The sequence below is a fragment of the Spirosoma terrae genome, from assembly GCF_010435915.1.
In the GTDB taxonomy this organism is placed as follows: Bacteria; Bacteroidota; Bacteroidia; order Cytophagales; family Spirosomataceae; genus Spirosoma; species Spirosoma terrae.
Window position 1 is genome coordinate 57,672 of sequence record NZ_JAAFZH010000021.1, and the last position, 57,671, is coordinate 115,342.

At 46.9% G+C, this 57,671-nt stretch carries 48 protein-coding genes (2 of these 48 cut by a window edge); 27 read left to right on the top strand and 21 right to left on the bottom strand.

From position 1 onward, the window contains the following. The 5 genes from GK108_RS28555 to GK108_RS28575 form a co-directional block, all read right to left on the bottom strand. Positions 1-897: the 5' portion of a RagB/SusD family nutrient uptake outer membrane protein gene (locus GK108_RS28555; protein WP_163955005.1), read on the bottom strand. It extends 672 nt beyond the left edge of the window; the window shows 897 of its 1,569 coding nt (coding positions 1-897); the start codon lies at positions 895-897; its stop codon lies off the left edge, out of view. Positions 898-1,013: 116 nt separating this feature from the next. Beyond that, positions 1,014-4,241 carry a SusC/RagA family TonB-linked outer membrane protein gene (locus GK108_RS28560; protein WP_163955006.1) on the bottom strand — a complete coding sequence of 1,076 codons (3,228 nt, stop codon included), beginning with the start codon at positions 4,239-4,241 and terminating at the stop codon, positions 1,014-1,016. Between the two features lie 83 nt (positions 4,242-4,324). Continuing rightward, positions 4,325-6,103: a tetratricopeptide repeat-containing sensor histidine kinase gene (locus GK108_RS28565; RefSeq protein WP_163955007.1), complete on the bottom strand. Its 1,779-nt coding sequence runs from the start codon at positions 6,101-6,103 to the stop codon at positions 4,325-4,327. 12 nt (positions 6,104-6,115) lie between these two features. Next, positions 6,116-6,763 carry a response regulator transcription factor gene (locus GK108_RS28570; protein ID WP_163955008.1) on the bottom strand — a complete coding sequence of 216 codons (648 nt, stop codon included), beginning with the start codon at positions 6,761-6,763 and terminating at the stop codon, positions 6,116-6,118. Positions 6,764-7,031: 268 nt separating this feature from the next. Next, the gene (locus GK108_RS28575; RefSeq protein WP_163955009.1) at positions 7,032-7,901 is read right to left on the bottom strand and encodes a hypothetical protein; all 870 of its coding nucleotides are present in this window, start codon (positions 7,899-7,901) and stop codon (positions 7,032-7,034) included. Positions 7,902-8,258: 357 nt separating this feature from the next. Between GK108_RS28575 and GK108_RS28580 the strand changes: the two genes are divergently transcribed. The 5 genes from GK108_RS28580 (at position 8,259) to GK108_RS28600 (ending at position 13,500) form a co-directional block, all read left to right on the top strand. Continuing rightward, a complete protein-coding gene (locus tag GK108_RS28580) occupies positions 8,259-9,284 on the top strand; it encodes a sensor histidine kinase (protein ID WP_163955010.1) in 1,026 nt (341 codons plus the stop codon). Positions 9,285-9,312: 28 nt separating this feature from the next. Continuing rightward, a complete protein-coding gene (locus GK108_RS28585) occupies positions 9,313-10,107 on the top strand; it encodes a LytR/AlgR family response regulator transcription factor (protein WP_163955011.1) in 795 nt (264 codons plus the stop codon). Between the two features lie 208 nt (positions 10,108-10,315). Beyond that, the gene (locus GK108_RS28590; protein WP_163955012.1) at positions 10,316-11,095 is read left to right on the top strand and encodes a carboxypeptidase-like regulatory domain-containing protein; all 780 of its coding nucleotides are present in this window, start codon (positions 10,316-10,318) and stop codon (positions 11,093-11,095) included. After that, the gene (locus GK108_RS28595; RefSeq protein ID WP_163955013.1) at positions 11,092-12,045 is read left to right on the top strand and encodes an alpha/beta hydrolase family protein; all 954 of its coding nucleotides are present in this window, start codon (positions 11,092-11,094) and stop codon (positions 12,043-12,045) included. Before GK108_RS28590 ends, GK108_RS28595 begins: the two co-directional genes overlap by 4 nt. A 216-nt stretch (positions 12,046-12,261) precedes the next feature. After that, on the top strand, positions 12,262-13,500 hold the full coding sequence (locus tag GK108_RS28600; RefSeq protein ID WP_246225251.1) for an isochorismate synthase: 1,239 nt from the start codon (positions 12,262-12,264) through the stop codon (positions 13,498-13,500). 108 nt (positions 13,501-13,608) lie between these two features. Here the strand turns inward: GK108_RS28600 and GK108_RS31130 are convergent, their stop codons facing one another. Then, positions 13,609-13,776 (bottom strand): hypothetical protein, encoded by a 168-nt coding sequence (locus GK108_RS31130; protein WP_170305426.1) that lies wholly within the window; start codon positions 13,774-13,776, stop codon positions 13,609-13,611. Between the two features lie 53 nt (positions 13,777-13,829). Next, positions 13,830-14,090, bottom strand: coding sequence for an adhesin (locus GK108_RS28605; protein ID WP_163955015.1), 261 nt, complete (start codon positions 14,088-14,090; stop codon positions 13,830-13,832). 196 nt (positions 14,091-14,286) lie between these two features. On the opposite strand from GK108_RS28605, the gene GK108_RS28610 reads away from it, so the two are divergent. Next, positions 14,287-15,333, top strand: coding sequence for a glycoside hydrolase family 130 protein (locus GK108_RS28610; protein WP_163955016.1), 1,047 nt, complete (start codon positions 14,287-14,289; stop codon positions 15,331-15,333). A gap of 98 nt (positions 15,334-15,431) precedes the next feature. Here the strand turns inward: GK108_RS28610 and GK108_RS28615 are convergent, their stop codons facing one another. Both GK108_RS28615 and GK108_RS28620 read right to left on the bottom strand, forming a co-directional pair. Next, positions 15,432-16,145 (bottom strand): LolA family protein, encoded by a 714-nt coding sequence (locus tag GK108_RS28615; protein WP_163955017.1) that lies wholly within the window; start codon positions 16,143-16,145, stop codon positions 15,432-15,434. Between the two features lie 51 nt (positions 16,146-16,196). Further along, on the bottom strand, positions 16,197-18,755 hold the full coding sequence (locus GK108_RS28620) for a TonB-dependent receptor domain-containing protein (protein WP_163955018.1): 2,559 nt from the start codon (positions 18,753-18,755) through the stop codon (positions 16,197-16,199). 185 nt (positions 18,756-18,940) lie between these two features. On the opposite strand from GK108_RS28620, the gene GK108_RS28625 reads away from it, so the two are divergent. The 3 genes from GK108_RS28625 to GK108_RS28635 all read left to right on the top strand — a co-directional run bounded on the left by GK108_RS28625 (position 18,941) and on the right by GK108_RS28635 (position 25,298). Then, positions 18,941-19,384 (top strand): NUDIX domain-containing protein, encoded by a 444-nt coding sequence (locus tag GK108_RS28625; RefSeq protein WP_163955019.1) that lies wholly within the window; start codon positions 18,941-18,943, stop codon positions 19,382-19,384. A 76-nt stretch (positions 19,385-19,460) separates the two neighbouring features. Continuing rightward, positions 19,461-22,244 carry an ABC transporter permease gene (locus GK108_RS28630; RefSeq protein ID WP_163955020.1) on the top strand — a complete coding sequence of 928 codons (2,784 nt, stop codon included), beginning with the start codon at positions 19,461-19,463 and terminating at the stop codon, positions 22,242-22,244. A gap of 102 nt (positions 22,245-22,346) precedes the next feature. Next, complete coding sequence (locus GK108_RS28635; protein ID WP_163955021.1) at positions 22,347-25,298, top strand: S9 family peptidase; 2,952 nt, start codon at positions 22,347-22,349, stop codon at positions 25,296-25,298. A gap of 67 nt (positions 25,299-25,365) precedes the next feature. On the opposite strand, the gene GK108_RS28640 is transcribed toward GK108_RS28635, so the two are convergent. Beyond that, entirely contained in the window at positions 25,366-25,758 is a 393-nt protein-coding gene (locus GK108_RS28640; protein WP_163955022.1) for a DUF1573 domain-containing protein, read from the bottom strand. A 193-nt stretch (positions 25,759-25,951) separates the two neighbouring features. On the opposite strand from GK108_RS28640, the gene GK108_RS28645 reads away from it, so the two are divergent. The 3 genes from GK108_RS28645 (at position 25,952) to GK108_RS28655 (ending at position 29,155) form a co-directional block, all read left to right on the top strand. Beyond that, positions 25,952-27,265, top strand: a complete 1,314-nt coding sequence (locus GK108_RS28645) for a sensor histidine kinase (protein WP_163955023.1) — start codon at positions 25,952-25,954, stop codon at positions 27,263-27,265. Beyond that, the gene (locus tag GK108_RS28650) at positions 27,265-27,933 is read left to right on the top strand and encodes a response regulator transcription factor (RefSeq protein WP_163955024.1); all 669 of its coding nucleotides are present in this window, start codon (positions 27,265-27,267) and stop codon (positions 27,931-27,933) included. Before GK108_RS28645 ends, GK108_RS28650 begins: the two co-directional genes overlap by 1 nt. Before the next feature lie 112 nt (positions 27,934-28,045). Then, complete coding sequence (locus GK108_RS28655; RefSeq protein ID WP_163955025.1) at positions 28,046-29,155, top strand: hypothetical protein; 1,110 nt, start codon at positions 28,046-28,048, stop codon at positions 29,153-29,155. A gap of 87 nt (positions 29,156-29,242) precedes the next feature. Here the strand turns inward: GK108_RS28655 and glgX are convergent, their stop codons facing one another. The 3 genes from glgX to GK108_RS28670 all read right to left on the bottom strand — a co-directional run bounded on the left by glgX (position 29,243) and on the right by GK108_RS28670 (position 33,017). Continuing rightward, entirely contained in the window at positions 29,243-31,363 is a 2,121-nt protein-coding gene (glgX, locus tag GK108_RS28660; protein ID WP_163955026.1) for a glycogen debranching protein GlgX, read from the bottom strand. Positions 31,364-31,600: 237 nt separating this feature from the next. After that, positions 31,601-32,056, bottom strand: coding sequence for a ferritin-like domain-containing protein (locus tag GK108_RS28665; protein WP_163955027.1), 456 nt, complete (start codon positions 32,054-32,056; stop codon positions 31,601-31,603). Positions 32,057-32,300: 244 nt separating this feature from the next. Further along, complete coding sequence (locus GK108_RS28670; RefSeq protein WP_163955028.1) at positions 32,301-33,017, bottom strand: OmpA family protein; 717 nt, start codon at positions 33,015-33,017, stop codon at positions 32,301-32,303. 447 nt (positions 33,018-33,464) lie between these two features. Between GK108_RS28670 and GK108_RS28675 the strand changes: the two genes are divergently transcribed. Then, positions 33,465-34,658 (top strand): lipase family protein, encoded by a 1,194-nt coding sequence (locus GK108_RS28675; protein ID WP_163955029.1) that lies wholly within the window; start codon positions 33,465-33,467, stop codon positions 34,656-34,658. 224 nt (positions 34,659-34,882) lie between these two features. Here GK108_RS28675 and GK108_RS28680 read toward each other — a convergent pair whose 3' ends face one another. The 3 genes from GK108_RS28680 to GK108_RS28690 form a co-directional block, all read right to left on the bottom strand. Next, positions 34,883-35,386, bottom strand: a complete 504-nt coding sequence (locus GK108_RS28680; protein WP_163955030.1) for a pyridoxamine 5'-phosphate oxidase family protein — start codon at positions 35,384-35,386, stop codon at positions 34,883-34,885. Between the two features lie 93 nt (positions 35,387-35,479). Then, complete coding sequence (locus GK108_RS28685; RefSeq protein ID WP_163955031.1) at positions 35,480-35,896, bottom strand: four-helix bundle copper-binding protein; 417 nt, start codon at positions 35,894-35,896, stop codon at positions 35,480-35,482. 24 nt (positions 35,897-35,920) lie between these two features. Further along, positions 35,921-36,097 (bottom strand): DUF2188 domain-containing protein, encoded by a 177-nt coding sequence (locus GK108_RS28690; protein ID WP_246225252.1) that lies wholly within the window; start codon positions 36,095-36,097, stop codon positions 35,921-35,923. A 558-nt stretch (positions 36,098-36,655) separates the two neighbouring features. On the opposite strand from GK108_RS28690, the gene GK108_RS28695 reads away from it, so the two are divergent. The 5 genes from GK108_RS28695 to GK108_RS28715 all read left to right on the top strand — a co-directional run bounded on the left by GK108_RS28695 (position 36,656) and on the right by GK108_RS28715 (position 41,456). Continuing rightward, a complete protein-coding gene (locus GK108_RS28695; RefSeq protein WP_163955032.1) occupies positions 36,656-37,333 on the top strand; it encodes a response regulator in 678 nt (225 codons plus the stop codon). Between the two features lie 79 nt (positions 37,334-37,412). Then, positions 37,413-38,834 carry a HAMP domain-containing sensor histidine kinase gene (locus GK108_RS28700; protein ID WP_163955033.1) on the top strand — a complete coding sequence of 474 codons (1,422 nt, stop codon included), beginning with the start codon at positions 37,413-37,415 and terminating at the stop codon, positions 38,832-38,834. Positions 38,835-38,887: 53 nt separating this feature from the next. After that, positions 38,888-39,658 (top strand): acyl-[acyl-carrier-protein] thioesterase, encoded by a 771-nt coding sequence (locus GK108_RS28705; protein WP_163955034.1) that lies wholly within the window; start codon positions 38,888-38,890, stop codon positions 39,656-39,658. Positions 39,659-39,673: 15 nt separating this feature from the next. Beyond that, positions 39,674-40,594 (top strand): DUF1338 domain-containing protein, encoded by a 921-nt coding sequence (locus GK108_RS28710; protein WP_163955035.1) that lies wholly within the window; start codon positions 39,674-39,676, stop codon positions 40,592-40,594. 25 nt (positions 40,595-40,619) lie between these two features. Beyond that, positions 40,620-41,456 carry a sugar phosphate isomerase/epimerase family protein gene (locus tag GK108_RS28715; protein ID WP_163955036.1) on the top strand — a complete coding sequence of 279 codons (837 nt, stop codon included), beginning with the start codon at positions 40,620-40,622 and terminating at the stop codon, positions 41,454-41,456. Between the two features lie 46 nt (positions 41,457-41,502). Here the strand turns inward: GK108_RS28715 and GK108_RS28720 are convergent, their stop codons facing one another. The 5 genes from GK108_RS28720 to GK108_RS28740 all read right to left on the bottom strand — a co-directional run bounded on the left by GK108_RS28720 (position 41,503) and on the right by GK108_RS28740 (position 46,864). Continuing rightward, a complete protein-coding gene (locus GK108_RS28720) occupies positions 41,503-41,958 on the bottom strand; it encodes a hypothetical protein (RefSeq protein WP_163955037.1) in 456 nt (151 codons plus the stop codon). A 123-nt stretch (positions 41,959-42,081) separates the two neighbouring features. After that, on the bottom strand, positions 42,082-43,143 hold the full coding sequence (locus tag GK108_RS28725; protein WP_163955038.1) for an aminotransferase class I/II-fold pyridoxal phosphate-dependent enzyme: 1,062 nt from the start codon (positions 43,141-43,143) through the stop codon (positions 42,082-42,084). A 160-nt stretch (positions 43,144-43,303) separates the two neighbouring features. Then, on the bottom strand, positions 43,304-44,329 hold the full coding sequence (locus tag GK108_RS28730; RefSeq protein WP_163955039.1) for a dipeptide epimerase: 1,026 nt from the start codon (positions 44,327-44,329) through the stop codon (positions 43,304-43,306). A gap of 186 nt (positions 44,330-44,515) precedes the next feature. Beyond that, positions 44,516-46,141, bottom strand: coding sequence for a hypothetical protein (locus GK108_RS28735; RefSeq protein ID WP_163955040.1), 1,626 nt, complete (start codon positions 46,139-46,141; stop codon positions 44,516-44,518). Between the two features lie 9 nt (positions 46,142-46,150). After that, entirely contained in the window at positions 46,151-46,864 is a 714-nt protein-coding gene (locus tag GK108_RS28740; protein ID WP_246225253.1) for a hypothetical protein, read from the bottom strand. Between the two features lie 578 nt (positions 46,865-47,442). Here GK108_RS28740 and GK108_RS28745 point away from each other — a divergent pair. The 9 genes from GK108_RS28745 to GK108_RS28785 all read left to right on the top strand — a co-directional run. Then, the gene (locus tag GK108_RS28745; protein WP_246225254.1) at positions 47,443-48,231 is read left to right on the top strand and encodes a polysaccharide biosynthesis/export family protein; all 789 of its coding nucleotides are present in this window, start codon (positions 47,443-47,445) and stop codon (positions 48,229-48,231) included. 32 nt (positions 48,232-48,263) lie between these two features. After that, on the top strand, positions 48,264-50,612 hold the full coding sequence (locus GK108_RS28750; RefSeq protein ID WP_163955042.1) for a GumC family protein: 2,349 nt from the start codon (positions 48,264-48,266) through the stop codon (positions 50,610-50,612). Between the two features lie 42 nt (positions 50,613-50,654). Then, a complete protein-coding gene (locus tag GK108_RS28755; protein ID WP_163955043.1) occupies positions 50,655-51,341 on the top strand; it encodes a sugar transferase in 687 nt (228 codons plus the stop codon). A 251-nt stretch (positions 51,342-51,592) separates the two neighbouring features. Beyond that, complete coding sequence (locus GK108_RS28760; protein ID WP_163955044.1) at positions 51,593-52,762, top strand: lipopolysaccharide biosynthesis protein; 1,170 nt, start codon at positions 51,593-51,595, stop codon at positions 52,760-52,762. Continuing rightward, positions 52,759-53,859 (top strand): polysaccharide pyruvyl transferase family protein, encoded by a 1,101-nt coding sequence (locus GK108_RS28765; protein WP_163955045.1) that lies wholly within the window; start codon positions 52,759-52,761, stop codon positions 53,857-53,859. The genes GK108_RS28760 and GK108_RS28765 overlap by 4 nt, the downstream gene beginning before the upstream one ends. Before the next feature lie 332 nt (positions 53,860-54,191). After that, positions 54,192-55,202, top strand: a complete 1,011-nt coding sequence (locus GK108_RS28770; protein ID WP_163955046.1) for a hypothetical protein — start codon at positions 54,192-54,194, stop codon at positions 55,200-55,202. A 19-nt stretch (positions 55,203-55,221) separates the two neighbouring features. After that, on the top strand, positions 55,222-56,460 hold the full coding sequence (locus GK108_RS28775; protein ID WP_163955047.1) for a glycosyltransferase family 4 protein: 1,239 nt from the start codon (positions 55,222-55,224) through the stop codon (positions 56,458-56,460). Further along, positions 56,457-57,101, top strand: coding sequence for an acyltransferase (locus GK108_RS28780; RefSeq protein ID WP_163955048.1), 645 nt, complete (start codon positions 56,457-56,459; stop codon positions 57,099-57,101). Before GK108_RS28775 ends, GK108_RS28780 begins: the two co-directional genes overlap by 4 nt. Continuing rightward, positions 57,082-57,671 carry the 5' portion of a glycosyltransferase gene (locus GK108_RS28785; RefSeq protein ID WP_163955049.1) on the top strand. Its footprint extends 619 nt past the window's final position, so the window shows 590 of its 1,209 coding nt (coding positions 1-590); the start codon lies at positions 57,082-57,084; its stop codon lies beyond the right edge, outside the window. Before GK108_RS28780 ends, GK108_RS28785 begins: the two co-directional genes overlap by 20 nt.

Genomic DNA, 57,671 nt, shown 5'->3' on the forward strand with positions numbered 1-57,671 from the left:
ATACATTTCCCAGGCATCGGCTTCGGCGGTACGCAACGCACCGGCTCCCCGGTCGGGATTTTTGATGTTACCCGTTCCCCAGGGGTCCTGCGCCAGCTGATGCTGAATCGAAAAGAGCGATTCGGAGTTGTTGTTCATGCTCATTTTCGTGAACATGCCCATGTAATCCTGAACCAGCGTGTACTTGCCCGAATTGATCACTTCCTCCGCCTTGGCTTTCGCGTTGGCATAATCTTTCGTGTACAAATACAGTTTCGACATCATCCCCTTGGCCGAATACTTGGTTAACCGACCCGCTACGTCCGACTCAGGTAGACCCGCTTCGGCCATTTTCAATTCTTCGAGCGCAAACCGCAATACGTCTGTCTGCAGATAACGGGGAATGTTAAAATTACCCGACAACGCCGTAGCCCCCGGATCGGTGATGATGGGAGCCGCCCCCCAGGTACGGGCAATGTAGAAATAGATTGCTCCCCGAATAAAATGGCATTCGGCAATGGCAGGGTCCAGATACGTAGCACTGCCACCCGCTGCCTTTTTCTCTTCGAACGTTTTGATCAATACGTTGGCATAGCCAATAATTTTATAGAATGCCCCCCAGGCGGCCCCGATCCGGTCAGAAGCCGACGAAACAGTGAAATTAAGGTATTCGACATCCGTGTAGGTGAACATATTTCCCCCCATCACGTCGCCGATGGCATCCTGCGCCCGGCTTTCGTAGTTACGCCAGGGCAAGCCGCTGTAGAGCGTACTGGTTGCTCCACGTACTTCTTCAGCGTTGTTGTAATAATTTCCGGTTGTGGTGCCTGATAACGATGGCCGATCGATGAAATCCTTGGAACAGGACGACAGCAAAGCAGCCGACAGACTCAGAGCGTATAATGGCTTTAGTTTCATTGTCTTTTATAGAATTTTGACTGAGTGCATGATTGAATGATAGAATGAACCCTCCACTGTTGAATGACCTGACGTTTGTAGTTCATTCAGTCATTCTATCACTCTTTCATTCAACATTAGAATTGCAGATTCGCGCCTACGGTGAATGTACGTGGGTTTGGATAGTGACCAGCGTCTACATTCATCAGTTTAATACTGTTATTGAAAGCACCAATTTCAGGATCATAGCCCGAGTAGTTCGTGAATGTTTTCAGGTTCTGAATAGAGCCATATACCCGCAGATTGGCGATCTTGACTTTATTCAGCAGCGTTTTCGGCAGTCGATACCCCAACGTAATGTTCTGGATACGGGCGTACGAAGCATCCTCTACGTAGCGATCCGACATAGCCGTGTTATTCTTGTTCGTATTCGTGAACCGGGGCAACGAACCATTCGTATTCGTTTCGGTGTATCGATCGTTGACCGTCTTCATCTGGTTGGTATACGCATTATTCAGACCTTCCAGCTGCCAGCGCAGGAAGTTGAACGCCTTGGCGCCCTGACTGCCTTGCAGAAACAACGAAAAATCGAAATCGCCATAGTTCAGCGTATTGGTAAAACCCCAGGTAAATTTCGGTAACGGGCTGCCAATATACGTCAGATCCTGCGCATCAATTTTCCCGTCACCGTTGATGTCTTTGTAGCGAATATCGCCCAGCCAGGTTTCGGTCTGACTAACTTTGTAGCCAAACTGAGGAAGGCTCGCATCGAGCTCAGCCTGCGTACGGAATAATCCATCCGTTACTAACCCCCAGAACGAGCCCACTGGCCGACCCGGCGTGGTGTGCGTAATCAGGTAGTTATTATAGTATACCTTTCCATCGAGTGCCGACGCTGCACTGGCGGCCCGATCGTATTTGTTGGTAAACTGGGTAAAGACGACGTTGGTCTTCCAGCTGAAATTATCCTTTTTGATATTCGTCGTAGTCAGTCCGATGTCAACCCCTGTGTTGGTCATCTGACCGGCGTTGCCCAGGGGAGCTTTCAGGTCGTCCCACTGATCGCCCACGCCAATCAGGTTTGGTCCAGTGAGGAAGATGATCATATCAGACGTTACTTTTTTGTAGACATCGATGGTAGCATCGATCCGGCCGTTAAGGAATCCTAAATCGACCCCGGCATTGGCTGTTTTTACCGACTCCCATTTCAGGTTCGGGTTGGGAATACCGTTGATCATGTTAGACGACCCGAAACCAACCGGCCCGGAGAAGAACTGAACGGCTCCCACATAAGCCGGGTTAGGCGCTCCGCTCGGGAAGTTCTGATTACCCACAATACCATAGCCCATCCGTAGTTTCGCATAGCTCAATACGTTGGCAATGCTACCCTTCATAAATTTCTCGTTCGATACGGTCCAACCCACCGACACGCCGGGGAAATAGCCCCAGCGATTGTTTGGTCCAAAGTTCGAGGAGCCATCGGTGCGGAAACTGGCCGAAACCGAATACTTATCGTCATAGGTGTAGTTGGCACGGGCAAAGTACGATTCCATAGCCCATTGGCCTTTACCACCGCTCAGCCCCCAGGTTGTCTGATCAGAGCTACCGGTGTTGAGATCAAAAATATTGGCCTGTAAATCGACTTTAGTTCCTGAAATCGACTGGTAATACGACGTTTGCGCCTGATGGCCCAGCGTTGCCTGAATGCTGTGTTTCTTGATGTATTTGTTGTAGTTCAGGTAGTTCGTCAGCGACCAGTAGTAGTTGTCCGACCGCGAATCGATCAGCTTGCTCCGAAACGACGTAGACCCTACGTTACCCGCTTTCTGAAACGCTACGTTGTTGTCCATCCCGATAGCGTATGACAGTTCGTTACGTAACGACAGGTCTTTTGTGAACTGAAGCTCAGCATATAAGCTACCAAAAATGTTGGTCGAGGTTTTGGTATTGCCACGATACTGGCTATTGCCGACCAGGTTCGCATTGTTGTACTGAACCCCACCGACGGTTTGGCCACCACCCCACGAACCATCCAGATTTTTTACCGGAATCAACGGGCTGGTCGACGCGCCCCACCAGATCGTTCCTTCGGCCGCATCGGCCAGCGATACGTTCTGAATGCTACGCGATACGTTGGCACTCAAGCCAACCTTGGCCCAGCTTTTCAACTGATTATCGAGGCTAAAGCGGGTCGAATAGCGCTTAAAATCAGATCCGAGCAGAATCCCTTTGTTATCGAAGTAATTGAGCGACAGGTAGTACGTTGTTTTATCGCGCCCGCCCGAAAAGCTCAACTGATGATTATTGATGGCCCCGCGCTGAAACATCGCTTCCTGCCAATCGGTACCCTCTCCCAGCAAATCAGGATTTCTGAATTCATCGGCTACCGGATTGCCGATTATCGGTAAAACCTCATTTTGATAGCGGGCAAAATCGCGTAGGTTCATCAGATCCAGCCGACGAGCCACTTCCGATACGCCCGTATACATCTCGTAATTGATCTTGCCTTCGCCCTGCTTCCCTTTTTTAGTCGTGATCAGAATAACGCCGTTAGCGGCCTGAGAACCGTAAATGGCCTGCGCTGACGCATCTTTCAGTACGTCGATGGATTCAATATCATTGGGGTTCAGCATAGCCATTACGCTATTACCGGTCTGACCATCGCTGCCTCCCAAACCTGCGTATCCCTGGCTGTTTGATGTATTACCACCCACAAACGGTACGCCATCAATCACAAATAATGGATCGTTGCTGTTAATCGACGTAACGCCACGCACTTTAACCGATACACCACCGCCCGGTTGACCACCATTGCTGGTGACGGTCACCCCGGCCGCCTTGCCCTGAAGCAGTTGATCGACCCCGGCCGCCGGAATGTCTTTTAATTCAGTTGCTTTTACAGTCGTGATAGACGACGTAATGTCGGACCGTTTGGCCGTGCCGTACCCAATAACAACTACTTCGTCCAGCGACTGATCGCCGGTTTGCAACGTAATGTTCAGCGTTGTTCGCGATCCAACCTCAACCTCCTGCGTTTTCATACCAATAAAGGAGAAAACCAGCACTTTAGCCCCAGCGGGCATATTGATCGAAAATCGGCCGTTTGCATCGGTCGTTGTTCCTACCGTAGTGCCCTTCACCGAAACCGTTGCACCCGGTAGCGTATTGCCTTTTTCGTCCGACACAACGCCCGTAATAACGGCCTTTATGTCTATTGTTCCGGCGTTGGCAGAGCCCGTATTTTTAGTAGTAGCCAGGATCGGCCCTGGTTTATTAAGGGCCATTCTGGTAATGGTTCGGTCTTGAGCAGAGACAGTTAGCCAGCTACTCAGGACGAACACGCCTGAAAGCACATGTTTAATCATAAGGAGGAATTAGATGTAAACTTAGTATATAGAGGTAGTCAGTATTAACGGATGAATTGTACCTGACAGAATGAATTCGAGGGTTAAGTAATGGCTGACGGTTCTGGCGTTTGTTTCTGAACCGGTAGTGAAATCATGACTGATGTTCCTTTTCCGGCTTCGCTTTGCCACATAACCTGCCCGCCCAGATACGCTATTCTTGATTTTATATTGGCGATTCCATTGCCTTTTAATGGCTCCTGATCGAAATCGGCTCCCTGGCCATCGTCGTCCACACTAATAAGCGTTTCTTCGTCGCTGGCCATGATCTGTACCGTAATTGTCTGCGCATTGGCGTGTTTAAGCGCATTATTCAACAGTTCCTGCACGACCCGGTAAATCATGACTGATGCTTCGTCGCTTAGGGCCGGAATTTGTCCATACTGCTCTAAGAATAACTTCGTCTGATTAACCAGATTAAGCTTCTGCACCAAATCTTCCAGGGCCGGAATAAGTCCGAACGTAGACAACGCATAGGGACGTAGATCGTTGGAAATCAAGCGCGTTTCCGTACAGGCTTCGTCCAGAAACTGGTTCAGCGGTTCTTTCACCGATAACGGCAACTGCTCCTGGTGCGCTTCCACGAATAGTTTTATTCTGGACAACTGAATGCCTAATCCATCGTGTAAATCGCGGGCAATCCGACTCCGTTCTCCCTCCTGCCCTTCAATCATGGCACGTAACGATTTCAGTTCCAGTTGCCGGATTTGCTGCTGTGCAATCACGGTCTCCTGATGCGCAATTAATTTCTGCTGACGCCGTAAATACACCAGTGCCCCAACGCCCAGAATACTGATCAGCAAGCCAACGGCCAGCATCGAATTCAGGACGTGCTGATTTCGGCTTTGTTCTTCAACCAGTTGTTTTTCAACGGCCAGCGTTTTGATCTGACTATCCAGTTCCTGCAATCGAATACTCTTCGTTTGTTCGGACGAATAGAATTCCTTCTCAAAATCAAGCGTCTTCAAAGCCGCTTCGTAGGCTTTTTTATAGTCGCCCATTCGGGAATAACTATCGGCTGTGTGCCGGGACAGCTCACGTAGCATGGATAAGTTATTTTCAGACTCCGCCAGTTTAAAGCTTCGCTGGTAGGCTTCAATAGCCTTGTCTGGCTTGTTCCTAAACTGCTCGACCAGGCCCAGATAAAAATGATTCAGTGCAATAAGCCAGTTGATGTTCAACTGATTGGAGATTACCAGGCTTCGATTGGCGAAGTATTCGGCCGAATCTGGTTTCTTCACTCTTGAGTACGTATTAGCCAGCAAATTGAGTGCATACGCCTGCGAGTAAGCCTGCTTATACTGAACACTAAGGGCCTCCGTTTCACGCAATTGGGTAATTAAACCATTCGGTATTACAGCCTTGTTCTGATCGATATTGGCTAACCCCAGCCGACATTCGATCACTTTAGGCATGTTACGGGTCCGCTCAAAAAACTGCTGGGCTTTTCGAATGTATTTTTCCGCGTATTTCTGCATGAAATCATCATGCGAATAGTAATCGCCAATAACAATATGTCCGTTATAATACCCCAGCGAATCTCCAGCCAGGCTGTAGTATTTCAACCCATTGAAATAAGAATCAATCGTATACTTATTATAGCCGTATTGCTGGTGGTACAACTGCCCCAGCTTTTCGTATCCTTTGGCAGCTTCTACATACTTTTTATCCTGAACAAGCGTGCTGATTTCTCGCTTTAAACTGTCGATCGATGACGATTCGGCGACTGCCCAGGCGGTTTGGAAACACCCAACTACGCCAAGTAAGAATAGGGTTACGCTCCATCGTTTCGGAAGTTCGACAAGCAAAGAACGATACGTCATTCGGGTAACGAATTAATCAATGTATTGCATTTCCATCGCTGTCTTAATCAGCAAAGCCGTATTCGGTACGCCAAATTTCATCAGCAAACTACTCCGATGAAATTCTACGGCCTTGGCACTCACAAACAACTGAGTAGCCATTTGCTGCGTGGTTAGTCCCTGGGCAATCAGTGTCAGCACTTCCGATTCGCGGGGCGTAAGATTTGGCTTGATACCAACTCCGGCCATTGTCTTCCGAGCTTTCGGCCCATCATTCAGCAAAATATGCGTGATGGTTTCGTTGAAATACTGCCTCTCCTGATACACCGTCACGATAGCCTGCAGCAATTCATTCTTGGTCGTATTCTTCAACAGATACCCTTTCGCTCCTTTTTTGACCACCCGTTTAATCAGGCTGGCGTCGTCGTGCATGGTTAGCGCGATAACTTTTACCGTCGGGTACGTACGGGTTATGTACTCGCACAGACCAAGCCCGTCTTCAATCTGCGGAAATGAAATATCCAGTAAAATGACATCGATTTCAGTCTGTTGCAATCGTTCCATCACCGACTGAACCGTATAACATCGCTCTACCACCCTACTCTCTGATGATCCCGAGATCAGAGACTCGATGCCTTCTACGAAGACGTTATGATCATCAGCAATCAGCACTCGTATCATTTATTGACTCTTTGGGGCCTATAGTAAAGTTACCAGATCCTTTGTCAGTTATTGAAATTACCGCCTAAAAACCTAAACAATCCACAGTTCAAGCCCATCAAATTGAACTTTGTTTAGCAAAAGTAGGACTAGTCAACTGAGTAATAGAATAGTGAAAACCCGATTCCGTTTAAATTTAGGGAAAACCCTAGGGGTAGTTTGGGCATAAAAAAGCTCTTCTTTAGACGTAACGTCCATTGAAGAGCAAAGACCAAAGAAAACAGCCCAATCAGATATCAAGAACTTCGTGTACTAATTTCCAGGACGTATCGGGCAAACGCTTCCAGATACGTAGATAAAGCCCTTTTCTGTCCTGTTCCTGAACGTAGCCATAGGCAATGCCCATATCGCCCGACGAGGCTACTTTAACCCGGCTAAGCCTGTAAACAGCCGTAGTTGTTAAGCCGTCTATATATGTCCTGGCTTCGTCACCCATTACCGGAACAAAGCCTTTTCGATACAAACGTACCGGATGGTTTTTGGCCAAAGCAGACTGATAAGCACTACGTAACGACTGCCCGCCTGCCAACTGCGCTAATCGATTTTCGGCCTCAATAAGTTCGATTCGTCGGGCCGTTGTATCGCAGTCGCCACGCCAACGCTGGCTATACACGTCCGGCCAGTACAAGTCGGTTCGTACCTGCTGCGGATTGGTGTGCGTGATCCCAACATCGGCAATGGCTTCCCACTGCCCTGTTTTATTCTTCTGCCAGACCGTAGTAAAATGCCCAAACCCTACCGGATCATCGGTTTTCGTCTTGGGTCGTACTTCGAAAGGGCCGGTTGTATATCCAAAGTCGCCAGAATCGGCAATGTCGGCATAAACCGGCGTCCAGGACAGAACACCGGGCACGTAGGGTGCTTTTTCGTACAAGGGCTTTCCTAACGTAAAATCATCCTTCACGACAACAATTCCCTCCGGCGATAGAAATCTGGAAAACCCGGCCTTAATACCTTCTTTTTCCGTGTAAGCGGCAAATGATTGTTCAGCCGCTACTAATGTTTGATAATCGGCAGCGACGGTTGATGACGTAGATTGAGCAACGCTGTTGCTTATACTATACCCTACTAATACGATGGCAAATGTTACTTTATTCATACCATGAAGCTGGTTGTAGATTGATGATGAGTCCGAAAAACCAGTCCAATATGAATGCATAAGCAACACCCAAAAAGCAGAAGTAGACTGTATTGGGTAAAGCGAAGGCTTAATTCGTCCAGGTATTGGTTAAATTGATTGGGCTACGTAGCGGCACGAAATGGCTTTAGTGATACGTTACGTAACAGCTCAGCTAGCCTAATTAGACAATTGATCACAGCAACCCAACAATTGATTCAGACTATTGCCCAATTCAGCCACGTTTTTTCCCGATCCGACTGATCTTTACTTGCCTCGCACAGGACGTAAGAACTATATTTGGTCACCTACGAGATAACGTTCTTAACTTAACTTCATTTGAAACCAGTCAATGATCGATGGATTCGCATCAGCGGTATTGGCTTATTGCTGTTACTCGATCTGTATACGTCTCAGATCTTCCTTCAGCCGGTAAGCCTGACCACGATCAAGTTTACGATTGAATTCCTGCTCCTGACAACGGCAACCTGGGAGGTAATCCGCTGGATTTTAGTCCGTTTCCGGAAATGGTTTCCGCTTTTATCGCAGACGAAGAAGCGAATCCTTTTAGTGTTACCAATCTGTTGGGCAGCCTCTGTTCTGATTGACTGGGTTGATATGGTTATTGTGAACAGCACCGGCTTTCACAAACCCTACTCCATGTCATCGTTCGCCAATACGTTGCCTGGCGCCCTGATTTTTACGGTGCTGATTGTTGGCGTTCAGGAAGCAGTGTATTACTTCGACCGGCTCATAAAGGCCGAAAAAGAAGCCGAAGCCCTGAAAAAAGAGAACTTACAAACGCAGCTGGAGAGCCTGAAACAACAGGTTAGCCCGCATTTTTTATTCAATAGCCTCAATACGTTATCGTATTTGATTGGCGACGACGCTAAACAGGCGGAGAAATTTCTGGAAGAATTGAGTAAAGTATATAGGTATCTGCTACGTAACAATGAACACGAATTAACGGATCTGGCCACCGAAATGCAGTTTATTCGCTCCTATTTCCACCTGCTAAAAACCCGATATGGCGATAGTCTGCACCTTCAGCTGGCCATAGAACCCCGCTACGAGACGTATCTACTGCCATCGCTGACTTTGCAGCTGTTGATCGAAAATGCCGTAAAACATAACATTATTCATAAGACGCAGCCCTTAACTGTCCAGATCATAACCCAGCCCGATGGGCTGCTTATGGTAAAAAACAATTTGCAGAAGAAAATTCAGCATATCCCCTCTACGCAAATTGGACTGGCCAATATTGCGGCAAAGTTCAGACTACTGAAACAACGCGAGATTATCATTAAGGAAACCGAAGACGAATTTGCCGTGATTATTCCCCTCATGGCCAACCAGTTAATATAGCCACCTTATCCAGCCCGGAAAAGCCCGTATGAATATCCTGATTGTTGAAGATGAAGAAATAGCGGCAAAAAAACTCATCAAAACACTGGCTGTTGTTGAACCGCTGGCAACGGTCGTAGGCGTTACGAGCAGTATCTGGGAAACCGTTGCCTGGCTACGGGCCAACGGTCCGGGGCAACCGCTGGCCCCCGATCTGATCCTGATGGACATTGAGCTGGCCGATGGACAAAGCTTTCAGATATTCAAGGAAATTGACGTGACTAGCTCCGTCATTTTTACGACCTCCTACGACGAATATGCCATTAAAGCCTTTAAAGTCAACAGTATCGATTATTTGCTTAAACCAATCCAGACAGACGAACTGGAAGCCGCCCTGGCGAAATTTTACCGACTAAAACCAGCTCCTCAACCAGCCAAATCAGACAGCCCGCTGAATGTAGAAAATCTGATCCAGGAACTTCAGCAGAAACTACAACCGAAAGAATACCGCCAGCGCTTTCTGGTAACCTATGCGCATAAACTTATCACCGTTGATACACAGCAGATTGCTTACTTCTTCAGTGATAATAAAATGAATCAGTTCAAGACAATCGATGGCCGAAAAATTGTTATCGACTACACGCTCGATGAGTTGGAAACCATGCTTAATCCCAGTCATTTTTTCCGCATCAATCGCTCCTTTTTAGTTTCCGTCAACAGCGTCGATCAGATTCAACCCTACTTTGGAAATCGGCTGGCTCTTCACTTAAAACCGGCACTCGATAAGGAGGTAATTGTCAGCCGCGAAAAACTAACGCCTTTCAAAGACTGGATGGGCAAATAAGGATAAACCGTACCCATACGTCTCCTAACCAAATTCGGCAATAATCAGCCATACCGGTCGACCCGGTTATTATACGGTTCATACAGTATTATCCGCGATTCAGCACACTTACACTTCGTTGATTAATAGAGTAAAATAGTTTTGTATAGAGAAAAGATAACGTAGCACTACGTATCATTTTCCGACTAACCTACTCGATTGATCAACGATGAAAAAGACAACCTTTCTCTTTTTAACCAGCCTGCTGCTTACCGTAGCAGGCTGCAAAACCCAGACGGGCTATGCCCCTGGTTCTGATGCAGGCTATGCCATCGGAAAAGTATTAGACGTACGAGGCAACCCTGTTGAGGGTGCCCGTATTGTAGCTACCAACGCCCGTACTACCACAAAGCAGGTTACTGGCATCACCGACGCCAACGGCAATTACCGGATCAAAATACCTTCCGGGGCCTGGAAAATGTCGGGCGAACTGGAACGAGTTTATCACAATCGACACTTCACGTTAACACTTCACCCCGATCATCCCGACGTATTTACGGGGCAGGATGGGGTCGTCTGCAATTTTGAATGGCGACTATACGGCCCCAAAACCGGTTCCACTGATCGTTTTTACGGCGGTGAAGTTCGGATCAATAAAGACCAGCATAGCCAGATTGCTGATATTGATAACATTGCGTTTACGTTTACGCCCGTAAGCCCGCGAATCGACGGCTCAACCGCCGACCCCGAAACGGTCAGTTGCGGCCCGCAAGGCACATCGCATTACGCCCGAATCTCCGACATTCCGATTGGCCAGTATAAGATTACGGCCTTGTACCGACCCACTGGGCAGCGCATCTATTTACGAGCCGGTAACGACGGCGCCTACTCAGCCGACGGATCAGTCATTACCGAATTCAACGGTACGACTCGTTTCAGCTCATGCATTAATTGTCTGACCATTGAGTACACCGACCGCCTTTCACCATCTAATAGCCAACGCACTTGACCAATAATGTATTTCTGGCAGCGTCGATTTGCCTTTTCCTGTTGGTTACCAACAGCTTCGCCCAAAAAGACGATTTACCGTTACACCTATTTTCTTACGACAAAACGGTGCCATTGGCCCTTACCGATTCGGTAATTGGGCATGAAGATAATGTAGCCATTCATCGTATAAGTTTTGCCAGCCCCGTAGCCGATCGTGTGAATGGACTTCTCTTTGTTCCGTCGGGGAAAGGGCCGTTTGCGGGTATTCTGCTTCAGCATGGCGCACCCGGAACCGCCATGAATCAAACTCCGCGCGGAGTTTATGTTGCCCGTCATGGCGCGGTTGTAGTAGCGATCAGCGCTCCATTCGCAGAACGTAGCGGACAGGCCATACAACTAACGCCAGCCGATAGCGTTGAGCAGGTTACGTATATGATCAATCTGCAACGAGCCGTCGATCTACTCCTCAGCCGACCCGATGTCGATCCAACTCGGCTGGGGTATGTTGGACGAAGCCACGGTGGAGCCATGGGTGGATTATTGGCCGGTATTGAGAGCCGCCTAAAGACCTACATCCTGGCCGTACCGGATGGTGGCCTTATTTCACATTTTACCATTGCCAGTGGTGAACCCGCCGATCAGCTTCCCATACCAGTTGAGCAACGCAAGCGATGGTTAGCAGCCATGATGCCTATTGAGCCTATTCGTTTCATCCACCGTGCTACGTCGGCAACACTGTTTATCCAATCCGCACGGCAGGATGAGGCCGTTTCTACGTTTGCTTCCGAACAACTTCACAAAGCAGCCCCAGCTGGAACAGTCGTTAAATGGTACGATGCCGGGCATCGCCTGAATAGCCAATCATACGTAGATCAACTGTCCTGGTTTCACGACAAATTAGGCACTACTGCCCCTGGCCCCGCCGACCAGAATGGCCCTAACTTCCCACCACCAGCCACCAAACCATAGTTATTAATAGATTAGGCTTAAGCGCCATTTATGCGAACAGATAATCTTTGTTTAAGCCTACTTATCAATTGTTATAGTACTCAGAACTAAAGTCATACAACAGTTTTATTATATTTCGCACAAATTTCCTGTGTAAACTGTTATGTATATAACTGTCGCTGATCCGGTCAGTTAATACCTATGCAATCTGATTCTGTTAGTACGATAACTCGAGCTATGCAAGCTACCGATTCCAGTCAGCGAATTGGTCAGCCTACACCTACGGATTTTTGGGAAACGGCCTATACATTAGGTTTACCGGCTGCCCTCTGGCGCTTACCTAATCAACGGCACAAACATCTCATTGTCTCTTTCGATGAAACGCTCCCCCGCGTATCGGCCGACCTGGAAGAGTTACCAGCTGGCTTTCTCATCAGCCCCTTCGACAATCTGAATACAGAAACCGAAACACCTGCTCAAACGCTGTTTCTGCGCGCTGATGTTCAGGCTGTTTTTTCAGAAAATGCTCCCACGGCTACGTCGATTGCGGATACGGAGGCAGGAAACCGGTTTCAGCAAACCATTGCCAGCCGAACAGACAATCAGCGTACTGATCAGGAAATCACGTTCGTTACGTTACCCGATGCTGGCACTGAGCAGGAATACGTAACAAACGTTGCGGAAGCGGTTGAGGCTATGCAGCGGGGCGAGTTTAGAAAAGTAGTTTTGGCCAGAACAAAACAACTCTGTTTTAGTGACGCCCCAAACGCGGTTGCCTTATTCGATAAGCTTTGCCAGAAATACCCAACAGCTTTCGTTTCGGCCGTGTCGATACCCGAAAAAGGTCAAATCTGGATTAGCGCAACTCCTGAACGGCTGGTTAGCGTAGATGCAGTTGGAATCTTTAGAACAAACGCTCTGGCGGGTACTCAATCTGCCTTTGAAGCCGACGGCACACCCAAGCTACCCCAGGATGCGATGTGGTCTCAGAAAGAAATTGAGGAACAGGCCATCGTTTGCCGCTATATTATTGAGTGTTTCAAAAAAATCCGGCTGCGGGAATATATTGAAGAAGGCCCCCAAACGGTTATTGCGGGCAATTTGATGCACCTCGGCACCAGCTTTACGGTTGATACACAGGCAGTACGTTATCCACAACTCGGCACCGTAATGCTACGTCTGCTTCATCCCACCTCTGCCGTATGCGGTACTCCGCGCGATCTGGCATTCAGCTTCATTAAACAACACGAAAGCTACGACCGCGAGTTCTACAGTGGTTTTTTAGGACCCGTCAACATCAGCACGAATGATGCAGGTCCGGCCAGCGATTTATTCGTCCATATCCGGTGTATGAAACTGGAAGGTAACCTTGCCACACTATACGCCGGGGCTGGCCTAACAGAATACTCAATCCCTGAACGCGAATGGCAGGAAACCGAAATGAAATGCCAAACGCTTCTGTCGGTTATTCAGTAAAAAAGTTTAGCGTGTATAGTTTTCAGTTTATAGTGGCTGACGCGTCAGCAAGTATCTGGCGTCAGCCACTATAAACTGAAAACTATACACGCTAAACTTTTTTAAACCCTACTCATCCGCCCCTTCTGCCGGGTCGTTTGGTGCACGAGATCCTTCTTCTGAAGTGCGATCACCAGCTTCACTGGCCGCCGACGATTGTGTATCCGCATCGGGTGCGGTACCGCCCTCCTCTGCATCTGCCGTCGTTACGAGCGGTTCTTCTTTTGATGGTATCATGCTATTGGTCGATTAGATTAGTTTCTACGTAAACGCTTCGTAACGTATTAAGTTTACTCCATACTATCGTCGTCCAGATCGTCGTCGATGTCATCATCTAAATCTGGATCAAAATCCAGGTCATCTTCACTGAATTCTTCGTCAATATCGGCTAGATCATCTTCGCCGTAACCGCTGGCAGCACCAGTACCCAGTTCGTCAAATTCGGCATCATCAAAGTCATCGTCATCATCGTCGTCAAAAGCGGCAGATTCAGGATCTGGGTTTAATAGTAGCACGTCTTCGTCCTGATCAAACGTTGGCTGGTAAATCATGGTTGAGATAGTCAATTAAGTGATTTCACACCTCATAACGCATCACATTTGCGTAAGGTTGGGTGAGCCGTAAATTTATTGACTAAACGGATATAAACACCAATCAAAATTTCAAGTTGATACTATTGTCCTTTTTCCGTCGTCCGTCTCTGCCTGATGTACAGAAAAATACGACTTAACAATCCGTAATTTTTGCATGAAAAATTATCAGCTCCGCCGGTTATCAGACCAGCCAATTCTTACAACCAGCGACGTTCTGCCATCAGTTGAGGGCTTTACGGTGTTGGGAGCATTTAACCCGGCCGCCTGCCTGGTGGGCGATGAGGTCATTCTGCTGCTACGTGTGGCCGAAGCGCCTGCCTCCAAAGAAGGCGTTATCAGCATTCCACTTATCGACGAACAAGACGGGGCATTGAGTCTCGTAGTAAAGCATTTCGATGAACCAACCGTACCCTATGACCCACGTGTGATTTCACTGGGTGGTAAGGTTTATTTAACATCACTAAGTCATCTCCGCATTGCCCGAAGTCGCGACGGCATTCATTTTACTATCGACGAAAAACCGTTCCTTTTTCCAGAACGAATGGATGAATCATACGGTGTAGAAGACGCTCGCATTACGTTCCTGGATAATAAATACTGGATTACTTATACGGCGGTATCGGAGCATGGGCCAGGCGTTGGGCTGGCTGTGACAACCGATTTTAAAACTGTTGAGCGCGTGGGTATGATTTTGCCCCCACCTAACAAAGACGTAGCCCTGTTCCCGCAGAAAATTAACAACAAGTACATGCTTCTACACCGGCCTATGGTATCCGATATCGGCAAACCGTCGATCTGGCTGGCCGAGTCGGAAGATGGCGTACACTGGGGTAACCACCGTTTTTTGTTTGGCGGCAGAGGCTTGGCCGACAATCCATTTGCCTGGGAAGGCGGCAAAATCGGTGCTGGCCCTGAACCCATTTTAACCGACGACGGCTGGCTGCTGTGCTATCATGGGGCCGATCCTACTCATTCGTATTCATTAGCATTGGCTCTACTGGATAAAAACGATCCAGCCACTATACTCGACCGCTCCGAAGCCCCGATGCTGACGCCCGAGCTTTCCTGGGAACGGGAAGGTTTTTTCCCCAACGTCGTTTTCTCAAACGGCTGGATTCAATGGCCCGACGGACGAATCTGGGTGTACTACGGCGCTGCGGATTCCGGCGTAGGCGTAGCAGAACTCACACGGACGAATTGACCTACGTAGCCTATACAAACACAACAGCCCGAAAGCTCAGAACTTTCGGGCTGTTTGTTTAGCTCACGCGATATGCGTCAGCAGCGTATGATGCTATGTTATTTGGCAGGCTTTTTAAAGATCGACTCGTCAACTGGACCGTTTACGGTAATTTTCCCGGTCGAGAATGTCAGATTGCCCTGTGGCGACGCCATCTCCATCGTGTTAGCGAATTTGATGCCGTCCTTATCCTTGTAGTCCGAGAATGCAATTTCGCCCGTCTGTCCATTCATATCCATAGCGACTTTGCTCACCAGATAGGTGTTGGCATCCAGGAACTCATCCAGTTTCTGCCCTTCTTTGGTGGTTACCTTCAGGTGGTAGTTGTCTTTACCATCTACTTTTTCTTTACCCACCAGCTCAACGGTGTTTCCCTTGGCCTTATAGTTCACCAGGGCCCCGAATGGATCGAGCTGACCCAGTTGTTGCTTCACCTGATCGGCAGGCATATCTTCAGGGTCGCCCGTACCGCCCATCATAGCCGGACGTACCATCCAGCCAGCCGAACCATCAACCACCTGAACCATTGAGTTGCCCATTACCGACGATTCGGTGCGCATCGATTTCCCAACTACAATTGTCGACTTAGTAGGAATTTCCATACCCTGTACCGATAGCGACCGCTCGATGTAAAGCGTTTTAACGCCAGCCAGTTTATCGGCTCCGCCCAGTGCCGTTACGTGTTTGTCAACAATTTCGTCGACCGTCTGCGCATACGCACTGATGGAGAAGCAAACGGCCACCATAGCAGCCAGGGTCTTGTATGTATTCATCTGTTACCTATTGTTTGGTTAAGTTTATGATCGTTCTTATATTATTTCTTACTAACGTGGCTGCCCTCCGCCCGGAGTGCCACCCGACTGCTGCTGACCATCGCTTTTCACGTCGTCGTTATTAACCGACTTGGCTTTCTTACGAGGGGCATCCATCGTCATTTTACCAATTTTGAGCGTAAAAGTCAACCGAACACCCCGGTTATACAAATACACGTCGTTTACCTGACTAAAGAGCGGAGAATTCAGGACAGTGTGGATATTAAAACGGTTATTGAGGAAGTTTTCAGCAGCCAGCCCTAAACTAGCTTTTTTATTGTTGAATTCCTTCTTCACACCAACAGTGTAGAAACCAAATCCACCCTGACGCCCCTGCAATTGTACCTGCGTTCCCTGCATAAAACCAAACGCCTGTGCACCCCAGCCATTTTTAAACGTAGCATTCACAAACGAACCCCCACCAATGTTCATCCCACTGTTCGTCATCGTAATTGATGTTTTATCCAGTCCCATTGCCTGACCCGTCAGACTAGAGTAGAAGGCATTCAGGAATACACCAACATTAATTTTTGACGTTACGGCAACGTTGGTAAACAGGTTCGTGCCATACGCATGCTGACGCCCAATGTTCTGATACATCGATACAATAGCACCCGCAATCGTATCGGACGGCTGACTAACCTGCGTAATGGCATTGTTGGTGATACGTCCGAAGAAAGTAGCATTAATGAATGTTTTTCCAATTGTTTTGCTCACGCCCAACTCAAAGTTATTGGTCAGTTCGGGACGCAGACTTGGATTACCAATGGTAATGTTCTGTGGGTTGGCGGCATTGAAGTTTGGGTTCAGCTGCTGCAACCCTGGCCGCTGAATCCGGCGGTTAAAGCCCAGTTTCAACGTAGTACCTTTAATGGTTTTCGACGCATTAATACTCGGAACCAGTACACCATAATCACCTACACCCAGATTACCACCTTCGCGGGTGCTGGCATCGATAAAGGTATGCTCATAACGCAATCCTCCTTTGAACGTATACCGGCTCTTGGTGGTATACGTGTAAGACGAGTAAGCTGCTGCAATATTCTGATGATACGTCAGCTCACCCAGCGTATTGTTCACTTCTGTTGTGAACTGGCCCGATGGCCCTGCAAACAGGTATTTGTAATCGCTGTTTACTTCCCGGAAGATCGCCTTGCCGCCAAATTCCAGCAATTGATTTTTCTTGATCGGTGTCTGATAATCAGTCTGGAACGTAAATTCCTGGTTAAGGTTGCTGTTAAGGTTACGCTGGCGTCCGGTCAGCTCACCGGTACCGTTTAACAGATCGGCATCGAAATTATTGGTCAGATCAGTCCGGCTGTAGAGTGTCGACATACTCCATTCCTGTTGCGGTTTGAAGGTATGCAGATAATCGACGTTGGCATCGAGCGTACCCGACAGGTTTTTAGAATCGACGTTGCGGCTGGATGTAGAACCCAGCGTACCGTTCGTAAACAATTGGGTAATCAGATCCTGCTGGTTGTTCATGTTACGTACACCATAGCGAACACCGGCCGTAATACTTTGATTTTTAGCAATATCGTAATCAAAGCCCAGATTATATTGCCCAAACAACCCCGTCATATGGCCATCGCCCGCCTGACGGGTTAAGGTTGTTACGTCGCCAACGCGGCTGGTTTGGTCAAGATTGGTTTTGGTGATCGTATTGTACATACCACGTCCGAAACCACCCAGCGTAAAGCCAGTTTTCCCTTTCCGGTAGTTACCATTCAGCGATAATGTTGATCCACGGTTACCGACGCCCGAGTCAATATTAAGATTCAGGCCCTGCAGGCTGTTCTTTTTGGTGATGATGTTGATAATCCCCCCCGACCCTTCAGCATCATATTTCGCCGACGGACTGGTGATTACTTCAACCGTTTTAATTTGATCGGCCGGAATCTGCTTCAACGCATCGGCCACACTGCTGGCAACAATGGTCGATGGTTTGTTATTGATCAACACCCGAATGTTCTGGCTACCACGTAGCGAAACGTTCCCATCCAGATCGACCGTTAACATCGGTACCTTCCGTAAAATATCCGTAGCATCTCCGCCTTTAGCCGTAATGTCTTTCTCGGCATTATACACCATACGGTCTACTTTTTCCTCAATTAAGGCCGCCTGTCCTACAACTGTCACTTCGTCGAGTGTTTTCGTATTGGCGCTTAATTTAACAGTACCTAAATCAAGCGACTGACCATTCGTAAGCGTCAGATTGCCGATCGTTTTATTCCGAAACCCGACAAAGCTGATCAGTACTTCATAATTACCAGCTACCAGTTTAGACAGCGTAAATTTACCTTTGTCATCAGCGACAGTACCATCAATGGCTTTTCCGGTTGCTTTATTATAGAGCGCAATACTGGCAAATTCGATCGGTTTCGCTTGTGTAGAGTCAACAATAGAACCCGTAATTTTCGCATTTCCCTTGGGGCTTTGATCACCCGCTGTTCCTGGCAATGCTTTAGGCTGTGTTGATCCACCCATACTCGGAAACTGGGCCTGGGCGGGCATCTGCCAACTGGCAATGAGAAATAGGATTGCGATAATGTAAATGTTCGTTTTCATAGCTTCGTTCTGAGGCTACAAAAATGGTTTAAGGTTCTCAAGCCAGAAAGCGAAACTAGATGAAGTTCGAATTCGGCGGGATGGATGCCGATTTATGGCTGATGAATGAATTTCTCTTACTCAAAGAGACCGGTGCCTATCGGGGAGCTACGTATCTTGCATCCTCTTTCTAGCCGATAAACAGGATGGTCAGTCATCAGCACCTTATACTCCCGGCCGTAGCCGCCATCATCTTTGACAAACAGGGCCGAATTCTCCTGCAGAAAAGGCGCGATGTCGGCCGTTGGGGGTTGCTGGGTGGCCATGTCGAATTCGGCGAGAGCGTAGAGCAAGCCATTTACCGCGAAATCCAGGAAGAGGCTCCAATAAACGTACGTATCGATCAGTTAATTGGTGTTTATTCTGAACCCGCTTCGCAGACGTATCATTACGCCAATCGGAGTATTCAGTACGTAACGACTTATTTTAAAGGCGAACTACTGAGCGAACTTCCCGACTCGTTTTCCAATGAAGAAACGATGGAACTCAACCTTTTTGCCCCCGACGAGATTCCTGCTGAACTTGCCCTTCTGAATCCATTCTGGCTTCAGGATGCATTAACACCTGGACTGATGGCGTTTGCCCGCTAGGAAAGACAAAAGCCATTGCTACGTATATACAATACACAACAGTTCATATACACAAAAAAGATATCTTGTGGGTATTATGAACCCACTGGTATCTATCCGCCAATTCGAGTTTCGCTACCACCTCCGGCAGCCAATCTTTTACTTATTCGCCATACTGACCCTACTACAAGGGTACTGGGGGCATTATAAGGTATCATCTGTCTCCTTTTCGGATAGTTCGACCATTGATACGTATACGATACTAGCCTCCTACGGACTGGCACTCGCTATCGCTACCGTCCTCATAACCAGTCAGTCGCTGACCAAAGATCTCGAATTTCAGACTAAACCGTATATCTATTCCTTACCGATCTCCAGTAGAACCTTATTTGCTGGCCGATTTCTGGGCTCATTAGTCACGGCTTTAACGCTGGTCATACTCTATCCGCTTGGCATAGTGCTGGGTTTCATTCAACAAGATACGCCACTAACACGTATTCCCTGGGCTGCCTTACTAGACGGGACGCTGCGGTTGCTGGTACCTAATTGCCTGATACTTGTCAGCTTTACGTTTGCCCTGACGGTATTTTTCCAAAGCATCAAGGGCGCTTACCTGATCTTGTTTTTGAGTGTCCTGTATTTTTTAGTGGTAGATGCCGAAATACCGATCACCATCGAATCTGACATCTGGCAATTAGTCGATCCTTTTGGCCTGAATATGGTCCACGAATCCATTGCCGATTTACCCTTTCCTACCACAGCCGATAGCCTGCTTTCTTTCACCGACATGCTCTTTATCAATCGGCTCTTCTGGATTGGTTTATCGCTCGGTGTAGTCGCGCAGGCAGAGTCCCGATTTTCGTTTACCACATTTGGTCAGCAAAAACCAGCAGATACTTCCTCCCAAAGCTATCCTCCTCAATCGAACTACGTGGCCCTACCCACCATACAGCCCCGCTTTGGTAGATGGGTGTCTCTGCAAACGATACTAGCTGTTGCCCGAGCCGAATTTATAGTGCTGGTCAAGCAACCGGTTGTCCAGATTAGTAGCGCGTTTCTGGTTAGTAGCATGCTACTAAACGTAAGCGTATTCAATCAAAACCCCGATTTTCCTGAATTACCACTCACATACCGGATCATTGCGTTTCAACTACCGTCCAGTTTGTTCATCAGCCTTTTCCTGAGTGTTATAACGGTAGAGTTGTTTGACAATGAACGTAGCACCCGCTTCTGGCCTATTTACAACGCCTTACCTCAGTCTAATTTTACTCTGTTATTCGCCAAAATCGTAGCGATTGTTTATCTCGCCTGTTTACTGACCGGGGTTCTTTTTCTGAGTAGTATCGGGCTACAACTGAGTTCTTCGTTTTATGAAATCGACTGGCAGCTGTATGCCTCTGTCTTACTTGTCGATGGCCTATTCCATTACTGCCAGCTTATTATTCTCAGCGGATTAGTGGCCGTTTCTATCAACAATCGATTAGGAAGCCATGTCATCAATTTACTCATTTTTGCCGCCCTGTCAGTAAGCCATTACGTTAACGGGCCAGAATACGTATTTTCATTCCTTCCCGACTCCGCAACCTACTCCGACCTGATCGGGTACGGATCGCAAACCATGGCCCGACATCTTCTACCCATAATCTGGTGGAGTATAACAGGTCTGTTTGCCAGCCTGATTCCGTTTATCTGGAACCGGAGCAATAGTACGACCTTACTCACTCGTATTGCTCATATCCGTCAGCAAATGGGCTGGCGTTACGGCCTCGTTCCGATGGCTTTCCTGATTGGCACAGGCTTTGGCATATGGCTATTGAATCAGCAGTCGTCAGCTAAAACCGCTCCTATTCATTACCGTACTCAGACAGCCCAGGTTCGCTCCCTGTCGGGCAAGAGGATAGCCATCCAGGTTCGTTATTACCATCCCTATCAGGTCAAGAAGATTATAGAAGCGACTATCTCATCGCTCAAAAAAGGCGAGGAATTATTCGGGCCTTACCCATACAAATTCATTCAGATTTGCGAAACGCCTAAAGGGGGGCCCTCCGTTCAATCGAAACCCGGACGAATTGCTTTTGACGAAACACAGGGATGGATAGCCGACTATCGACAGCCCAAACAGCTCGACTATATTGACTATCGTATGTCAAGGGAGGTTTTTGATCAATGGCTGGTCCATCGGATCAGCCCACAACATGAGCCGGAGAATAGTCTGATCGGCCAAACCCTTTCCGGCTATTTAGCCCTTCAGGAAGTCGCCCGGAAATATGGTCATGACCGGCTGAAACAACGTATTGAGCAACGTAGACATAGCTACTTAGCAAGCCGTAACCGTATTCCTCCAAAAACACTCGGACAAACGAGCAGTGGCGATGATCCTGAGCGCGAAAAAGGAGTTATGGCCCTGACCAGCATTGAACAGGTCTGGGGGAACACGCCACTCAGCTTAACGATTAGTCAGTTCTATCATCAGGCAGTACGACATCCTCAACTGGCCAGTGCTGATGCGTTCTCCAATCAGCTAGCACATAGGCTCCCCGATTCGCTTCATTATTTAACCAGTTATTTGACAGAACGCTTCTGGTTTGATTTCAGACTCGGTCGCATTGCCATTCAGCCCAATGGGCTAACCGTTGAAATCATTCCGGCGAAATGGCGGGAACTTACTGACCGGCAACGCATTCCGACGCCGATTCGTGACTATATCCCAATTACTATTCTCGATAGGAATGGGCGCGAGATTTATCGGCAGCTCGTTCAACCAGACCCCGATATACGTAACATCTTGCTTCCTAACCTTCCCAATGCAAAAGCTGTTCTTATGGATCCACTTGGGGTATGGCCAGAACGTAATAAACGAGACAATTATAAAATACTATGAATAATATGCAATAATTCGCCAACCAGCTATTTAAACAAGCATATTCAAGCTGCCTTTAGTACTTTTTTCAGTATTTTCGTTGGTTGTTAATATACCTCTTATATGAATCGCTTCAATCAACTACTTCTCTGTTTATTCCTTTCCTATCCCCTACTGGCCCAGCAAAAACGGCCGCTTACTGCCGCCGATTATGACCGATGGCAAAGCGTTCGATCCGAAAAAATTTCAAACGACGGACAGTGGATTGCGTACCAGATCGATCTTCAGGAAGGTGACGGTCGTTTGGAAGTTACCAGTACGGGAAACCCGTCGAACCGCACCCGCTACGTATTCCCACGTGGCTATATGGCCCAGTTTACTGCCGACAGCAAGTTTCTGGTTATGAAGCTAAAACCAAAGATTGCTGATACGAAAAAAGCCAAGCTAAAAAAGAAGAAGCCCGATGAGATGCCGAAGGACAGCCTACTGGCGCTTAATCTGGCAACGGGTAAATCAACCAAGTTTCCTAACGTTAAATCGTATTCGTTTGGAAAGTCGGCAGGATCATGGCTCGCTATTGTGCAGGAGCGGAAAGACAGCCGGGAAGCCGGATCAACCAAACCAGTCGCTCAAAAAGATACACTTGTACCATCGCCCCCCGTATCGACCACAACCGTTGCCAGTCGGAAAGGGCCGGTCAAAAAGCCCAAAGGCGACGATCTTACGCTGTTGAATATGGCCGATGGTACTCGTAAAACGATTCGTTACGTATCCAATGTGGCCGTATCCGACAACGGTCAGGGTGTGTTTTACAGTAAAGAATCAGCCAACGATTCGCTAAAAGCAGGTGATGCTGCTATTCCGGGCGTGTTTTTATTCAATACAGCCAATGGCCAGACCATGCTGGTTGATACCAGCTCAAAGCGCCGGATTTACAAAGGGTTGGCCATTGATAAATCGGGTGAACAACTGGCCTGGATGGCTTCGGCGGATAGTGCCGGTTCTGACGTAAAAGTATTTTCGCTGTACTACAAAAACCTGAAGCCAGCAGCTCCAGCCAAAGGCAAACGTAGCAAAACCACGGCTGTTGAGCCTCCGTTTCAGGTTATTGCCGATACGGTAGCCAGCGCTCTGCCCAAAGGCTGGTCGGTCAATGAGTTCCGGGAGCCTAGATTCTCGGACGACAGCAAACGGCTTTACTTCGCTACGTCGCCCATTCCCCCCAAACCAACTAAGGATACGTTGACGCCCGACGATGAAAAGGTTAAAATGGACATCTGGACCTGGACCGATAGCCGTCTGCAACCGATGCAGCAACGTCGGTTGAAAGAAGAAAAAGAACGTGGTTTTGTAACGATGTACGACGTTACGTCGGGCAAGGTTATTCCGCTGGCAACCCGCGAGATGCCTACCGTTACGTTCGATCCGGAGAAAAATACGCGCTATCTGCTGGGATTAAGTGATCTGCCCTATCAGGTTCAGTCATCCTGGGACCCCGGCCACACCGATTTATATCTGGTCGACACCCAAACGGGCGACAAAAAGCGTATCGCCAACGACGTAATGGCCTCACAACCCCGCATGTCGCCGGGTGGCACGTATGCGTATTGGTTCGACGAACGCGATTCGCTCTGGCGCGCCTGGTCGGTAGCCGAAGGCAAACGTATCGATCTGACCCGTGGTTTACCCAGTAAGTTTTTCGATGAAGAGCATGATACGCCCAACCTCCCCGGCTCCTACGGTTCGGCGGGCTGGACCACGGGCGACCGCTACGTATGGTTATACGACCGCTACGACATCTGGCAAATCGATCCGACGGGCAAGGAAAAACCAACGAACCTGACCGCTGGCTGGGGCCGTAAAAACAGTATTCGCCTTCGTCGTGCTGAAGTTGATGGCGATGATAACAATAACCCCTTTAGCCGTTCTGCCGAAAAAGCAATCGATCCAAAAACGGAGTTGTTCCTGACTGGAACCTGGGAAAGCGACAAAACCACCGGTATTTTGAAAAGCAAGAATGGACTGGCGGTTTCTGAACCCACCGTTTTGACACGTAGCAATCACCGGTATTTTGGGTTGAGTAAGGCCAAAAACTCGCCAGTGATGACATTCTACCGGGGAAATTTCCAGGAGCCCATCAACCTCTTCCAGACCGACACTACGTTAGCCGCTTCTACTCAATTGACAAAGGTGAATCCGCAGCAGGATAGCATCAGTTGGGGCAGTGTTGAATTAGTTAGCTGGTTAGGCACCAACGGGGTTAAACTGGAAGGACTGCTTTTCAAACCGGAAGGATTTGACCCGAAGAAGAAATACCCCATGCTGACGTATTTCTACGAACGTAACGCCGAAACGCTGAACGATTATCGCGTACCAGCACCCAGCCGGTCAACGATCAATATTCCCTACTGCGTATCGAATGGCTATCTGGTGTTTGTTCCCGATATCGTTTACACGACGGGCCAGCCAGGTCCTAATGCCTACGACTGTATTGTTCCGGGCGTATTGAGTCTGATTGACAAAGGCTTCGTTGATCGCAACCGCCTGGGTATTCAGGGACAAAGCTGGGGTGGTTATCAGACGGCCTATATCATCACACGGACAAATCTGTTCCGGGCAGCAGAAGCCGGTGCGCCGGTGGCAAATATGACCTCAGCCTACGGCGGAATCCGCTGGGAATCCGGCATGGTGCGCCAGTTTCAGTACGAGAAAACACAAAGTCGTATCGGCGGTACGTTGTGGGAAAAACCGATGAATTACATCGAGAACTCACCCCTCTTTTTTGCCAATCGGGTAGAAACACCGTTGATGATGACGCACAACGACGCCGATGGAGCTGTACCCTGGTATCAGGGGATTGAGTTTTTCTCGGCGCTACGTCGATTGAACAAACCCGTCTGGATGCTGGTCTACAATGGCGAAGGCCACAACCTGACCCAACGCCATAACGCTAAAGACCTGAGTATCCGGCTTTATCAGTACTTCGACTATTATCTGAAAGATGCGCCGATGCCACGCTGGATGAAAGAAGGCCGCACCGCCGTTGAGAAAGATCGTGGCGACATGAAGTATTGATCAGACGCGGGCTTTTATGCAATTGATATGAGCAAGCGCCGGATTCTGGAATCCGGCGCTTGTTTTTTTACTGAGCAGTCGTAGCTGTTTTCACGACTTCTCCTTTAATGTAAAGCGTCTGCACCCCTCCTTCGGCGTTTGACTCAACCGTAACGGTTTTATTAAAAGCGCCGGGAGCGGCTGCATTAAACGTCGCTTTGATGGTGCCTGACTGCCCTGGCATGATCGCTTCTTTCGGATAATCAACCCCCGTACAGCCGCAGGAACCCTGAGCATGGTTGATGACGAGTGGCAGTTCGCCCTTGTTTTTAAACGAGAACTCCGCAGTTACTGGTTTTCCCTGCACGATCCGCCCAAAATCGTGTGTCGATTTGCCCCAGTTAAACAGTGCCGACGGAATGGTCATGGCCATAGAAACGGCCAGTACGAGCAACGATGCTACCATGAAAATACGTTTCATAAACGAGTTGATTGATTAAGGTTGATTAATTTGTCAGCCGCTCACCCGAACGACGTAGCAAACCTACAGACCTGTTTTCGTTACGGCTGTTAAGCAGTTCCTAACGTTTGTTAATGAGTTGTTAACGTAGCAACGTAGTACCTGAATAATACGAACTTTACAGCTAGTTCTTCAGCTAATCGCTCACTGCCGAATGTCACGTTTACGTTTATTGGTCGTTCTATCAGTCCTGTCGATTATTGGTATTCTGGCGATGCAGGCTATTTGGGTACGTAACGCTTACGCAATTCGGGAGCGCCAATTCCGACAGTCGGCCTTTATTGCGCTGCAGGATGTAGCCGACGAGGTAGCCAAATTGAATCAGTTTATGCTGAATCGGTACGCGGTTACGCAGCTATCCGCCGATTATTTCATTGTCAATACCGACGCGCCAATCGACCCCGTAACGCTCGAAGGTTTTATTCAGAAATCGTTGCAACAGCATAATCTGATAACCGATTACGAGTACGGCATTTATAATTGCGAAACCGACCGCATGGTCTACGGCGCTTACGTCAGCACCAGCGGCTCGGCTGTTTCCAGGCCCAAAAACCTACCAAAATTCCCGCGCTACACGTATTACTTCGGTATTCGTTTCCCTAACCAGTCGGGCTTCTTAGCCAGTCAGCTCAGTGGATGGCTGTGGTCGACGGTGGCCGTTCTACTGGTAGTGATTTTCTTTGGCTATACATTGATCGTGGTGCTACGTCAACGACGGCTCACCGAAGTCCAACGCGATTTTATCAATAATATAACCCACGAACTTCAGACGCCCGTTTCGACCATTCGTATTGCCGCCGACGTACTACAATCTGATTCCATTACGCAACAACCCGACCGCTTAAAGCAGTATGCCCGCGTGCTGGGCGAAGAAAGTCATCGCCTACAGAAACAAATTAATAGTGTTTTACAACTAGCGCGATCGCAACGAACGGGTTTTGTACTCAACATGACCGAGGTTGATATGCACGAACTTCTGCAAACGGCCAGCGTATCGTATCCGAACGTAACGCTCGATTTAACCGCGCCAATCGCCATCATTCGTGCCGACCGGTACCATCTCGAAACTGTTCTGAACAATCTGATCGATAACGCCCTGAAATATTGTGATACGTCTCCCAGCGTCCGGCTGCATACTCGCCTTGAAAACGGTTTGCTGATCTGGTCGGTCATCGATAATGGTATCGGAATTGCTCCCGAATATCATAAGGCTATTTTCAAACAGTTCTTCCGCGTTCCGGTCGGTCATACGCATGATGTAAAAGGCTTTGGATTAGGGCTCTATTACGTTCAGCAAGTGGTGCGGGCGCACGGATGGCAGCTATCACTTACGAGTAAAATGGGTGAAGGCAGCACATTTGAGGCACAAAGCGCCTACGAACCTACGCTTGCTACAGCACAACACTATTGGCCGATTGCTAAAAACAAGGTTGTTTTTTCGTATTTGAAAACTGTATTTCGTTTCTGATGCCCGCCCGGATTCTATTCGTTGAAGATGATGTCAACCTAGGTTTTGTTATTCGGGATACACTCGAAAACGTGCCGTTTGTAGTTACACACTGCACAACAGGTACCGATGCCTGGGCCAAATTCCAGACCGATACGTTCGATTTATGCCTGCTGGATGTTATGCTGCCACAAACGGATGGCTTTACGCTGGCCCGACAGATACGTACCGTTAATAGTCAGATTCCTATCCTTTTCCTGAGTGCGCTGGCTGATAAAACCGATCGGCTGGAAGGTCTTCGCCTGGGTGCCGACGACTACCTTACGAAACCATTCAGCATTGAAGAGTTAATCCTGAAAATCAATATCTTTTTACGACGTAGCGTCCCCAACACTCAACCGTCATCCGTTACGTCCTCTCTGCTCGATCGCCAGAACCTGACCCTACGTATCAATGGTCAACCGCAGACATTGACGCACCGCGAAGCCGACGTAATGGCTTATCTGCTCGATCATCCGAATACGTTGGTTCGGCGCGAAGAACTGCTACGTGCTATCTGGGGCGACGACGACTATTTTATGGGACGGAGTCTGGACGTATTCATTTCACGTCTCAGAAAACGGCTTGCCCAAACGACCGATATCCGAATAGAAAATGTACACGGGGTGGGATTCATTTTACGGCGGTAATAACGTAGTTTGCACGTCTGTTTTACGGCCAGTCAGCGTAGCAATCCATTCACGTATCGCTACGTTGTTTTCTACCTGACTAGCTGTAGGTCCTTCTATTTTTATTTGTCTAATGAACTACCGACTCCCCACCATTCTCCTAACAGCCATTCTGCTTTCGTACGGCTGTAAAACAACGAAACTGCCCACAGGCTCCATCCCGGTAACGGCTCAATTAACTGAAGAAGGTTTACTAAACTGCTTTACACCAGGCACATCCGTAAACGGGCAACCCATTTGGTGCGAAGCATCAGCCGTATTGTTTGATGGCAACGACGTATTGATAGCCAACGACAAAGATATGCCTGCGGGACAAAGCTCAGTCTTCGTCAAAAAGCCAACGGCCCTGGGCGACTCGACGCAAGCTCCAGCTTATCTGAACCAACCTATTTTTGGAAACGCACACAAATACGAAGATTTCGCCCAGACGCCCGACAGGAAATTCATATTCCTGACTACGGCTTTTGACCGCGTGAAACCCAACAGCCACGACTGGGACGGCTTCAACACAATTCTGTACTGGCGTAATGGCGATCCTGATCATGCTGCCGTACTGGCTCCCGACGATACGAGTCGCAACTCAATGGCGTATCGCCTGCGTATTGGACAGGTACTGGCGAATGACCAGTTTCCGGGCAGTATGCCCTACTTTAAGATTGAAGGATTGGCCGCAACCGACAAACAGCTCTTGTTTGGAGTTCGGGAAGAAGGAAAATCATACGAAAGCTTTTCGTACCGGGCAAAAATCATCAGCGTTTCATACCGGGTCGAGAAAACAAACATGGGTGAGCGTATCCGGCTAGATGACGATTGGAAAATCGTAAATAATTTCGACATAGCGAAAGCCGAACCATCGCTTCCTCAGCCGCTAGCCTTGTCGAGTCTGGAGTATGATCCTCAACGGAAAACAGTCTGGATGCTCACTTCTCTGGAAGCCAACGGTAAGCTGGATGCGTATTTGTGGTCTAGTTCCCTGACTGATTTGTACGCTGACAAGCCTTTTACGTTAGTACGGAATGCGCAGGGACAGCCGTTGTCCGTTAGCCATAAAGCCGAAGATATTACGCCGTTGGACAAAAACCATTTGTTGCTTATTCACGACGATGATCGCGTTCGCACTCAGGTCGGTTCACGAATTCGGCAACCCCATCAGGCGGCTTACACCATTATCAAGCTTAATTAGCGTTCATAGTCAGTAGTCTGGACATCCACGTCCGGGTAGCAATAGATTTATTCTAACCCAGACGTGGACGTCCAGGCTACTGAAGCATTATTTCATACGTAGCAGAACAGACGAACGAGCGGGTACTGTGAACTCGTGTCCTCCTTTTACCAGTTGATTGTCGGCATCGACTTTGCCTTCGAACGTATTGACCACCACTTCCCAGAGCGATTGCTTACGGCCGATTTTGGGAAGCATAAACGGAATATCCTCCCAGAACGCATTCAGAACCCATAACAACTGTTCGTCGCCAATATCCTGACCATCTTCTGTTTGTTCCGTTACGCGCAATCCATCGATAAACAAGGCCAGACAATGTGTGCCAGGATTGTGCAGGTCTTCTTCGGTCATTTCATGACCATCCGGCCGGACAAAGCTAATCTGTTCGGTACCGAAGAATTTCCGACGACTCAGAATAGGTATGTCTCTACGTAACGCTGTTAGTTTGCTGGTAAAATCGAACAAAGCCTGTTCCTTTTCAGACCAGTCCCAATTCATCCAGCTAATCTCACTATCCTGGTTATAGCCATTGTTGTTACCATGCTGGGTCCGACCGTATTCGTCGCCCATCACAATCATTGGTGTTCCCTGACTAAGCAACAAGGTGGTCAGGAAGTTGCGTTTCTGCCGCTCACGTAACGCATTGATTTCTGGATCATCGGTTGGCCCTTCGGCACCGCAGTTCCAGCTCAAATTGTCATTTGACCCATCGCGGTTATCTTCGCCATTCGCTTCGTTGTGCTTGTCGTTGTAACTCACTAAATCATTGAGCGTGAATCCATCATGCGCTGTAATCAGGTTCACGCTGTTAGCTGGCGACCGGCCATCGTTGGCGTATAAATCGGGGCTTCCCAACAGTCGGAGCGTCGTTTCGTTAGCTTTGCCATCATCGCCTTTCCAGAAGGCCCGAAGCGTATCGCGGTATTTACCATTCCATTCAGACCAGCGCACCGGGAAATTGCCAACCTGATACGATTGAATATCCCAGGGTTCGGCAATCAGTTTAACCTGTGCCAGAATAGGGTCCTGCGTTACGGTATCCAGAAAGGACGACACCCGACCCGCTTCTTCGTCGGTACGTATCAAAGCTGCGGCCAGATCGAATCGGAAACCATCAACGTGCATGTCAGTTACCCAATACCGTAAGCTATCCATCACCATTTGCAATACACGCGGATGGCTCAGATTAACCGTATTTCCGGTACCCGTATAATCCATGTAAAACTCTGGCTGTTCGCCAACCTGATGGTAATAAGCCCGGTTATCGATACCCTGAAACGATAGCATGGGACCAAACTGGTTACCTTCTGCGGTGTGGTTATACACTACGTCCAGAATTACCTCCAGACCAGCTCTGTGCAGTTCTTTCACCATCTGCTTGAACTCCGTGACCTGCTGCCCGGTCATGCCCGATGATGAGTAGGTGTTTTGTGGGGAAAAGAAGCCAATGCTATTGTACCCCCAGTAGCTCTCGTCGGTGAACTGGTGGACCGGCAACAGTTCTACTGCCGTTACGCCCAGTTTTTTCAGATAGTCGATACTTTCGGGGGCCGCTAATCCGGCATACGTACCGCGAATTTTTTCCGGCAAAGCTGGATGCTGATACGTAAACCCTTTTACGTGCATCTCATAAATCACCGACCGATGCATAGGGATAGCGGGGGCCTGGTCATCTTCCCAATCGAAGGCAGTATCCACCACTACCGATTTAGGCATAGTAGGTCCACTGTCTTCTTCACTCATGATCAGATAGCGATCATCAGACGGATTCTTATGGTCATATCCCAACCATTCTTCTTTTTCATTGACCGGGGCATTGATCGCCTTGGCATATGGGTCCAGCAAGAGTTTGTTCGGATTGAAGAACAGGCCAGCCTTAGGATCATAAGTTCCTTCAATCCGATAGCCATAGAGCTGACCGGGTTTCAGGCCATCCAGGTAAATATGCCAGATAAATTCAGTACGTTCCGCTATTGGAATGCGGTCCGTTTCGCGGCTAGGATCTTCTGAATCATAGAGGCATAGAAAAGCCGCTGTACTATTTTCACTAAATAAAGCAAAATTTACTCCTTCCCCATCATAGGTAGCTCCCAGCGGGTAAGGCTTACCCGGTTTTGTTTGAACAGCTTCTTTCTCTTTAGCAGAAGCTGCCGAGGCATGTTTGGTCATAACGTTCTGTGTAGAAATGGTTCATACACCCATTTGAAGGGCGGTTCACACTGGTTTTAATTGATCAGGCATCTAGTTGTCAAGGGCCTGATGACACGTACTATTAACGTTTGGTTTATTCAGATTGTTTGGCTATTTAGCCTTAGTAATTCAACGGTTTTTTGGCGTACCGACGGCACAAAACGGCACAAAAAAGCCTGCTCCCAAAGGAAGCAGGCTTTCCGATCCCACCATTCACTACACTACCAAGGCCAGACGAGACATCGAGGCATGTGCCGATTCGATGCTCTGTTTTTGACGCAACAATAATTCGCGAGTGCTGGCAACTAAGTCTGTTTCCTGAAGTACAGAATTATAGTCTTCTAAGGCCTCGTGATCTCCTCGTTTACATTCCTCTGCTGTTGCTTTATCGTCGTTGCTGGAGAACGTAGATTTTACGTTAATCCAGGCGCGGTGTAGGTCGGCGGCAAAGCTGGTGCCCGTATCAGGCTCACCACCGAGCGTTCTGATTTCCCGATCTAATTCTATTGCAAATTCACCACGTTGGCGCGATTGCGCCATAAATAAACTCTTGAGTTCAGTATCTTTTACATTCTCAGAAGCTTCCTGATATCCTTTTTCTGCATCATGATTGCGAGTCAATAGCCGGTTCAATTGATCCAGAATTTCTCCACGTGTTTCTTTAACAGTCATAACGTTTAGTTAATTGTGTGTTTAATTTAAATGTTTCGTAACGTTTGAATAGAGTTGAGTAAATCAGAAAGAAAATCGAATTTATGCTGGTAATCAGTTCGTAGTAATCAAATGGCTTTACTCATTACCAGCCACTGATACTGATCTACTAAAAAGTTGGCAACGGCTTTTAGGCTCTACTCTGCCTAAGATCGATCTACCTCTCAGCCTTTCACCGTTGCCCTTATCGGTTGCTAACGTACTCTTAGTTCAGGTTGCCATTTTTGGCATCCCGTTGCATCTTTTTGTTAGCAAATACAGCCACATCAACCCGGCGGTTTTGACGACGACCAGCTTCAGTTGCATTGTCAGCAACGGGTTGCGCTTCACCATAGCCAATTTCATCGACTCGGGCCGATTTAACCCCCTGTTGTTCCAGGAAGCTACCTACCGCATTAGCACGTTGACGAGAAAGTTTAAGGTTGTAATCGTCGGAACCGGTGGCATCGGCGTGCCCTTCAATCCGAATGTCGGTGTCTTCGTATTTGTTCAGCGTCTGAGCAAACTCGATCAACTGACGTTGGGTTTCCGGTTTCAGTGTATATGAATTAACGTCGAAAAGAATGTCGGAACCAAGCGTAATTTTGATACCTTCACCTACACGCTCAACCTGTGCGTTAGGCATGTTACGTTTCATTTCTTCGGCTTGCTTATCCATCCGGCGACCAATCACTGCACCTGCAGCACCACCTACCGTAGCGCCGATGATGGCTCCCATAACGGTGTTGCCTTTTGCATACTTGTTGCCAATGATACCGCCTACAATTGCTCCACCGCCAGCCCCAACAGCAGCGCCCTTTTGAGTTTTATTTAAGCTATTCTTTTGCGATTTACAACTTGAGATAATACCACCAGACAAAACACAGGTCATTAAAACAATGGCAAGTGATTTAGTACCGACTGATTTAAGTTGATTGTTCATAACGTTGTGAATGATTTGTATTGACCATATATTGCCAAAAGCTATACCAGTTTCTTTCAGCTCAGTTCATAGTCTATGGCCTTTATATAGAATATACTTTTAATCTCTTACTAATCAATAAGTTACCAAATACCTCTAAAACCACATAAAAGAGTTAACGGGATAGCCTACTGAGTAGGCTGCTCAATAGAACGTGAAGCTTGATACCTATTTTGGGGAGTGAATTCTACAAATTCTGCACTAGCAGGAAAGCTAGGTGGTGATGTTAAGAAGGCATTTAGTTGACGTAGTAGCCAGCTCTTTTTCCGCAATCACAGCCGTAGCCTAGGGGCAGGGAAACAGGCAGACGGTTAATTACTCACTACGTAGCAGCTAAACAAACGAAAAAAGATTCCGTAACGTTGATTAAACACTATAGAGCCACTAGGCGCGCTCTTCTTCTCCTACATGATCACACGTAAATCCTTTCTACTCTTATTACTAGTCGGCAGTACGCTTTTGTTTGCGCCAACTGGCTGTAAACAAACCGATAACACCGACCCGGCTCCCCCTGCCCGCGTTCTGGTTAAGAGCACCCTCATTGGTGAATTCACACCCGACCAACTGAGAGGTAGATATACGGGCGCTACCCAGCTTTTACAGGCATTTGTCCGCTACGGTATTAGCGTGCATCGGCTGGAATACACCACAACCAACACCGATGGAAAACCCATTACAGCATCCGGTGCGGTAATTATTCCCAATACCACAACCGCTGCTCCGCTGCTTAGTATGCAGCATGGTACAATTACCAGTGAAACCGATGCACCATCAAATTACCAGTCAAGCAGCGAGTTATATACATTCGGTACGCTATTTGGATCAATGGGTTATATCATAGCTGCTCCCGATTATATTGGCTATGGTGCATCGAAAGATATTCCTCATACGTATGAACACCGTAGTGGTCTGGCCACCGCATCGTTAGATATGATTCGGGCTACCCGCGATTTTTTAAGCGATAAAAAAACGAATTGGAATAAGCGGTTGCTCATAGCCGGATATTCGGAAGGAGGCTATGCTACGTTAGCATTGCAGAAAAAAATCGAAGAAGAAGCCAGTACTGAATTTAACCTGGTAGCATCTAGTTGTGGCGCAGGCGCTTATGATAAACCAGCTTTTATGAAGCAGATTATTAATGAGCCAACGGCGGGGGTTGCCAGTATTAACCGGCTTTACGTTTGGGTTTTGCTAACCTACGACCGGCTTTATGGTCTGAATCGGTCGATGAGTACGTATTTCAAGGAGCCCTATGCAACTCAGGTAGCAGCCAGTGGCAAAGATGCCAACATTGAGGTGAGTCTTAATCAGGCTTTTACGGACAGTTTTAAACAAGGTGCTAACTCTGGCACAGACAAAGACTTTCTAGCAGCCGTTCAGGATAACGATATTCACGACTGGAAACCGATTACTCCAACCCGCCTATTTCATGGCAAATCTGACGTAACGGTTCTTTATCTGAATTCGCAGAATACTTACGATGCTATGGTAAAAAGGGGGGCAACGAACGTGCAGCTTATGCCGCTGGAAGGTAACCATTATACGGCCCTGCTTGGCTACGTCTACGGCACCTACGACTTCTTTAACTCGATTCAACAATAAAAGGAAAATCCCCGGGCCAGCTGGCCCGGGGATTTTCCTTTTATTGTATTGCTACGTTATAAGTAGCTGAGCAAAAATAATTTAGGTTATTTCTTGCTTGCTTAACCCCTAAATCCCCTAAATCCCCTAAAGGGGACTTTGTCTAAGCGCGAATCAAGTCCCCTTTAGGGGATTTAGGGGTTGATGATTTAACCTAAGGTAATTTCACGGACTTACTTAACGTATCAATTATATACTTTTTGGTTTTCGCCCATCTTGGGTGGATTGCCTGTAATTGCCGCGGTAGCCTGCTGAAAAAAGCGAACCATTTTACTATCACTTGCATTCCAGTACTCTGCCATATCGATATGCACTTTTAGCAGCGTTAATTCCGGATCGTCTTTACCTTCTGGAAACCACGCCTTAGCTACTGGATTCCAAAGTTCGTCTATTTTGGCCCGGTCGTCGAGCTCATCGGCGGTACCAGATACCGACACATATTCAGCATCGCCTACTTTAGCAAACGATAGATTTACCCGACGTTCATTATTCTCAATCTGAGCAACTTTAGGAGCGCTACGTTTCGTGAAGAACCAGATGGACCCCTCTTCGTCCATTTGTAACGCAGCCATGGGGCGACTTACCAGCTGCCCCTGATCGTCAACGGTTGTCATCATGGCGATGCCAATGTCATCGACCAGTTCCTGCACTTTTTCGAGTTCCTTGTTTTTTTGTGCTGTAGTTTCCATAACGTTAGAAGAAAAAATCAGCCAACATCACGGTCGATAGAGAAGCAACGCTCACCTAACGGACGATTCATGCTGACTGACTACAAAAACGGACTAATTATAAAGTGTTTCGCGTAGATCTATTCCGTAGAACAACGACGCTGGCGTGGTAGCTGGGTTCTGAGCCTCAACATCCGTCTGATAGGCCATATCCAAAATACCAACACAACTTAAGATCGTTTGCTGGCACATGGCATAAACCTGTTGGCAACGTTGGGTATCGAACTGACTAACCTCCTGAGCGCATTTCTCGCAAACCTCAATACAGGCTTTTGCCAGAAGTCGGGTGTTTTCTGAACCACGAACGTACAACATAGCCAGTTGGCGGCACATATCAGCACAATCGAGGTTAAGGAAAATACTACGGTACCAATTTTCAATATCTTCAGCCCTGGAACATTCCGTGGCAAACTCGTCACAAAGAGCAGCACAGCCAGTTAGTGAATCGTAGATGTTTTTTTTCCAGATCATAGTAAGGATTGAGTTTACAGTTGGTTACAGACGAGGTTGCCAGCTGCTGTTAAGTGATTCTGAATGAGCCATACGTGCCCATTTACGAGCTTGATCGACGCTGAGGGCTACTACCTGCTGTTTATCCAGTGCGCCCTGTTCCAGCATACGATTCGCTATTTCGATCGCCTTGGCACGTGTGCTCGGATTAAGTGAGCGCATTGCTGAAGGAAAGTGAGTCGGTGTCCACATCATGTCGTTGATCATCGTGTTGATAGATTGTATGCTTTAATTGTGCCAATCCATCAAGCCCACCGATAGACCTATCCACCAAAATCAATTAAACAACTCTCTATAAGCCACTTACAAAACAAAGCCCACTAATCATTTTCACTTGCGAATATTGCTCCGTTTGGCAAAGTGTAGAATTTGGCTTGGAGTGTGTAGACGTTTTTACCCAATTCTTTTCCCCAATAGCTACTGATTCCGCCATTACTATTTTTATGAACTGACGTCTATATCGAAAGACAGTATGCCTACGACCTATTAGGTAACTATAAAAATCGGCTTATACGTAGCACGTTCGTTAAAACTTTATTAAAGAGTATCACATCTATAAAAAAAAACGTTTAACATTGAATCATCGCGATTTGAATCGCGGATAAACCACACCGATCAGATTTTTAGTATGTTTTCTGTAAACGATTTCGCTGATATCCTTCCAGAAAACACTGACCGGGTTTGGTGCTTTACATCTGAAAAGAGCTATTAATTGCTAATATGAAGATTCTGGTAGTTGAAGACGAGCCCAAGCTGGCGTCGTTTGTAAAAAAAGGTTTAGAGGAACAATCGTGTGAAGTGGATGTCGCTTTTGACGGCCAACTAGGGCGGAATATGGCGCTAAGCAATACGTACGACGTAATTGTAATGGACGTTAATCTGCCGAAAATGAATGGTTTTGACGTAGTACAGGCGCTACGACAAGAGCGAATCAGTACGCCGGTTCTGATGCTGACCGCTATGGGATCAGTAGACGATAAACTGACTGGCTTCGAATCAGGAGCCGACGATTATCTGGTGAAACCATTCGAGTTCCGGGAGCTAATGGCTCGTTTGCGTGCCTTGACTAAGCGGGGCAGCGAAGCCGGATTGCAGGCTAATATCCTGAAAGTAGCCGACCTTGAATTAGACCTGAACGAGAAAGTAGCTCGCAGGGGCGATAAACGGATTGAGCTAACAGCCAAAGAGTTTGGGTTGCTGGAGTACCTGATGCGTAATCGTGGACGCGTTGTATCACGCGTTGATATAGCCGAAAAAGTGTGGGACATCCATTTCGATACCGGAACCAACGTAATCGATGTGTACGTAAACTTCCTGCGCAAGAAGGTCGATAAAGATTTCCCTCACAAACTAATTCATACGGTAATTGGCATGGGATATATGCTCAAAGAAGAGTGATTAGCCAGTAGTGGTTGTTATTCTATGCCGGTTTCTGCCTTTAATCGCAACCACTAATATCCACCCAGCAAGCGTAACTATGACTATTCGCACCCGATTGACCCTGCTCTTTGTACTGGTAGTCGCTTCAATTTTACTGCTGTTCTCGGTATCCGTCTATTATCTCTATGATCAGTTTCGGCAGCAGGAATTTGAACAGCGTTTAAAGGAAAAAGCACTAACAACCGTACGACTTCGGGAGGATATAGGCGAAGTTCCGCAGGAAGATTTACCCGTTATTACCAACGAGCAGATTACAATTTATAACAATCGCGGTGTAGTTCTCTATAATCAGGACAGGCAGCTCCCTCGCTTTCCGGTTAGTATCGGCTTCTTACGTACCGTAACCGACCAAAAGCCCCATTATCTTCGCCAGGGCGATACAGAAGCCGTTGGCGTCAGGCATCGAACGCATCGGGGAGAGTCATTTGTCATTGTTGCGTCAGGCAATGACCGGTATGGATTCAGTAAACTCCAGCGGTTACAGCAAATTCTGGTTTTCGGCTGGATTCTGTGCCTGTTTATTGTCGGTTTGGCGGGTTATTTGTTTGCCAGCGATGCGCTACGTCCTATTTCAGAGCTTATTGCGCAAGTCAATTCTATTTCAGCTACCAATATTCACGAACGCCTTCGGGTGGGTCGCCAACGTGATGAACTAGCTAATCTAGCTCGTACCTTTAACGAACTACTCAGTCGGCTGGAAGTCGCTTTCGTTTCGCAACGAAGCTTCGTTTCTCACGCTTCTCATGAACTACGAACCCCGTTGACGGTCATGATGGGGCAAATTGAAGTAACTCGTTTTCAGGCTCGTTCAACCAGCGAATACGAGACAGCCTTCGATGGCTTGCTGGATGAGGTCAAAAATATGATTCGTCTCGTCAATGGACTGCTGGATTTGGCCAGAGCCAGTTCAGACGTAGCTACCCTCAACTACCAGCCCGTCCGTATTGATGAACTGCTGTGGCTGGCTCAAAGCCAGATTGCCCACAAACATCCCGATTATCAGATCGATATTGATTTCGAAAATCTGCCTGATCAGGAAGAAGACCTGGTGATTGTGGGCGAAGAATCGCTGCTACAGACAGCTTTCCAGAATCTGATCGAGAATGGGTGTAAATATTCGCCGGATGAACGCGTTACGGTACGTATTGCTTTTGAGCCGGGTCAGGTTCAACTCACCATCAGCGACAAAGGCTACGGTATCTCATCCAACGATCTGCCGCATATTTTCGAGCCATTCTATCGCTCCGAAAACACCATGACCATACAAGGTCATGGCATTGGTCTGGCGCTAACCCACCGCATTATCGAACTGCACAAGGGCCAGCTAACGGTCGAGTCAGTGATTGGCAAAGGCACTACGTTTCGCATAACCCTTCCGATCAAGAACAATTTACCGAGCCGTTTGGCTCCGGCCCGACTCGATACCGAAGACCTTTCTTCGAGCCTCGGCAAAGCGTAATTGATCATACTAAGCGGCATTCTGCTGATCTTTGCAAAACGTCTTTTTTGTTCATGAGTTTTATCCAAACGGACACCTACGCCATTCGAGGGTACGAGTGTGATGCGTTCGGGCGATTGAGCAGTACGGCTCTGATGAATTTTATGCAGGAGTCGGCCAATCGAAACGCTATCGACTACGGCATTGGCATCAGCGATCTGGCCCGTCATGGGTATGGCTGGATGCTGATGCGCTTCCGGCTGCGTATCCATCAGTATCCACGTTACGGCCAAACAATCCGGGTCGTTACGTACCCAACTTTCGTGGAAAAGTATTTTATCTATCGCGATTTTCAGGTTTTGGGCGACGATGATACGTTACTGGCCGATGCGTCCAGTGTCTGGCTTGTGTTCGATACAACCAAACGCTCCATGGTAGCGTTACCGGCATTCATTCGTGCGCTTCACGTACCAACCGGTATTGAGCCAATGCCCAAACTGAACCTTAAACCAGACATTCAACTAGACTTATCAGCTGTTCACGAGACAAAAGACATAGCCGTTGGCTGGACAAGCATCGATCAAAATCAGCACGTCAATAATGTCGCTTATGTTGGCTGGTTACTCGAAAGCATCAACAGAAATCGGCTCGAAACGCTGGAATTAGCTGAAATTGATTTAGTTTACCGTACGGAAACGCACTGGGGCGATCAGCTTCTGGTTTTATCGCAAGCCAGTAGCGGTGCTACGTTATCTCATCGGATTGAACATCCTCTTTCGGGCAAAGAGGTGCTAGTAGCCCAAAGCCAGTGGCGAGCAACCAGTAACGTATCAGCAGCAACGTAACAAAACTCTACAACGATGACTTCTTCTCCCAACAAACCTACTCATACTCAAACGCTTGATGGTGTTCTGGCCGGGTTGATGAGCCGCTATAGCGAGCGGGTTCCCGACGTACAGCACGTTATCGACGCTATGATTGACGATGGTATTATTCAATCGGCCAGCGACATCGAAAACGACCATATTGCCTTCCGAACCATGGGTGTACCGAATCTGGGCATTGCGTCGTTCGAAAAAATATTCCTGCATTACGGGTACGAAAAACGGGACGAATACAATTTCATTGAGAAAAAACTAACGGCTTACTGGTATGCGCCACCCGCTCCGCACTATCCGCGTATTTTTGCCAGTGAGCTGCGCGTTGATGAGCTATCGGAAGAAGCGCAACGAATCATCCATCGCTATACAGATACAGTGACGAGCGACCCGGTCGACGCGCTGGATCTGGACGACGCCAACGCCGTAGACCAATTTCTGCATCAACCGCTCTGGACCACCCCTACCCTGTCCGATTACCAAACGCTGCTGAAAGAGAGCGAATATGCCGCCTGGGTGATTTATAACCGGTATTATCTGAACCATTTTACCATCAGCGTTCATAACCTGAAACCGGGCTATAATACCATCGACGAATTTGTTGCTTTTCTGGAACGGAACGGCTTTAAGCTTAACTCGGCCGGCGGCACCATTAAGGTTAGTCCAGACGGCGATCTCCGACAAGCCTCAACAGTAGCTCAGATGATCGATGCTGAATTTGCCGGTGGTGATGTGTTCCGAATTGCGGGTTCGTACGTAGAGTTCGCCGAGCGACGAGTACTGCCTCCATTCCGCGACTTGCCCGCTGACCAGATTGGCCGCCAGCATCGACGCGAAGGGTTTGAAACAGGGAACGCCGATAAAATTTTCGAGAGCACCTTTACAACCCAAACCGGTCGATAACCCTACCTCCTAAACCCACAACGCCATGACCTCAAAACTAACCTTCTTATTTGTCGGGCTTTTCGTCAGTTTTGCTGCTTTGGCACAGAAAGCGGCCCCTGTCGGCATACAGTTGTATAGCTTTCGCGACCAGTTTGCGAAAGATGTGCCGGGTACGATGGCGAAAGTGAAACAGATGGGTTTCCGCGAAGCCGAGATTGCCGGAACCTACGGATTAAGTCTGACTGATTTCCGCAAACTCCTGGATCAGAATGGGATCAAAGCCATCAGTACGGGGGCCAGCTTCGAGGATCTGGATAGTAATGTCCCAAAAATTCTGGCCGAAGCGAAAGCACTCGGTGCTAAATACGTAACGTGCGCCTGGATTCCTCATCCCGGCGATATGTTCAGGATTCAGGACGCCGACCAGGCCATTGATGTATTTAATACCGCCGGACGATTATTGGCTGATAATGGCATTACGTTCTGTTACCACACCCACGGCTACGAATTTCAGACGTACGAAAATGGTACGTTCTTCGACTATCTGGCGGCAAACCTAAACCCAAAGTACGTTAACTTTGAAATGGACGTATTTTGGGTCAAAGCTCCCGGCTATAATCCCGTTGCTCTGCTGCAAAAGTATCCGAAACGGTTCCTTCTAATGCACCTCAAAGATCGAAAGCCCGGAACCCCCGACACCAATACGGGCCACTCGGACATAGAATCCAACGTAACGCTTGGCCAGGGCGATGTGGGTATTGCCGGGATCATGAAACAGGCTAAAAAATCAGGCGTAAAGCATTTCTTCATCGAAGACGAATCGTCGCGCTCGATGGAACAGGTACCAGCCAGCCTGACCTTTCTGGAAAGTCTGAAATAGCCCGAAATTCGTTGTGACGATGCTACGTATCGTCACAACGACTCCATTAATTGCCCTGACTTTTTGTGCCGCTAAATACTTGCCGATACGTAATACCCTGACCATCGGTGAAGGAATAATCGACCGTAAAGTTTTTTCCGTCAGCAGTGCCGACTTTGGTTGTCTGGTAATACAGGTCGAACGGAGCCGCGCTACCCTGGATTTTTAACTGGCCGAATGCATCCGTAAAATCCGATTCGCCCGTCTGTTTGATGGTATAGGTTGCGTAGACAACTGAGGCAGAATCGCGTCGGGCCACTATCGTTCCAGACAATGATTCAGAACCGACCGTTAAGGGTAGTGGATAATTGTATAGCGTGATTCCCGCAGAGTCGTAGCGAATATTAGTCATCTCATACGTACCGGCCACCTGGGTTCCCGGATCAGGTGCTACGTCATTACTTTTACTACAGGCAGCAATAATCGATGCCAGAACGAGGAAAAGTGCATAGTGTTTTTTCATGAGCAGTCGTTTTCTGACTGATACGTCAAACGTCTCCTCATTGTGGCACCTCAAACACCCTATAAATCATAACAGCCCAAAAGTTTAACGCTTTCGGGCTGTTAATTAGCAGTTATACTGTACTCAAAAACAATACGTATAGATCGTTTCGGCCAGCGTCTGAATATCGGCAAACTCATGAAACGCACTGATTACGATCCGGGAGTTAGCCCTATCTGAAGCCGTCGGATAGGCAAACGAGTAGATAAATATGCCTTTCTCCAGCAAATAAGAATACAGATCATCCTGCTTCGTAAAAAATACAGGGTACCCTTTTGCCTGATTAAACAGGCCCGTTGGCGACAGCAGTTTTTCCGCCAGTATCAGGTTTTGCGTTAACCGCTCGCGGCCTTCTGTATAATATGCATCAGCCCGTAGATAGGCGTCAAGATAAGCAGGCGGAATTGGTGAGCAGGCGCCAAAAAAGGCGGTACTACGTAACGCCTGGATACTAGCGGTATCCCCCAAAACAACACCGCCCGGCAATCCCATCGCTTTGGCCAGCGAAGCCGTTACCAGTAACGTAACATTTGGTTTTTTCGGCAGCTGCGGCCAGATACCGCGACCCTTATTCAGCACGCCCAGCCCGTGTGAATCGTCGACAACGAGCGTAATTAGCCGGTCATCGGGTAGATTGTTAACCCAGTCAAAAGCGTAATATTCTGAACGAACGGCTTCTATCGAATTGACCAGTATGGCAATGGGCCCGGTAGGTAGTGTTTTTAGTTGCTCGGGTAATTGAGCTGCCCAGTCGGCAAAATCAGTTGATGGCGTAGTCATGTTTGGGCTCGTCCAGATGGCTGGGTGCGCACCAGGTCCATGAAGACATACTACGCTTTGGGCCTGTAACCAGTTTACGACTAGTTGCCCGGCCATCATACCAGACGACACCGTCAACGCCGACTCGGTCCCTACCCAGGTCGCTAGCTTTGCTTCGGCTTCCTCGTACACACCGATTCGTAAATTGCCGTTCCGTGAACTTCCAAACACAGTACCGTAGCGCCCGATACTCTCGACCAACAACTGCTGAAAACCGGGATTTTGCTGAAGCCCCAGATAAGCGGTCCCACTGAAAAATAAATAGTCTCGGCCTTCGTGGCTGATAGAGCGGTCAGGAAGGCTGTTAATCGTAAATATGTCGATCATTTTATAAAACTATGCGCTGTGCTTTTAAATACAAGGAGTATAGCGATTCATTGGCTGAATCACATTACTTTCCATCAGTAAAGCGATATAGTAGTAAAATTCGGTAAGATTGATTATCGCTCAAAGAACGGCTCCCCTTCCTAGGTAGCAACCGGCCGAATCAGGAAGCTGGATCAAGCAGACGGGCGCCCGTACCATTTTCATCGGCGTAGATGATACGTCCATAATCGAACGTAACGCCCGTTGCCGGGTCATTGGCAATCAGCAGGGAGCCATCCAGATCAGCGTAATCGAGCAGCGGCAGCAGTTGAGCAATCGCCGAAATACCAACGCTCGACTCGGTCATACAACCAACCATAACGCGCAGCCCCAGGTCGCGGGCCTGCGTAATCATACGCCGGGCTGGAGTCAACCCTCCGCATTTGGTCAGTTTTATATTGATTCCGTGAAAATAACCTGCACACCGCGCTACGTCCTCTTCAACAATGCAACTTTCATCGGCAATGATGGGCAAAGCGGTCTGTTCGTAAACTGTTTTTGCGCCTTCCCAGTCGCCAGCAGGCAATGGCTGTTCAATAAACTCAACGTTTAGATCGGCCAGCACGCGCGACTTTACCAAAGTATCGTCAACCGACCATCCACAATTCGCATCGACCCGAAACAAAGCGTCTGTATGAGCCCGAAGTGCCCGAACAACGGACAGATCGGTTTCAGGCCGACCCAGCTTAATTTTATATAATGGCCAGGGCAGTTCCTGCATTTTTTCAACCATTCGCTCGGGTGTATCAAGCCCAATGGTATAATTGGTCAGCGGACTGTTTGCCGGATCAAGATTCCAGAGTTTATAAAGTGGTTGTTTCTGCTTCTTCGCCCAGAGGTCCCAGGCCGCCTGATCCAGCGCACAAAGCGCAAACGGATTGTTGGCCAGATGAGGACGCATAGCTGCCCAAAAGGCTTCGGGATCGGTAATGATATAGGTTTCAATATGACTACGTAGCGCTTCTAAAGCCGCTACCATTCCCTCCATCGTAATGCCGTAATAGCGTGTAGCCGTTGCCTCCCCAAATCCCCGGTAGTCGCCATCACGTAGTTCAACAATCAGCGTCGGCTGCACATCCCGACTATCGTGAGCGATGGTAAATGTATGTTTTAACCGTAAATCGACGCGGTGAAGGAGTAATTGCATGAACGAAAAAAATTAATGGCTAAACAACAGGCTTCTGGCTTTCTGTCTCTGTTTCTTTCAGCATTACAAGCCAATTGGTCGATTGGCAAAACCAATGATTCTCAGACCTATAAAACAGCGGCCGTACACATCCTATCCAAGGAGGCCGAAAGTTACGCGATGAAAGTCAAAAATGCAGTTTTCAGGTCATTTACAGTATGATTCCATTTTAATTTTCAGTACCCATTCGGGCTTATCGACCAGATAATCATTCTGACGTAGCGGCCACGAGGCTCCACCGTCGGTACTAGCCCGAAAATCATATTTCCGGCCAACTTTCAATTTATACGATGACACCTTTCGCTGCGTTCGGGTGGCCGTTATCAGATCGCGCCAGGCTTCTTTGCCCGGCTCGCTATACTGCGTTCGTATTTCGGCAGGCAACGAGGCTTCATCCAGTTTCATCCCCGCCGGGCAGGAGAAATTAAACTCCAGCTTCATAACCGGCGGTACGGGCAACGAACTCAAATTAATGGCAACGGGGGTTTGATCGCACGTAGTACCGACTGCCGACCCCGCAATCAGCCCGCCTTTCGTCCCTTTTCCCCAGGCATCGGTTTCATCGTAAATCTGCAGTTTAAGCGTCCGCCCTCGGGATTGATTATAAATTCGAATGAGCGCATTATTATTCACATTTGCATAGAATGAACTGACCTGAACGCCTGTAGTAGCATCGATCAGTTTACACAAGTAATTGACATCGACATTACTGAACTTGCTGTTAGCCACCTTAAATACCGGCCCTACGTCGCAAATTGATTCGGACCATGCCGCTACGTAGGCGGCCACGTCAGTAGCCTGAGCCTGGTATGATAACGTTCCGGTTTGGCTGTTGCGGACCACAACGCCGGGCGTTTCTTCCTGCCATCGACTCGTAACAGCGTCGTAACTATAGAGCGGTATCGAATCGCCCGCCTGAACAGCTTTACCCGTTTTCCGATTGATCGTTGCCGGGTTGATGTCCATCGACCAAGAAACGGGCTGCGATAGTTTCTTAACCAGTTGATACGTATCGTTATACACCTCAAACGTTACAGAGCCCGCTATAGACGATATACGTAGCGTTCCTAAGGAAAACTTCCCATTTTTTCCGTTTACGGCAGACATAATTCCGCTTCCCGGTACCTGACTGGTTGGATTGCTTTCCCGATTGTTGGTATGAATAATGGCCATTTTTAGCTTGCCACCAACAGCTTGATCGTCCCGATCAGTCAATCTGGTTCCCGACCGAATGGATACCGTTGCCTGATCAATTGAAGACGGTTGTCCGGCGGTTGTTACGTCGAACGTTCCCGATACAGTACCATCTGCCGTAGCCTGCCCAAACGAGCGGGCAGCGGTTAATGTCTTAGGAGGTTTTAGCAGATTAATCCGCCGAATGGTGCGCGTTACGCGAGAGGGGCCAGTTAATGAAAACGGCTGTACTACGGTCAGATAATTTTCGGCGGCCACTACGGTTGTGAATCGAAAAGGCGTCTGAGCGGTTAAGGACGCTAAAGGAGAAGCCGCAACCAGCAGATTACCATCCGCATTGATTCTGAATCGGTTGGTATTCAATGTTGTAACAACCTGTTTCGAATCAGGGCCAGCCATGATAATTTCATTGACATTGGGCAATGGATTCCCGGCCGGATCATAAAAACGGCATTCAACCACCCCTTGCTGAATGGGGTCTTTGATTTTCAGTACAACGCCTTCCAGCGGATTCTGGCAAGTTGACAGAACGACTGGGAGTGCTACTAGACAACAACAGCCAAAGCGAATAGTCATCATAAACACGGGTTAGGGCTGACCACGCAGCTTATAAGTAATTGTCAGATTAATAGCAGGCAAATAGCGATAACCCGACAGGTTTCGCTCCACAACCGGCACCTGTTCGTCAATAGTGGTTGTTTCGAGAAATCCCTCGTAATCCAGATTCACGCTGGGACGCCCCAGATAGTAGACGCCCAGTTCGACACCAATCCCGATACGTTTCCGGGGAATTGCCTGCCCGAACCCCATCCCTAAATAACCAACAACCGACTGCCATCGGAAGCCCAGATCTACGGTTCCCACGTCTTCGGGCGTTAACTCAAGCCCTCCCAGATTCAGCTTGTCATTGGCTGTAACCACAAAGTTCATGTATGGATGCCAGGTATAGCCAGCGCCACCTACCACAAAAAAAGCACTCCGCCGGAACGGATAATAGGCCATACTTACCTGCGCTATATTGATGACAAAATCAGGGTCGATTTGTATGTATGATTCCGGCGCGGTTTTAACCCGAATCGGTTTTCGGTAGGCGGCATACTGTCCACCCGCCCGAATCACCCATCGCTCCGACGTAGTGAGCTTTCGCTGATAGAACAAGCCAACACCCATGGTTCCCAGTTGCATGCTCAGCGACTGCCGATGCCTACTTCCAGCCAAAGCCATTGTATCCTGCCCCGATGCGTTGGATAAGAGCACAAACGATACGTTAAATCCAACCAGCAACGCCATCCAACTTCTCATTTCTGTATGGCCGATTCTTTATATTTAACAAATAATCATAAAGGTAACATTTAAGAAAATACATACATAGCTTTTGCAAGCATCTTTCACATTATGGACTATCGAGCTACACCCATTTATATATTAAACGGCAGATCGGCCAGAAGATCATACTCGAAATTTTATTTCATATTTTCTTAACATACCAAATAAATAACCACAAAAACCTTACAAAATAGCCTAATACATTATCTAACAGCAAAAAGGCGAACCAATCTTATAATTTATTTATCAAAAAATTTAACAATCCAAAGTAAATCCGTCCATATGGCCCAATAGATAACTATCTGAGAAATAAATTTACGTAATTCCATTTTCGTAAATAAAAAATATACTAGATTTGCCAAGATACTACTTAAAAATAAATGGGTACATCACCTCATAATCCATGAAACAGAGGCATGCATGAAAGGTACTTACCTGAGTCTCCTGATAGGAGTAAGCCAGTAATACGCCAGGCCTATTTCACCTTTTGAATACATACACAAAAAGCTAATCCAATGACATCCTATCTAAGCAGAGTGATAAGCCATCAACGATTGAGATCGGTTTTATTTGGTTGTGCAGTAGGTAGCCAACTGTTAACAAGCTGCGTTTCCACAAAACATCTTTCTTATTTTCAGCAGGAAGCAGGAAAAGCAGATACATTAAACGTTGCCAATCGCTACGTTCCCAAGATTCAGCCTGGCGATGTGTTATCGGTTCAGGTGAGTAGTTTAAACCCAGAGGCAGCTGCTTTTTTTAACCCTTATGCATCCTTTGCCGTTTCTGAACGGATGCCAGCCACGAATACGATTTCCAGCACCACTCCCTTACCGGCTGTAAATGGCTATCTCGTTGACAATACCGGTATGATTGAGCTACCCTTACTAGGAAAGGTGAACGTTACGGGTAAGACAGTTACTGAAGTGAAAGACCAACTACGGTCTTCGTTGAAAGAATACCTAAAAGAGCCCACCGTTAACGTCCGAAACCAGAACTTCCGGATATCGGTCATGGGCGAAGTAGCTCGTCCGTCACTCTATACCATTCCCAACGAGCAAATTACCTTATTGGAAGCGCTCAGTCTGTCGGGGGACGTAACGATTTACGGACGTCGGGACAACGTACTACTAATCCGGGAAGAAAATGGCAAGCGGTCGTTCAATCGTATCGATCTGACCCGCCGGGATTTATTTAACTCGCCCTACTATCATTTGCATCCAAACGATGTGGTTTATGTAGAACCAGGTCGTGTTCGGGCAGCCAGTGCCGACCGGACCAATCAGCTCTTACCTATCGTCTTAAGTGGCCTCTCGTTCGTAGCCATCATATTTTCCAGATTCTAAACTTTTCTTTTATCCACTAAACAGGCATTCCTATGTCGACTCAGAATAACTATGCCTACGCTCCATACCAACTATATGAAGCGGAAAATACGCCAACTCTTCGGGCGATCTTAATGCGTTATGTGCAATACTGGAAATGGTTTATTCTTTCATTATTACTGGCAGCGGGAGCGGCTTACGTCTATATCCTGTACCAGACACCCATTTATCGGGTAAGCGCCAGTTTATTAATCAAAGACGACAAGAAGGGTTTGAGTGAAGATAATATCCTGAAAGAGATGGACATCTTCACTCCGAAGAAGGTGATTGAAAATGAAATGGAAATCCTGAAATCCTACGCTATTATGGACAAAGTTGTCAATAGTTTAGGGCTTACAGTTCAGTATTTTAGGCCGACCAGCACACGCAAAGAAGAACTTTTCGATGAAGCTCCTTTCCGGTTGATGGTCGAAAAAGCCAACGACGACTTATTCGAGAATGACCTCGACGTGAGTGTTGTTACACCTACCAAAGTTCGCATCAACGATAAGATATACCCAGTTAACCAGAGTATTCAAACGCCATATGGACGACTTCGTGTGTTTGCCAAAAATCCGCTGAAAGTTGGTTCAGATCCGCTACAGGTTAGGGTGAATCTACACCAGAAAACGGTGGACAGTTATATGAAACGTCTTACTGTTGAGCCAAGCAGCAAAGCATCTACCGTCTTATTGATGACACTTGAAGATGCGGTACCAACTCGTGGCGAAGCTATTCTGGACAAGATCATCAGCGAATATAACCAGGCGGCTATTGTTGATAAGAACATCGTTGCGGCTAATACGCTGAATTTTATCGAAGAGCGTCTTCGGCTGATTGCAGGCGAACTAACCGCTGTTGAAAAAGGAGTTGAGTCCTATAAATCGGCGGAGGGTATAACCGATTTGAGTTCTCAGGCACAGGTCTTTTTATCCACCGTGAAAGAGAACGATGATCGTTTGAACCAGACTAACATTCAATTGGATGTAGTTCGGGACATTGAACGATATGTAAACAGTAAAGGAGAAGGCCGTGGCGTTGTTCCTGCGACCATCAGTGTTAGCGACCCTGTTCTGATTGGATTGGTTCAGAAACTCAGTGAGTTGGAGTTACAACACGATCAATTGAGCAAGACCACCACTGCTAACAACCCAATGCTGCAATCATTGGATAGTCAGATCAAAGCCACAAAAGAAAGTCTGACCGAAAACGTTCGCAATGTTAAACAAACGCTGGTCAGTACACAGGAGAAGTTAAAATCGACCAATCGACAGTTGGAGAATCAGATTCGCACTATCCCTCGTAAAGAGCGGGCTTTGGTAGACATCACCCGGCAGCAGTCGATCAAAAATAACCTATATACGTACCTACTCGAAAAACGGGAAGAAACCGCTCTCTCTTATGCATCAACAGTGGCCGATAGCCGCACCATCGATCCTCCACGTGGCGAAACTGACCCTGTTAAGCCTGTTAAAGGAACAATCTTTATGCTCTTTGGACTGTTGGGTCTGATGATGCCCATTGGCGTAATAGCCGCCCGTGATGCCCTAAACGACCGTGTTAGTCGTCGCTCCGATGTTGAGTCGGTATCACAGGTTCCTATTCTGGGCGAAATCGCTTCGACTCGCAATCTTGATCCACTGGTGATGGTCTCGAGTCAGCGTTCGGTTGTGGCCGAACAAATTCGTACGCTACGTACCAATCTACAATTCCTGCGTAGCAGCCCCAATGATAGCCAGGTCGTGATGTTTACATCCAGCATTAGTGGCGAGGGTAAATCCTTTCTATCGCTGAATCTAGGCGCCAGTTTAGCCCTGGTCGACCGTCCGACGGTTATTCTGGAAATGGACCTTAGAAAGCCTAAAATACATTCGGTATTAAATATGCCGAATGGGATGGGACTCACCAATTACCTGATTCAGGAAGCAACCCTGGATGAAGTATTGCAACCGGTTCCGGGTTTCCCAAACTACCATATCATTACGTCTGGGCCCATACCACCTAATCCGGCTGAGTTATTAAGTAGTCCGGCGCTGGAGCAACTGTTTAAAGAGTTACGGGAGCGCTTTGCATATATCATCGTGGACTCACCGCCAATTGGACTCGTAACAGATGCTCAGCTTATTGCTCCTCATGTTGATGCCACTATGTTCATGGTACGTCATGACCATACCCCTAAGGCATATATCCGGATGATTGATAATCTGTATCGGGAGCATCGATTCCAGCGATTAAATCTGGTCCTGAATGGCGTAGGTGGCGGCACTTCGTACCAGTATGGCTATGGATACGGCTATGGGTATGGCGGCTACTATGAAGAAGGTCATGGCGGCAAAAAAGCGTTGCCCAAGCAGCGTAGCTAAGCTCATTTCTGATTTAATAGTATTGTTAACCCCACCCAAGATATGCTCGGTCTTTCTTTGCCATCACTCAGTGAAACGTCAGTAGCTGACGGATCATTAACAGCAGAAAGTAACGCTACGAATAGAGCAGCTCGCGGATATAGTTTGATTAAGCGTCTGTTTGACATTGTCGTTGCTGGCATCGTAACTATTTCAATTTTGATTTGGCTAATCCCTGTTATTGGCTTGATCATTCGTCTGTCGTCGCCCGGCCCGGTCTTGTTTATACAACTACGCACCGGCCGCAATGGTCGCCCGTTTCGGTGTTTAAAATTTCGTACAATGACATACGAAAAAAACGCCCAGTTTAAGCAGGCGACCCAAAATGATGTGCGTGTCACACGTATCGGCAAGTTCTTACGCAAAAGTAATCTGGACGAATTACCACAGGTGCTCAACGTATTACGTGGTGACATGAGTATTGTTGGCCCTCGTCCACACCCGATTCAACTTGATGCCGAGCATTGGCATACGCTACCCGGTTATCCGTACCGCTATGCGGTAAAACCTGGTATTACGGGATTAGCACAGGTACGAGGCTATCGGGGCGAAACGGCCCGACTAATAGATATGCAGCACCGGGTTCGGCTCGATCGATGGTACATCTACAATCGTAATCTGCCACTCGATGTTCGAATTTGCTGGTGGACATTCACCAGTATGGTTAAGGGTGATAAAAAAGCTTGGTAAAGCCAGAAAATAATAGTTAAAAGATGCTACCGTCCCTATCAACAAAGCTAGGAAGTAAAATAGCTGGAGAAGGAGGCTTTTCGACTCTTTTTGGCTCAAAAGCTTCAAATCGCGATCGGAATATCCTTAAGAATGTTGCGCTCTCTTTCTCGTTTAAAGGGCTTAGTATCTTATTGACACTAGCTATTATACCCCTGTCGATAGATTACATCGATTCTGAACGGTACGGAGTCTGGATTACCATGAGCGCTATGCTCAACTGGATAAATTTAATGGATGTTGGACTAGGCAATGGCCTACGGAACAAATTAGTTGAGGCTTTAGCTACTAATAACATTGCCTATGGACAGAAGTTGATTAGTACTACATATGCTTTAGTAATCAGCATAGTCTTCGCTATTATGCTAATCGTAGGTTTGATTCTACCCTGGATTAATTTACCCTCTTTTTTTAATATTCACACTGTTAGTCAATCAGAGCTGTTAGGGTCAATCATCGTATCGTTTGTAGCTTTTTGCCTATTATTTATTCTTAAGCCATTGACAGCTGTGATCATGGCGAACCAACAAGCTTCTCTCGATAATTTTATTATTTTAATTGGTAACACTTTAGGGATTGCGGGAATCTTACTGCTTAAATATACTACCGCGAATCACGGCAGTTTAATTCAACTAGTAACAGTTTTTAGCCTAGCTCCACCTCTAGCTTACTTACTGGGAAGCCTGTACATATATCGACGTTTCCCTCTACTAACCCCTTCTGTTCAGGCAATTGATCTTACCGAAGTAAAAAACCTGGCGGGAAAGAGCTTACAGTTTTTTATTATTCAAATTGCCTCAGCCATTGTACTGACATCAAATAGCGTTGTAATCAGCCAGTTGTTTGGAAACGAAACAGTTACCAAATACAACGTAGCATTACGTTACTTCAGCGTTGTGATGATCGTTCAGACAATTGTCCTGACACCAATTTGGTCGGCAGTAACCGAAGCATATGTGAAGCAAGACTATAATTGGATTAGATCTGCTCTAAAAAAATTGATACTCAACTCTTTGTTATTGTGCTTGGGTCTAGGACTTCAGGTTATACTGGCCCCTATCGTATTTAAATACTGGCTAGGCAGTCAGGTCTCGATTGATTCATCGCTTTTATTAGCCGTAGCCTTAGCTACATCGCTTATGGTAATCAGTAGCGCTTTTACTTACATAATCAATGGTGTAGGCACCCTTCGTGTACAGACCATGACAGCTATTTGTACAAGCCTTCTAAGTGTACCGACAGCATTATACCTCGGTCATGCGTTCGGCCCAGTTGGTGTAGTTCTAGCGAATTGTATGTGGATAGCTCTTTTCCTACCTCTACGCATCGTTCAATGCTACAAAATTGTAACAAACACATCTAAAAACATCTGGTCAAAATGAGCATGCTATCTTATCTATATACTGTCAACAAACGCCGGGTAATTACGCTCAAAAAGCTGTTGACAGATACTCCATTGAATGATCTCAGCCAATCATCCACAAAAATTGGCGTTATGGACCCCACTATTGGGACAAGTAATCAGGGAGATTTTATTATAAAAGATGCGGTTACCCAACATCTAAATTCGCTGTTCCCCGAGGCTTTTTTCACTAATTACCCGTCTCAATTACATCGACAATTAGATTCTGTACTACAGCAACGAGACAATGAGAGGCTCTTGTTTGTGGCCGGAACTAATCTACTCTCTTCTAATATGGATTTTTACTACCAATGGAAGATTGGGCCCTTGGATGCCAGATTCCTGAAGAACCGGTATATACTCTTTGGTGTAGGCTGGTGGCAATACCAGCCCGCCACAAACCCATATACACGCTGGCTATATAAAAATGTATTGAGTAAGCACTATTTACATGCGGTTCGAGATTCATATACTGAGCAGAAGTTGCGAGAGTCGGGTATCGCTAATGTTCTCAATACCAGTTGCCCGACTTTATGGAACATGACAGCCGATCACTGCCGAAGTATTCCAACGAGTCGAGCAACTGACGTTGTCACTACGCTCACGTTTTATCACAAAAATGTACAATACGATAAACAGCTGCTGGATCAACTGCTGAGTAATTATCGATACGTATACGTTTGGATTCAGGGCGTACGCGACCTCGATTACCTAAAAGAACTAAATTATGCACATCAGGAACGGCTTATTCCTATAGCCCCTTCACTAAGTGCCTTTGATTCAGTATTGAAACAATCAGATATTGAATACGTAGGTACGCGTTTACATGCGGGCGTACGAGCGCTGCAGCACGGAAACAGAACATTAATTCTGGCAGTAGATAACCGCGCATTAGAAATCGGGAGAGACACCAATTTAAACGTGATCCGTCGGGAGGAAGTCGATCGGGTTGCTGATTTTATCGATAGTGACTACAAAACGTCGATTCATTTGCCTCAGGAAGCAATTGCCAAATGGCGAAATCAATTTAGCCATTTGACAGAGGAGACACTTCCAACCTTAACTACAACTCTGTAACGTCGTTTCTAACCATACACTATCAGACTATGGAGGCTTATCCTTTTGGGAATCAGTATAACCCGATTACATCACACCGGCTTCGTAACTGGGACTTTTTCTGGATTCTGACTCTTCTGTGTATTTATACTGGCTTCATTCAGTATTTCCAGCCAAAGGGGTTCAATGCATTTAAAATTTCTATCGCAGGAACTATGTTCATTGCATTTTGCCTGCTTGTCCGAATTGTATGGAAAAGTGTTCGGCGCCGATCAACATTCTCCCGCTTCTTTGCCAGCTTTTATACGCTATACTTAGTATACTGCATAATAACGATCTGCAGAAGTGCAGAAATGGATACCCAAGTCATTGCCAATTTATTGGGCAATTATACAACAGGACTAGGTTTACTGGTTCCTATAATAGCACTAGCCGGAGATCGAATCATCAACTATGATGTGCTTTTAAGAACCGGACTAAAACTGGTTTGGGTCGGTATTTTCCTGGCTCCGCTTGGTTTTATCGAAGGCCGATTAGCTTTATTTTCAAGCCCTTTTATCCAGCTCAGTTACTTACTACTCCCTTTTTGGACCTACCTAAATAAAAAACAAAAGCAATTACTCATTGCTGGCTTAGTCGTTTGTGCTTTAGTAAGCCTATTGACTAATGTTCGCGCTATCTTAATGAGAGAACTACTCTTGATAGGGTGTTTTGTTACATACTTTTTACTACGTAAAAAATCGGTTATAACCATTTTAGCCGCCATTTCAGCTGTTCTATTAGTTGTTCTCCTAATAACTTACGCAGATACGCTTTCCAGTTTATTTGCACAGCGCGAAATAGATGTTTTCGGGATAAAAATTGATAATGACCAAAACCGGGCTTGGATGTATGAAGAAGTATATGCAGACTTGAATCATAAAAACGATCTTACATTCGGACGAGGTCCCTTAGGAAAATACTTCAGTAGCTTTTTCTTTTCTGTATATGAGTATTCAGGGAGTAGTGCTGATGACTATTATCGATATAACATTGAAGTTGGTATTTTATCCTACTTATTAAAAGGCGGCTACGTACTCCTTTGGTCAACTTTATTTTTACTAATCGCAGCCGGCTTTCTAGGGTTAACAAAAGCTAATAACCCTTTTGTGGTCGGTCTGGGTATAACTATTCTATGCCATTCACTTGGAATGTTCATCGAAAATTACCCTAAGCTGTCTGCTTATGATGTAGTGATCTGGCTTTATGTGGGAGCCTGTTTATCCAATACAGTTAGGGCTAGTAAGGATCCTTTGGAAGGATTAAAACAGCCTTTCCTTATGAATAGCTTATATCGAATAAAGCCACTAATGCCCGTTGGTTAAACCTTATCAATAACGTATTATGACAACTAGCGCTCAGAGTGTCGTTTCGGTCTTAGATAAGTCGGAAAAACAGGTAGATAAAAAAATGCGTGTCCTTTGGCTCGCCAATTATCCGTTGCTTCAAAATCATAAAGGTCATCCGGCTAGTTGGATGACTTCATTAGCCCAAGTACTGCAACATCATGTTAGTCTAACAATTGTAACCTGGAATTCGTCAATCAACGCAAGTACTCAAATTCAAAAGGATGGTATTAATTATATTTATTTAAAATCTCCCCGAGGCAGTATAGATCTTCTAACAGGTTGTTTATTGAAGATAAACCAATTGAAATCTTATCTTAAACAACACGAACAGGAGTTTGATATTATTCATATACACGGATCCGAGAATCAGTTTCTTGCAGCCTGCGCTTCAATAGACAAACCCAAAGTACTGTCTATACAGGGCATAATATCAGAGTACTATAAAATAATTCCTGAGTTCCTATCTTATCGGCGGTTTTATTGGTTGTTGGCTAGTTACTATGAACGAAGCCACTGTCGACGTTTGCCCAGTTTTATGTGTCGCACCCATTGGGATACAGCCTGGGTCAATCAACTAAACCCCCAAGCTATTGTCCACCAGGTTTGGGAAATGATCAGGCCTGTATTTTTCACCGTCAATAATGATTTTTCCCGCAACGAAAAACTGCTTTATGTAGGAGGTGCGCAACGTATCAAAGGTTTCAATGAACTGTTGTTAACCTTCAACCTAGTAAAAGCACAACACCCAGCCATGAAACTGATTATTCTTGGCGCTAAACCAAGCTCGCTTTCGTCGGTTGAAAAATTCATTCAAAAACAAAATCTGACCAATATTTCACTGGCCGACTTGGAATTCAGAGGGATGGTCAACGGACAAGGCTTGATCGAGGCCTACAATGAGAGTTTTTGTTTAGTCCATCCCTCTTATATTGACAACAGTCCTAACAGCGTATGTGAAGCCCAGGTAGCCGGATTACCTGTTGTAGCCAGTAATGTTGGTGGCGTTTCAAGCCTCATTGAACACAGCCAAACCGGACTTTTAACGACACTCGACCCTTCCGATATAGCCCACCAAATTCTTCGGTTAAAATCGGATACCGATCTGGCCAAAATCATCAGTCATCAAAGTCGATTTGTTGCCAGACAGCGACATAATCCTAACCAAATTAAGCAGGCTGTTCTTAACACGTATCAGTCGGTTTGTAATGTGTATAAATCGGAAGTTTCTGTATGAATCCGCTGAGAATACTTTACAAAATGTGGTGGGTCTACAAAACCAATGTGGCCCCTCGCCTGCATACCCTTTTGGTAAAATTGCTGTTTGCTATGAATGGAGTAAAGTACGGAAAGAACTTTATGTCCAGAGGTATACCCTTGCTCAATGTATCTCTCAGTGGCCAATTTCTGGCTGGCGATAATTTTAAAATCAGCAACGGACCATATTACAGCCCTACGGGACGTAACAGACAGTGCGAGTTTATTGTGGGCGAAAAAGCTTCCCTAATTATTGGTAATTGCGTGGGTATAAGCTCAACTGCCATTACGTGTCATCATCAAATTAATATTGGAGATTACGTAATGCTTGGGGGAAATACAGCCATCTACGATACAAATTTTCACAGCCTGAATGCCGTCGACCGCAAACATTCAAAAGCAGACAGAGATAATACCCGTAAATCTCCGGTAGTCATCGAAGACCATGTTTTTATTGGTGCCCATAGCACAATTTTAAAAGGAGTCACAATTGGTCATCACTCCATTATAGGAGCTTGTTCAGTTGTTACCAAAGATATACCTCCTTATCAAGTTTGGGCCGGTAATCCAGCTCAGTTCATACGTAACATAAACCAAGTATATGAACCAGTTAGTGTGTGATCTTGACGTACAGGTTCGAGGACATAACTTGGGCTATATCCAAACTATTGTCAACTTGCTGAACCAGAGAAATATGGTTACTGACCGTACTCTTATATTTTTGTTCAACAGTCCGGTACGTCAGCAGCTTGCATTAGCATCAGTGCACGCAAACATTTCATTAGTCTTTATCACAGAAGAAGAAAATACTGCACTAGAGCAGTGTAACGGTGTGTTTTCGCGTAGAGAAGCGGAATGGAAGTTAATTAAGCAATATGCTAGACACTATAATATAGATGACGTATTAATTCTTGAGTTAGATCAATATCATATTTCAATTGGTAATCAAAGCACTCCTTTTAGCATTTCGGGAATTTATTTTAGACCTCACTTCAGAATAGAAGCAATTGGTGGAGGTACACGTAATTTTATTAAGTATTGGTTACTACGTCAGAAAAAGCGTTGGCTCGAAATGTATATGTGTCGTAATAAGAGCCTGCGACACATATACATTCTGAATGATCAGCAAACCGTGGATGCGATGAATCATTTATTAAAGCCAGTGTTTCGTTATCTACCAGACCCTATACT

Excerpts from the sequence above, each read along its gene's own strand:
- GK108_RS28750 (WP_163955042.1), top strand. The coding sequence starts at position 48,264 with ATGTCGACTCAGAATAACTATGCCTACGCTCCATACCAACTATATGAA.
- GK108_RS28765 (WP_163955045.1), top strand. The coding sequence starts at position 52,759 with ATGAGCATGCTATCTTATCTATATACTGTCAACAAACGCCGGGTAATT.
- GK108_RS28680 (WP_163955030.1), bottom strand. The coding sequence starts at position 35,386 with ATGGAAACTACAGCACAAAAAAACAAGGAACTCGAAAAAGTGCAGGAA.
- GK108_RS31130 (WP_170305426.1), bottom strand. The coding sequence starts at position 13,776 with ATGATACCATCAAAAGAAGAACCGCTCGTAACGACGGCAGATGCAGAG.
- glgX (WP_163955026.1), bottom strand. The coding sequence starts at position 31,363 with ATGACCAAACATGCCTCGGCAGCTTCTGCTAAAGAGAAAGAAGCTGTT.
- GK108_RS28620 (WP_163955018.1), bottom strand. The coding sequence starts at position 18,755 with ATGAAAACGAACATTTACATTATCGCAATCCTATTTCTCATTGCCAGT.
- GK108_RS28695 (WP_163955032.1), top strand. The coding sequence starts at position 36,656 with ATGAAGATTCTGGTAGTTGAAGACGAGCCCAAGCTGGCGTCGTTTGTA.
- GK108_RS28710 (WP_163955035.1), top strand. The coding sequence starts at position 39,674 with ATGACTTCTTCTCCCAACAAACCTACTCATACTCAAACGCTTGATGGT.
- GK108_RS28565 (WP_163955007.1), bottom strand. The coding sequence starts at position 6,103 with ATGACGTATCGTTCTTTGCTTGTCGAACTTCCGAAACGATGGAGCGTA.
- GK108_RS28760 (WP_163955044.1), top strand. The coding sequence starts at position 51,593 with ATGCTCAACTGGATAAATTTAATGGATGTTGGACTAGGCAATGGCCTA.
- GK108_RS28775 (WP_163955047.1), top strand. The coding sequence starts at position 55,222 with ATGACAACTAGCGCTCAGAGTGTCGTTTCGGTCTTAGATAAGTCGGAA.
- GK108_RS28625 (WP_163955019.1), top strand. The coding sequence starts at position 18,941 with ATGGTCAGTCATCAGCACCTTATACTCCCGGCCGTAGCCGCCATCATC.
- GK108_RS28690 (WP_246225252.1), bottom strand. The coding sequence starts at position 36,097 with ATGCGCTCACTTAATCCGAGCACACGTGCCAAGGCGATCGAAATAGCG.
- GK108_RS28670 (WP_163955028.1), bottom strand. The coding sequence starts at position 33,017 with ATGAACAATCAACTTAAATCAGTCGGTACTAAATCACTTGCCATTGTT.
- GK108_RS28640 (WP_163955022.1), bottom strand. The coding sequence starts at position 25,758 with ATGAAACGTATTTTCATGGTAGCATCGTTGCTCGTACTGGCCGTTTCT.
- GK108_RS28665 (WP_163955027.1), bottom strand. The coding sequence starts at position 32,056 with ATGACTGTTAAAGAAACACGTGGAGAAATTCTGGATCAATTGAACCGG.
- GK108_RS28600 (WP_246225251.1), top strand. The coding sequence starts at position 12,262 with ATGCAAGCTACCGATTCCAGTCAGCGAATTGGTCAGCCTACACCTACG.
- GK108_RS28715 (WP_163955036.1), top strand. The coding sequence starts at position 40,620 with ATGACCTCAAAACTAACCTTCTTATTTGTCGGGCTTTTCGTCAGTTTT.
- GK108_RS28730 (WP_163955039.1), bottom strand. The coding sequence starts at position 44,329 with ATGCAATTACTCCTTCACCGCGTCGATTTACGGTTAAAACATACATTT.
- GK108_RS28590 (WP_163955012.1), top strand. The coding sequence starts at position 10,316 with ATGAAAAAGACAACCTTTCTCTTTTTAACCAGCCTGCTGCTTACCGTA.
- GK108_RS28635 (WP_163955021.1), top strand. The coding sequence starts at position 22,347 with ATGAATCGCTTCAATCAACTACTTCTCTGTTTATTCCTTTCCTATCCC.
- GK108_RS28560 (WP_163955006.1), bottom strand. The coding sequence starts at position 4,241 with ATGATTAAACATGTGCTTTCAGGCGTGTTCGTCCTGAGTAGCTGGCTA.
- GK108_RS28685 (WP_163955031.1), bottom strand. The coding sequence starts at position 35,896 with ATGATCTGGAAAAAAAACATCTACGATTCACTAACTGGCTGTGCTGCT.
- GK108_RS28720 (WP_163955037.1), bottom strand. The coding sequence starts at position 41,958 with ATGAAAAAACACTATGCACTTTTCCTCGTTCTGGCATCGATTATTGCT.
- GK108_RS28650 (WP_163955024.1), top strand. The coding sequence starts at position 27,265 with ATGCCCGCCCGGATTCTATTCGTTGAAGATGATGTCAACCTAGGTTTT.
- GK108_RS28575 (WP_163955009.1), bottom strand. The coding sequence starts at position 7,901 with ATGAATAAAGTAACATTTGCCATCGTATTAGTAGGGTATAGTATAAGC.
- GK108_RS28740 (WP_246225253.1), bottom strand. The coding sequence starts at position 46,864 with ATGAGAAGTTGGATGGCGTTGCTGGTTGGATTTAACGTATCGTTTGTG.
- GK108_RS28675 (WP_163955029.1), top strand. The coding sequence starts at position 33,465 with ATGATCACACGTAAATCCTTTCTACTCTTATTACTAGTCGGCAGTACG.
- GK108_RS28770 (WP_163955046.1), top strand. The coding sequence starts at position 54,192 with ATGGATACCCAAGTCATTGCCAATTTATTGGGCAATTATACAACAGGA.
- GK108_RS28705 (WP_163955034.1), top strand. The coding sequence starts at position 38,888 with ATGAGTTTTATCCAAACGGACACCTACGCCATTCGAGGGTACGAGTGT.
- GK108_RS28755 (WP_163955043.1), top strand. The coding sequence starts at position 50,655 with ATGCTCGGTCTTTCTTTGCCATCACTCAGTGAAACGTCAGTAGCTGAC.
- GK108_RS28725 (WP_163955038.1), bottom strand. The coding sequence starts at position 43,143 with ATGATCGACATATTTACGATTAACAGCCTTCCTGACCGCTCTATCAGC.
- GK108_RS28655 (WP_163955025.1), top strand. The coding sequence starts at position 28,046 with ATGAACTACCGACTCCCCACCATTCTCCTAACAGCCATTCTGCTTTCG.
- GK108_RS28780 (WP_163955048.1), top strand. The coding sequence starts at position 56,457 with ATGAATCCGCTGAGAATACTTTACAAAATGTGGTGGGTCTACAAAACC.
- GK108_RS28700 (WP_163955033.1), top strand. The coding sequence starts at position 37,413 with ATGACTATTCGCACCCGATTGACCCTGCTCTTTGTACTGGTAGTCGCT.
- GK108_RS28615 (WP_163955017.1), bottom strand. The coding sequence starts at position 16,145 with ATGAATACATACAAGACCCTGGCTGCTATGGTGGCCGTTTGCTTCTCC.
- GK108_RS28645 (WP_163955023.1), top strand. The coding sequence starts at position 25,952 with ATGTCACGTTTACGTTTATTGGTCGTTCTATCAGTCCTGTCGATTATT.
- GK108_RS28605 (WP_163955015.1), bottom strand. The coding sequence starts at position 14,090 with ATGATTTACCAGCCAACGTTTGATCAGGACGAAGACGTGCTACTATTA.
- GK108_RS28610 (WP_163955016.1), top strand. The coding sequence starts at position 14,287 with ATGAAAAATTATCAGCTCCGCCGGTTATCAGACCAGCCAATTCTTACA.
- GK108_RS28570 (WP_163955008.1), bottom strand. The coding sequence starts at position 6,763 with ATGATACGAGTGCTGATTGCTGATGATCATAACGTCTTCGTAGAAGGC.
- GK108_RS28630 (WP_163955020.1), top strand. The coding sequence starts at position 19,461 with ATGAACCCACTGGTATCTATCCGCCAATTCGAGTTTCGCTACCACCTC.
- GK108_RS28735 (WP_163955040.1), bottom strand. The coding sequence starts at position 46,141 with ATGATGACTATTCGCTTTGGCTGTTGTTGTCTAGTAGCACTCCCAGTC.
- GK108_RS28585 (WP_163955011.1), top strand. The coding sequence starts at position 9,313 with ATGAATATCCTGATTGTTGAAGATGAAGAAATAGCGGCAAAAAAACTC.